This window comes from Microcoleus sp. PH2017_05_CCC_O_A (genome assembly GCF_020738785.1).
Classification (GTDB): domain Bacteria; phylum Cyanobacteriota; class Cyanobacteriia; order Cyanobacteriales; family Microcoleaceae; genus Microcoleus.
On the sequence record NZ_JAEQCB010000043.1, the window covers coordinates 1 to 57,671 of the forward strand.

The following is a 57,671-nucleotide window of genomic DNA, read 5'->3' on the forward strand; positions in this document are numbered from 1 at the left end:
AGTGGATAGGTTTTCTTTTTCACCCTCATTCTCTCCTAGCGCGGTGGCTCTAGTTCTTCTTTTGCCACCGTTCTCATCTTTGGTTAGTCTAAACTACAGCAATCAGTGCCGGCTCTGATTGCGGGTTTCGGATATGTACTCGCTCAACCTGCAATCTGCTGTATTTGTTGTAGGGACACCGCATTGCCGTGTCCCTAATCGCAGCTTAATAATGACTCCCCGATTTCCGGTAGTGCACGGCTGTCACCCCGTCATTTTTCAACAAATGACCGCTTTCAACCGCCGCATAAACCACCCAGTGATCCCCGCATTCCATCCGACCGATCACTTCGCATTCGAGATAAGCTAAAGCATCAGTCAAAACTGGACAGCCGTTGCTAGCTTCTGTTGTTTCAACTCCGGCAAATCTGTCTTCTCCCGGAGCAAAGTTTTTCATGAAATACTTCCGCAACTGTCGCCCTTCTGCTAAGATGTTGAGCACAAATTTATCTCCGGCGTACATCAAAGCTTCGATCGATCGATCTTTAGCCACCGCAATCGTCAAACCCGGAGGGCTAAACGTGGCTTGCGACACCCACGAAGCCAACATCGCACTCGTGACATCCCCGCGCCGCGCCGACAGTACACACAGGGAACCTACCAATCTTCCTACAGCTTGTTCCGTGCGATCGCTCCCACCAGTCAACTGCGGTTTCGGCGCCCGCAATTTTTGCGACTTAATCAAGGCTTGAGCAAAATCCGTTCCCGCTTCTTTGCACTCGTGAATCGTCGCAGCCGTCGGCTTAAACTTGGCTCGAATCGGCTCAAATCCAATCCGATAGCCAGCATCTTTTAATTTTCCTTCCACTAAGTCGATCGCCTCGCCACTCCAGCCAAAAGAACCGAAAACCCCCGCTAATTTGCTTTTAGTTGCTGTAGACAACACAATTCCCAAAGCCGTTTGAATTTGCGTCGGTGCGTGTCCGGCTAGCGTCGGAGTACCGATGATAAATCCGGCACATTTCTCGATCGCCTCTTGAATTTCTCCCGGTTCGGCAAATTCGCAATTGATGCTTTCTACAGCAACACCGGCCTTCGTAATCCCTTTGGCGATCGCCTGCGCCAAAGTAGCAGTATTGCCGTAAGCCGAAGCATAAATCAAAGCAACTGTCAAGTCTTTTGAATTTTGTTGTTGGCTCCATTCCCGATACAAATTGCTCAATTCGTGGAGGCCGTAACGGACGATCGGCCCGTGACCGGGAGCGTAAAATGCTGTTGGCAAATCAGCTAATTTATCCATTGCTGTCAGCACTTGTTTCGCCTGAGATGCGTGCAGGGAATCGTAATAATAGCGCCGATCTTCGCTGTAAACGCTCCAGCCTTCATCAAATACTTGATCGCCGCAAACGTGAGAACCAAAAAATTTGTCAGTGAACACGATTCGAGTTTGCGGATCGTAGGTGCAAAGTTCATCAGGCCAGCGCGGAGTCGGAGTCGCCAGGAATTTTAATTTGTGACCTTTACCTAAATCAAGAGTTTCTTCACCCCGAACGATCATAATGTTTAACTCTTGTTCGGGAAAAGCCGATCGCAAACCAATAGCCGCCGGATTCGTACAAACAAAAGCTACTTGTGGAGCCAATTCTAACAAAGCTTTGATCGTGACGGATCTGTTAGCATTGAAATGCCCCAAAATTATGTAATCCAGCATTTTCAAGTCCACCCGTTTCTGCAAAGATTCCAGATAATTTTGGGTGAAAGATTCTCCCGGCGGGTCGAACAAAGCAGTTTTGTCAGCTTGAATGAGATAGCTGTTGGCTGTTGTCCCCCTTTGCAGGGAATATTCTACTTCAAATTTTAGTCTGTCCCAAGTGCGCGATCGCACTGCTGCGGTATCTGTGGCAATTGGGACAAACTGCACGTCGCGGGGTTTGGTATTAGATGCGAGTCTAGGAGTCAAAGTATTAGTCATTAATTGCACCTATCTATATTAAGTTTGCAAGGGGGAAACTGTTGATTTTGTGAATGAGATTTTTTTTATTAACCGCAGAGGACGCAGAGGACGCAGAGGGAGAAAGGAAGAAATACAGTAGCATCGTCCTGTGTTTAAATGTAGGGTGCGTCAGCAGATAGTTGATGATTAACTCGAATAAAACTTCGGCTGACGCACCTTACTAATACCTTTGGAGTGTGTTGACTCAGACAAGAAAGACAAAAAACTCGAGGGTTTAATTTCTCTCTTGCTTTTGACAACACTCAACAGTCAACTGACAACTGACAACCGTCAACTGTCAACTGTCAACTGTCAACTGTCAACTGACTAATAGTGATTGCCGACTTTGCGGTGGTGAACTGCCGGCAGTGCTTCGGGATTGGAGACGCGGCCGCTATCGACCGTAGCATATACGATATGATGATCCGAAAGTTCCATCCTGCTGACCACTTCGCATTCCATGTAGGCCAAAGCATCGGTCAAAATCGGAGAACCGTTGGTAGCAGGTTGAGTTTTAACTCCGGCAAATCGATCGGCACCTGGGGCAAAACGCTTCAAAAAGTGCTTCATCAAGCTTTGATAATTGCCTTCTTCCAGCACGTTGAGTACAAACTTATCACCCGCGTGCATCATCGATTCGATCGCCCGATCCTTCGCAACTGCTATAGTTAAACCCAGCGGTTTAAAGCTGGCTTGCGTCACCCAAGAAGCCAACATCGCACTGCTAACCTCGCCTTTTTGAGCAGTAATAATGTACAATCCGCCGCTGATGCGTCCCAAAGCTTTATCAACATCGCTATCCAGGGATTTCATCTGTTTGACAGCCTTGTCCCGCGACAGCCACTGTCCCAAGTCGGTACCGGCTTCGTCGCAAACTTGATAAATCGCTTCCGTCGGCGCTTCTTTAATCAAAATGTTGGGAAATGCTTCTTTCAAACCCAACTCTTTGAACTTGTTTCGCAGCGGATAAACCGATGCGTCATCGCCGCCGCCGGATTCGCACAAACCGAAGGATTGTTTGTTGTTAGCTGCAACTAAAATTGTGTTAATAGCAGCTTCGGCATTCTCCGCAGCAGCGCCATTACTCGGTGGCGAACAAATCACAATCCCCGCAGCGCTACCGACAAGTTCCCGCACTTCTTGCAATTCGGCGGTTTTCAAGTCCATCATTTCTACGGCGACACCGGTTTTGGTAATCCCGTGGGCAATGGCTTGGGCGAGGCGATCGCTAAATCCGTAATCAGAAGTGTAAAATACCGCTACAGTGGTTTCTGCCTTAGCTTGTTCTTGGCTCCACTTTTTGTAACGTCCGGTAAGTTCCACCACATTGTACCTGAGCAGCGGCCCGTGACCGGTTGCCACCGTACCGATTTCTCCCAACTCGGCCATCCGCTTCATTGCACTGAGTACCGATCGAGCATTAGGAGCCATCAAACACTCATAATAAAAGTGATAATCCTCCTCAACCGCCGCTAAATCCTCATCATAGGTACTGTCAGAACAATAGTGCATCCCAAAAGCATCGCAGGTGAACATCACCTGAGTTTTGCTGTCGTAGCTGAAAATAGTATCAGGCCAGTGCAAATTCGGCGCCGACACAAATTCGACAACGTGGCCATTTCCTAAATCTAGTTTGTCCCCATTTTTCACGACAAGTCGCTCAAAGGGCTGGTGTATCAGGTTTTCTAAAAATTGAATTGCTACTTTCGCCCCCACAACAATCGCCTGGGGTGCCAAAGCCAGCACATCTTTAACTAAACCGCTGTGGTCTGGTTCAGTGTGGCTGATAATTAAATAATCAATCTCTTTCGGGTCAATTTCCCCCGTCAGAGTTTCCATATATTGCTGGCGAAACTTCTCGTGCGAGGTATCTACGAGGGCAGTTTTTTCGCCGCGTATGATGAAAGAGTTGTAAGTTGTACCGTTTTTGAGCCCGAATTCGATGTCAAAACGGTCTCTATCCCAGTCCAGGCATCGAATTGCCGTTGTATCAGAGGCAATTTCGACCTTTTCCACCGTCAATCTGCGTTGGACTCGTTCAGTCAGGGCTACCATACTCTGCCTCCTTGTCTGTTATCCATTACCTTATTGTTTCCATTCTGACACGTTTCTTTTGTAAATCTTCATAAAATTTCTTATGACGCTGTTAAGTAACTTCAAAGTTATTAATGTGTGCAGCGGGCGATTCCCTACCCGATAGATTCGCTTCACGCCAGTTTTTGCACAAATCTACCGATCGGGTCTTGACAAAATTATGATTTTGCCGATCGAGCTAAAAAAAAATACACGCACCCGCGACCTCAGAAACCCGGTTTCTTCGTATATTTCTCGTTCCCAACAAAAAACTCGTAGAAACCGGGTTTCTAGCCGCTCATAGGGCGGCCCTGAAACTCTCCGAAGTGTTGTTACGTTGGGGCCAACGATCGAATTTTATTGTGGGAGTTCTCGGAGGAAATAATATGACAAATCTTATCCCTTCTGATTAGTAAGTGGTAACTCCACAATCAACTCAGTGCCTTCACCAACCTGACTGACGCACCGAATCCGGCCGCCGTGAGCTTGTACAATTACCTGATAGCATACCGAAAGTCCTAAGCCAGTACCTTTCCCCACAGGTTTAGTCGTAAAAAACGGATCGAAAATCTTGTCTTGAATCTGCGCCGGAATGCCACTTCCCGTATCGCGTACAGAGATTGTTACCCAGTCCGGCTCGCTTAGCCAACTGCGGATTGTTAATTCTCCGGGTTTGTCGGCTGAGTCGATCGCATCTAAGGCATTGTCAATCAAATTATAAAATACTTGGTTGATTTGACCGGCATGACATTTGACTGGGGGCAGATTTCCGTATTGCTTGTCAATTTTTATATTTGATTTTAGTTTATTTTGCAGCATCAATAAACTGCTTTCCAAACCTTCATGCAAATCCACAGCTTTAAATTCTGCGTGATCTAAGCGAGAAAAATTTCGCAGCGTCATCACGATCGCTCTAATCCTGCTGCTGCCTTCCCGCATCGAATTGAGCAGTTTGCCAAAGTCATCTCGAACGTAATCGAGTTCTAGTTCTTCATTGATTCTGACAATTGCCTCCGCTGCTTCTGGGCAGGCATTCCCGCACAATTCTAGAGCTTCGTTTAAGACTTTAAAATATTCTTGAGCGTGAAACAAGTTAGCGTGAATGAAATTGTTGGCATTGTTGATTTCGTGAGCAATTCCCGCTACCATTTGCCCCAAACCAGACATTTTTTCGCTTTGAATCAATTGCTGCTGCGCCGATCGCAATTCTTGGAGGGCTGCTTGCAATTGCTGGGTTTGAGCTTGAGATTTGACTGCCGCTTCTCGGACTTGGCTGTAAAGTTCTGCTTGCTGAATCGCGATCGCCATTTGGTCGGCTAGCTGCGACAGCAACTCCATTTCTTGGCGCTGCCAATTTCGCGTATCGCCGCACTCGTGAGCAATCAGCAAACCCCACAGTTTACCGGGAAATTTTACAGGAGAATTTATGTCTGTAGAAAGTGAATTGTCTGCGCTTTGGGATGTAACAATCGGTACGATCAGATTAGCTTTTACCTGCAAGCTGTCTAAAAAATCAACGTGACAAGGCTCTAAACCGGCCTGAAAAATATCATTAATTGCTTTGACTCGCCCTTGCTGGTAAAGATCGGCATAATTTCCCCTAAAACACTTATCTTCCCCCATATCTCCTAAAATGGAAGGCCAAGGAACTGTCATATCTTCAACGACAACTGTTCCTTGCCAGTTATCTTGAAACTGATAGATAATTACCCGATCGCACTGCAACCATTGGCGGACTTCTCTCACCGCTGTTTGCAGGATAGTTCCCAGATCCAGGGTACTGCGAATTTGGTTGCCAATCAGTCGCAGCAGAGATTCTCGTTCGGCTTGACGGCGGGTTTTGCTGTAGAGTTTGGCTTGATTGATCGCGATCGCCAATTGCGATGCTACCCCTTCTAACAGTTGCCGTTCCCAATCAGTCCATTCCCGTTCGCGATCGCACTGATGCAAGCCAATTATGCCATTCACTTCACCTTGATAGCGAGTAGCGACTGCCAGCATTGACTTAATTTCCAAAGTCTCGGCAATTTTTCGGGTTTGTGCATTTAACCCCGGAAAATCCAGAAACTTCGTCAATGCTAGCGACTCTTGTCCAGACACGACTGCGGCCAAGTGCGGGTTGTCAGTAATCGGTACTTTCATCCCCAGTTGTATGGGATAGTCTCCCGCGTTGTACTCTCCCCGCGTGACTAACGTTTTTTCTGTATTGGATTCTTTGACTAAAATACTCGCGCGGCTGCACTGTAGCGCTTGCCCCAGCAATCGGCACGCCGATGTTAAAATCTGTTCTATATCAAGGGTGCTGCGAATTTCGTTATTAATTTCGTTGAGCAAGTTTGATAGCTGAACTTGCTGCTGCATCTGCACGATGATGGCTTTTTGTTGGTCTACTTCCGGCAGCGAAAGACCTTCTTCTTGATTCCAGTTACCTGATTCAGGCAACCGCGCAGTCAGTCTCTGCCAGGGGGTTTCTTGTTGTTGTATTTTTAAAGACATATTTACTCAGCACTTGTACAGTATTTTGATAGACTCTGGTTGTTTACACATTTGCTTACCCCGCCAACAGCAGATCGTCGCTACCACGAATTTAGGACGATATTAAAACATTATAAATGATATATCCCGAGCATAGCAATTATTTGCTTTACAAATATTTATAAATAATAATTATGGTCAAGGAGCCGACAATACTAATGAGGCACGCGCCATCTTTTTCGTCAGATGTCAATTAGAGTTAACCGTCCCCCTAAGCGAATAAAATTAATCTAAAATCTATCTTTAGTGATAATGTTTGCGCGCGATCGATCGATGAACATGAAAAACTCAATTGCCGACAATTTTTGTCCGGGATCTGGCACTGACAACCCGATCGCTGGATTGACAGGTAAAAGCCTGGTTAAAATAGCTTTGGCGATCGGCAATTCGCGGTTGCACTGGGGATTATTTAAGGGCAGAACTTTGGAGAGAACATGGGATACTGAGCATCTCAAAACTGATGCTGTTTCCCGGCTCTGTGAGGCAGAAAAAGCGGAATATTTGGTGGAAACGGTGATGAGGTCGATCGAGCAAATATCAGCTCAAAATCTGCTTTGTCTTCCTGCTACTCCCGCTGTGTCTAGTCCTCACACACTTTCTGTAGTGCCGCCACCTTTAGTTTTGGCCTCAGTAGTTCCCCAGCAAACAGCAATTTGGCAGAGTTATCCTGAAGTCCGAATTATTACTTTAGACCAGTTACCGATCGGGGGACTCTATCCTAGCCTGGGGATTGACAGAGCTTTAGCTTTATTGGGTGCTGGCAACCAATTGGGTTGGCCAATTTTACTGATAGATGCTGGTACAGCTCTAACATTTACTGGGGCTAATGTCAATAGGTATTTAGTCGGGGGTGCCATCTTACCGGGTTTGGGTTTGCAGTTGTCGTCGTTAGGGAAAAAAACCGCTGCATTGCCCTCAGTAGGCTTACCAGAAAATCTGCCGCGTCGCTGGGCTACAGATACTGCTGGGGCTATTCAAAGCGGGGTTATATATGTGGCGGTGGCAGGAGTTAGGGATTTTATTGAAGATTGGCGGAGGTTGTTTCCGAATAGCAAAATTGCAGTCACGGGGGGCGATCGCATTTTGTTATTGAAATACCTCACCGCACTATTTCCCGATACGGCTTCCTCGGTAATTGACGCACCAGAGGCTATTTTTTGGGGAACCGTGGGATTTTAGATTTTAGATTTTAGATTTTAGATTGAGGGATTGGGGGATTGACCAATTGATTGAGATTTGATGTTGAAGAATTGGTAATGATTGATTCCGTACAGGTTGGGAACAGGGGCATACAGTTGTATTTTTTTTAATTCATATTAGTTTGTTAAATGTTGACGGCGACCAATTCTTTGCAATCAATCGGAATGGGAATAATAAGAACAGAAAAAATCTGCCTCAATCAACACAGTGTTAAACGCAGCAACTGGCTCTATTATGCAGGTTAATGTTTATTAGGCACGTTGTTGCGCTTAAGCGCTCTTGCATATTAGGCACGTTGTTGCGCTTAAGCGCTCTTGCATATTAGGCACGTTGTTGCGCTTAAGCGCTCTTGCATATAAAGAGCGCTCAAGCGCAACAACATACCTTTTTAAAAGGTGTACCAATGACCAATGACCAATGACTAATGACTAATGACCAATTATCAATTCATTTGGCAAACTGGCGAATATAGCGAGCAACAATATCCGGGACTTCCTGCGGCAAATTGATGTCTCCCGGACTGACAGATTCCAGTTCGGCATTAGGAGCCAGAGCGGCATAGGATTGACACAGAGACAAAGCTGCGGGGGTATCTTCAGAACCTTGCAAAACCAAAACAGGCGCTTTCAGCAAGGCCAAATTCTCATCAACTAACTCTGCTATAATTTCAGACCGCCGCCGCCCGAACAGCAACTGCACGGCAACTGGGGACTGCATCAACTGCTGTCTCAAGTTTAGCAGTCTGTCAATCTGCTTTTGACCACCCAGCAACTTAGCAATTGGATAGATCGATCGCAACAACCAGTATGCCAACGGAGGTTGAGCTATCAGCCAGCTAGCCGTCTGCCACCGCCCCCCCTGGTTGCCAGCCTTGACGCCTTCTGGGGCTAACAACACTAAACCCTGAACTCGATCGGGATATTTGATGGCGTAGCTAGCAGCCACCCAGCCGCCCAAAGAGTCACCAATTAAATAAACCTCTTGCAGGTTCAAAGCATCGAGGTATTGGGCGAGACATTCTACTTCCAGATCGATCGAATAATTAACATTTGGGTGTTCCGAGTCGCCAAAGCCCAGCAAATCTGGTGCGAAGCATTGGAAGTCCGGGCTCAAAAGCTCGATCGTCCGCAGCCACTGACTGCCGTCGCCCCAAGAACCATGCAAAAATACTAAATTTGGGCCTCTGCCGACTTCGCGCCAGAAAATGTGTCCTAAAGAGAGTTTGACCCGAGAATTGCGTAACGGTGAGTACATCCGGTTTAATATTCAGCAATAAAAAGATTATTAAATTAATGTTCAGATATCATAAATTAAAGCATGGAAACATTAAAAATTAATTCCCTACTAATAAAAGGTAGCTTGTTAAGGTGAGGTAATTCCCAACGTTGCTCAAATGTAGATGCCCTGAGAATTTACGCTAAAGTTGTCAGGCCTTGAAAATAGTTCTGCAAGTGTTCGCCATTATCATGGCTAAGCTGGTCTTCCGGCAGCGCAGTCGGCAAAAAAGCCTCCACCTCGCTGATTTCAAGCGAATCCTGAACTTGCATCTTGCCCTGCACCTCTGCTTCCACCACGATACAAATCGAGTGCAAGCGAGGATCTCGATCGGCAGCCGAATAAACGCCCACCAAGCGACGAATTTTGACTAAATCGAGTCCTGTTTCCTCCGCCAATTCTCGGCGCACTGTTGTCGGAATATCCTCTCCCCAATCCACCATACCTCCCGGAAGTGCCCAGCGACCGTTGTCGCGGCGTCGAATTAACACTATTCGCCCGTCAGGTAACACAGGAATCACGGCGGTACCAGTGACGGGATGTCGAAAAATCAGACCCAGCACAGTCTGTACAAATTGCCACAATCTACGCATACACTCAAAAGCTTGTTTAGGGGAAAGTAATTTTAGACCTGCTATCTCGCAGATTTGGGGTCAGAATTATTATATTCTTCTTTCAGGCAAAATGTCCGGCAACTGTCCTAAAATCTCCGCTGCGTGAGATTCTGGTTTGACTTTGCGCCAAACATTTTCAATCCTACCATTAGGGTCGATCGCGAAGGTCGATCGAGTAATGCCCATAAATTCTTTGCCCATAAATTTTTTGAGTCCGTAACAACCGTAGGCGGTTGCCACTTCGGCGTTTGAGTCGCACAGCAAGGGAAAAGGCAGTTGATATTTAGCTGCAAACTTGGTGTGAGATTTTGCCCCGTCTGTACTGACACCGATCACTGCAATATTTCGCGACTCGTAGTCCGATCGCTAGAAATCGCTTTATTGGAGTAATTCCGAGTCAATGCGAGCAAATTAAAGCTCATAGCCATAGCCGTCACTCCTATGTACGAAAACTACATTGCTCATGGTTGAGAGACTTATTCTTGCGCCATCGATCAAAACCTCAAACCCTTTTGGAGTAGGTGTTTTAACTCTTGCCGTATAAGTTCCAGCTTGAGCTTTTTTCCGGTCTTTGCCGATAGTAAACCTGACTACATCACCTGCTGCAATGTGAGTAAAAACAGTTTTAGCGTTTTTCACTGCCGGAAATCCAGAAGCATTAACTCGAATGGATTGGCGGCTGCCATGACCTTTACAGGTAATCAATAGAGGTCGATCGGTGAGAACTCGAATGCTTGCCCCAGACTCGCCAACACAAGCAGCATCAAGGCTGTGAGTTTTTTCAAGACCTTGACGCACTCGGTTCATTTTCGTTCTTGCACCTGAGGAGCATTTCACGTTCTCGCAAATAGATTTAGCCATTTTCACTATTGCGTATCTGGTTGAATTGACCGCAGCCGCATCTTTTAACGGTTTTGTGGAATTCTCTAAAACTTGATTCAAAATGTCAGGTGATTTTGCCAAGAAATCGCGAACGTCCAAGTTACCTTTTTTGACATTACAGACATGACAAGCTAGAGTTAGATTTCCAATGCGGCTACTCCCCCCTTTCGACTTAGATTGAATATGCTCAACTTCTAGCGGTACGTTTTCTGTGCCACAGTAAGCGCATTTTCTACCCCACTTTTGCAACAAGTATTCACGCACTTCGTATCCTTGTAATTCACCTTGTTGGTATTCAACTCCATCTATTTCTGGATTAGCTAACTTTTGCATATCAAACCGAACTTGTTCAATCTCGATGCAGGCAATTGGACAATACCGCATAAAGCGTTTAATCCAAGTTTCAACTGTTAGCACTCTGTGTCGGATTGATGGAGCTAACCAACCCTCTGGCTTGGCACGATTCAAGCGTTTCTTGCGATAGCGTAAATTGCGCGAACGTCTTCCACGTCTAAACCCTGCTCGTTTAACTAAATCGAATTTGATTGATTCTCCTCGGTGATTTAGTTCTGCTCGAAACAAGATATTATCGCCACATTGAATGGCAAACCCTGTCCACTGACTACCTGGGTCAATCTTGAGGATGTATTCCTTTGTTTGGAGGCTTTCGATAGTTTGTTGCTGGATTACGACATAAGGGAATCTGCGAAAACTGGCAAGCTTCCCACGATTTTGTAATTCTCGGCATCTGCCGGGGTGAATCATATCTAACGGTTGCTTATCTCCGTTGATTTGAAATACCCAGTTCTGTTGTTTGGTTGGTTGCATTTCTGCTTCGCCTTTCGGGTGATGTTTGCTTTGAAAATGCTCCTGAGACTTGTCACTGGCAATAGTGTTTCACCTTCAAAAACTAGGCAATGTTCTATTTGCCAAACCGCTTAGAACTAGCGAATTCTATTGGGGTTTTGACCTCAGGTAGCGTAGATCTCAAGGATCTTATTCTGGTGTAGCAGGGTTTTTATCCCTGGGGTAAACTGGAAACTCCGATTTACTCCATTTCTTTGCTACTCGCGAAAGGCACAAGCTTCTTTGGTACAGCCGGGGGTGTTATCCCGAGGATAAAAATAAAGTACAACTCGTCGGCCTCGAAAATCTGCGAGGCCCACAAGTTGGCCGGCAGCGTCGGGCAGGCTGAAAACAGGGGCTACATCACCAGGATTTAGTGTCATTTGTGGTATTTTTGAACCTCCCCAGCGCTGAAGCAACGGGGATTCCTGCCCACCTAGAAAAGGCGACAGCGGGACATTCAAGTGTCCCTCTAGACCCTCAAGATCAACTATCCGAAGATGTTGCGATTGGGCTTACTTTTAGTATGTTTTGCTTGCTTGAGTCCATCACTTTTGCCAGTTAGGTACACTCCTCAATCTGCCTTTATTTGCCCTTTAAGTATTCTGGATCTCGCGCCAGATATCTCGGTTGCCGGGATTTCTCCGTACTAGATTGATTCAACGTGTAGATGGTGATTCTTAATCGCTTCTACTATTTTATCACGGTGGCCGGGGCCGCGCACTCGTTTCTAGGCGGCGGTCGCCGCTACAGGCCGGGGCCCCATATCTGAAGCTAGGGGCCCCGGCCCCGCTTCTCGGTCAAGAGTTTTTAGAATATTTTCGCAAGTAAAAAATGTTGCGTCCCGATCGCGCGCTGATGAAGAGCGACTCAAGAGACTCTCAGTCGAGGGACTGTTCTTGTCGATCGGTAATAGTGCCGGGTGTGATATAATCGTCATCGGTCTAAAATTGAGTATAACTAGACAACGTAAAAACTCGCACTCAATTAGTTGAGTTCGCAGTCACACCGATCGGTGTTGCGGTTTAGGAAAGCTAAATTTGAACAAAACCTAACTACATTAAAGAGAATCGATCGAGTACGGTAGGGTATACCGGAATTCACGCTTGGGGAGAAGACACCTCTAAAGCCGCTGGAGCAATCCTGTCGGAAACAAGTGACTTCACCCAAGCCAGAATCTCAGTCACAAGCAAGTGCTGAGAGTTTTAACCTGAAGAATCCCCTCGCCGAAAGCTTGGGGAATGTCAATGTTTATTAGTGAGGTCAGAATGGCTAAGCGCCGCAATCTCAAGAAAGAGAAGGCACAACGAAATCAAGCATACGCTCGCAAGTTTCGCAAGCGGAGAAATCAAGATATGTTCTCCAACAAGAGAAGGCGATTTGACGGCGGCAACGGCGGCGGGATGGGCGCCATGAGCGGCGGCGGACGGGACAAAGATATGGCTGCTGCTGAAGAGTAATATAGTCAGGCTATCTGCCCAACTTAGAACCGAGAGTGCAAAACACGATCGTTCTAAGGAGAGATAGCCATTCTGAATTTGCCTAAGAATTCAACGAGGATAGTTTAGGCGATCCGATCGCGCGCAGCAATCAGTGATTTTCTCACTTGTTCAAATCCGGTGCCACCGTAACTATTGCGAGCAGCGACCACTTGAGTCGGTGCGATCGCGCTATAAATGTCTGTATCAAAAGCTGGGTGCAAGTCTTTCCACTCCTCAAGTGTCAAATCTTTGAGGAGTTTGCCCCCCGACAGACAAGTTTTCACAACTTTGCCCACAAGGTTGTAAGATTCCCGGAAGGGAACGCCCTTAGCAGCCAAATAATCTGCTACGTCTGTAGCGTTAGAAAAGTCTTCTGTAACGGCACTGGCAAGGCGATTGGTGTTAAACGCGATTCCTTCCCGCAGCAAAATCGTCATTGCTTCCAAGCAACCTTGTACAGTTTTGACGGTATCAAACAAAGCTTCTTTATCTTCTTGCAAATCTTTGTTGTAGGCCAAAGGCAATCCCTTCACTACTACAAGCAAGGCTTGCAAATGACCGAAAACCCGCCCCGCCTTGCCCCGCACCAACTCCGGCACGTCGGGATTTTTTTTCTGGGGCATGATGCTAGAGCCCGTAGCGCAGCTATCTTTGAGCGTAATAAATCCAAATTCGTGAGAAGACCACAAAATCATTTCTTCTGACAAGCGGCTCAGGTGTACCATAATTAAGCTGGCGGCTGCGAGAAATTCGATCGCAAAATCTCGATCGCTCACTCCATCTAAACTATTAGCATAAACCTGGTCAAACTCCAAGAGTTCTGCGCTATAGTGTCGGTCGATCGGGAAAGTCGTCCCCGCCAGCGCGCCGCAACCCAAAGGCGAAATATTCACCCGCTTCAAGACATCGCCAAGGCGTTCCCAATCGCGATCGGACATTTCAAAATAAGCTAACAAGTAATGAGCCAAACTGATTGGCTGAGCGCGCTGTAAGTGCGTGTAACCGGGGATTAAAGTTTCGACGTTGAGTTCTGCAATTTCGAGCAAAACCCCTTGAAATTCCCGCAATTGCTCGCGAATTTCTGCGATGCGATCGCGCAAATACAAACGAGTATCGGTGCCGGCTTGGTCATTGCGCGATCGGGCCGTGTGCAGCTTTTTGCCCGCATCCCCGACGATATCCGTCAGGCGCTTTTCTACAGCAAAGTGAACGTCTTCTGCATCAACTCCCGGCACAAAAAGACCTTGGCGGTATTCGCGGCGGATTTGTTCCAAACCATTGACTAGCTGTTCGCCTTCTGATGCGGAAATAATCCCAGTTTTGGCGAGCATCTTAGCATGAGCGATAGAACCGGTCAAGTCATACTCAATCAGTTCTATATCGAAGCCAATACTAGCATTGAATCGGGCGATCGCTGGGTGCAGCGCCGACTCAAATCTTTGACTCCAAGTTTTCGGTTGTGTGGTCATTGCTGAATGTAAAACTAAATTATATCTCTCTTGCAGAACTCTCTAAAAACTGTTTCGTAGTAAGGACTTTAGTCCTTCGGTTCGCACTCAGGATTTGAGTCCTCCGGTTCGCAGTAAATAAGGCAAGTCCTTCGTCCCAAATTCGGCAAGAAAGGACTAAGGTAATTACTACAAACTTTGTATACCTGTATTGACACTAAAAAACTGAATTCTAGACTACAAAATTATTAAAATTATGCTGCTGCATCAGAAAGGACTGAAGTCCTGACGGCGAACCTTTGAAATCCCTTCCTGACGACCTCTTAGAGAATAACTCTAAGGAATAATCCCTTTAATGAACCAGCCAATGAAAATACCTATAAAAAAAGCTCCTATCTGACCAGTCGAAACAAAATTGTTCCAAGCTTTCTGGAAATTAGTAAAAATCTCGTAGCTTTGACCCAATATCACAGGCGAACTCAAATGAGATTTCACAACTAACAAATGAACGGCGTCATGCCAATGAATCGAGCTGGTAAATCCAGTAATAATTTCCGGCATTAAATTAACTATCATGGTGATTTTCTCCTGTGGTCGGTGTTACCCTAAGTACAACCAGTGTCATGTCATCTTCATTGCGGTTGCCGATGCCGATAAACTGGTGAACGCGATCGAACAAATAATCCAGAATTTCCTCAGACTGCTGATAATTTTGACAAGCCCACTGAAAAGCCGCGGTCAAGTTATCCTCATCAAAGCGATCGCCCCTTTGATTAGCAGCATCAGTAAATCCGTCTGTGTAATAAATAATAGTATCACCAGGCTGCAATTGCACGTGGGCTTCTTGGTAGTGCGAATCAGCATCCAGGCCAATCAACATTCCCTCCAAAGTATCGAGCCGAACAATCGAATTAGTTGCAGCTTGCCACAGCAAAGGCGGGTGGTGAGCAGCATTACTGTAAGACAGAATGCGAGTTTTCGGATCGTACTCCGAATAAAACAGAGTCACAAAACGGTGAGAATTCTCCAAATCCGCGTGCATTACCCGGTTTAAATGTTGCAAAATTCTCGCAGGCGAATGGCGGTTCAAAACCTCCGCCCGCAGCATACCCCGCGTCATCGTCATCAACAGGCCAGCCGGTACCCCTTTGCCCATCACATCGCCAATGACGATGCTCCAGCGACCCTTGTCGATTTTGGACTTGAGATTTTTAATCAGGGATGGGGGGTGTTCCCCCTCATTTTCCTTGCCGATCGGGTCATAGTCAGCGGGAATAAAATCATAATAATCACCGCCGACTCTGCTAGCAGTTTGGCAGCGCGCGGCCACATCAAGACCGGGAATTGTGGGACAACTGCGGGGTTGCAGCCGCAATTGAATTTCCGCCCCAATTTCTAACTCTCTGTCCAGGCGTTCTTTTTCGGCCAACTTCACCGTCAGTTCGTCTTTGCAGATTGCCACGGCGGTTTGATCCGCCACCAACCGAACTAATTTCTGTCGGCCCGGAGTCCAAACATATTGTGGGTCACTGCTAAAAACAAACAGCCGTCCGCGTTCCAAATTCTTGACTAAAATTGGCGCCCCAAACAAATGAACATCCGGGCCCAAATAACGGCCGACTTGCAAGTCAAGACTAGAAGTTTGCCCAGAGGTTTGAGAAAAAGATTCACCAGCCGCGCCCGCACCTGCTGTAGCTTGCCTGGTGGCTATTTCCAGCGCTTTCCGCATATCTTGGCACTGCCGTCCTTCCTGACAGTGCAACTGCTGGAACCGAACTTGACCGTTGGGTTTGAAGAGCACCAGAGCTCCCCCGTCGGCGTCGGTAACGCGAGTTGCCACCAGAGGCACCAACTCCAAAAATTGGTTGAGATTGTTAAAACTACGCAGGGCAAATCCCAGCGAGCCCAACATATCTTGAACGTTGTGCTGGTATCGGTGCAAGCGCGCCACCAGTTCTTTGAGGGCAAATACTGGCGTCGCGTCGGTGGAATTGCGACCCGTAGGGCGGTCAGCAGGTTGAGGTGAGGGGCGAGGCAAGGGCACAGCAGTCATTTTAGATTGGTGATTTTCGATCTTAAAAGGAGATTGATTGAGTGAGGAATTACGCACCACACGAACAGAAATCCGGTTGTTTTTGGAGCAAGTAGTTTGGGCAGTAGGTCATTGGTGTGAATTTAAGCCTGAAATCCTCAAGAAATCTCGTTTATAGCTGAGTCTAAATCCCCCTTAATAAGGGAGACTTTGAGCCCTTCTGAAACTACTTAATCAAGGTATGTAGTTGGGATGCGAGCCCTCTTTAGGCGTATAGATAAAGAGGGCTCGCATCCCAACTACGTACCTAATTTATCTGATGACAATAAAACCACACTGCTTTTTAAGGGGGCGCCAGGCCGATCGGCGGGCCTAAGCCTCAGAGAGTAAAACGTTACTACCTGAGACCTTAAGTTGACACCAATTGATGGCGCTTCGTCGATCGCAAGCAAGCAATAACAGAAGGTTTTAAGGTATTGTTTCTAGATATTTAGTTTTCCACAGACCGTCAGGTGGCGATCGGCACAAGTCCTGCGATGGTAGTTTGAGGTTAATAATTTGAGATTTTGAATATCTGTGTCCGCCTCCAAAAATCGGGACGGCTAGAGATACCTCATCAATCTAAAATCTAAAATCTAAAATCTAAAATCGAGTAGGGCTTCGACAAATTCGTAACTAGAAAACGGGCGCAAATCTTCGATGCTTTCCCCCACTCCAATAAACCGGATTGGCAGACCTAGCTGCTGCACTACTGCTAGGGCAACACCACCTTTAGCAGAACCGTCAAGTTTTGTCAATACTACTCCGCTTAATTTTGCCGATTCTGCGAAAACTTCTGCCTGTCGCAAACCATTTTGACCTAGGGTGGCATCCAAGACCAGTAGAGATTCTACGGTAGCGCCTGGGGCTTTTTTGTCTACAATGCGACGGATTTTACTTAATTCGTCCATCAGATTTTTTTTGTTTTGCAGGCGGCCTGCGGTGTCTACGATCAACAATTCTGTGCCTCGGGCGCTGGCGGCGGCGATCGCATCAAACACGACAGCAGCCGGATCGGTATTTTTCCCTGGATTGGCAATAATTTCCACGCCGCTGCGGGAACCCCAAACTTTGACTTGTTCGACGGCGGCGGCGCGGAAAGTGTCGGCAGCGGCAATCAGGGTTTTGTAGCCGGATTTTTGGGCGATGTGGGCTAGTTTGCCGATCGTCGTAGTTTTGCCCGCACCGTTGACTCCTACAATTAACCAGATGTTGAAGGTGTCTTTTTCTGGGGCAAATGTCAGGCTGTAGGCGGGATTGCCGGCGGCGGTTTCGGCTGTCGGAGCGTCGAGAATGTCGCGCAGGATGCTTTTGAGAAAGGCTAGAGCCTGTTCTGGCGGCAAGACTTCTTGTTTGAGTCTTTCTTGGAGGCGGTTGATAATGATGTCGGTGGCGGCGACTCCGACATCGGCTTGTAGGAGCAAAGTCTCAATTTCGGCTACCGCGTCTTGATTGAGCGGGCCTTGACCGACGATCGCCTTTAGTCGATTAATTAAGCTGCGGCGAGTTCTTTCCAAACCTTTCCGCAGTTTTTGCAGCCAACTGATTTCCTCGACGGATACTTGATCTGGCCGGCGCCCTTGACTGGCTAGGATTTCAGATGACCAGAGGAAGCCTTCGTCAAAGGCAAAACCGGGAATTTCTTCGATTATTGCGGCTCTTTCGGCGGCGTTGGCGATGACTTCTGGTTCCTCAAGGGCGGTTTCCTTGAGGCGTTCGATGCGATCCATGCGATCGGCCCCAGCTCGGGCCCAAAACGGCAGGGCTTCGGCTGTAGAGTCCTCAGATGCGATCGATTCTGTGTCTGCAAGCTCAGTTGCAGGTTGGGCAATTGCTATATTTTCTGCTGTAACTTCTAATTTTTGAGTAACAGGTTGAGGCGCGATCGACTCGGATGATGGTGGCAGAGGTTCGGGAATCTCTACTGGGATGGCTGCATCTGGTTCTTGACCATCGGTACTTTCATTCTGCGGTGGTGGTGCAATTTCTGAAACTTCTGCAACAGTTGGTGCGGCTTCTGCAACTTCTGCAACTTCTGTTTCGGCTGCTGGAACTTCCGCCGATGCTGTCTGGGCAACTTCTGTTTCAGGTTTTTGCTGTTTTTGAATATTTTTGTAAGCAGCTTTGGCCCAATTGAGATAATCCTCAGCTACAGCGGGGGAAGTTTCCTCAACTGCTGCATCTGTTTGAGGCTCAACCGATGCGGATTTTGCCGCCTCATCTTGGGGCTGTTCGGGGGGAGTTTCTGGTTCAGAAGATCCGCTTTCGCTGTACTGGCGACGAAACCAATTAAATACCATAGAAGTAAATGGGGAATAGAGAATAGTTATTAGTCATTTAGCCATCAGTCCTTAGTGTAGAGCGGATTGCGGATTGCGGATTGCCAATAACCAATGACCAATAACCAATGACCAATGACCAATGACCAATGACCAATGACCAATGACCAATGACCAATGACTACTGACTACTGACCAATGACCAATGACCAATGACCAATGACCAATGACCAATGACCAATGACCAATGACTACTGACTACTGACTTACAACTTCTGCATTGATTTTATCGACGACTCGGCGGAGGACTCCGTTGATGAACCGATGTCCTTCGTCGCCGCTGTAGCGTTTTGCCAGTTGGACGGCTTCGTTGACGCTGACTTGTTCGGGTAAGCCGAGATAGAGGATTTCGGCGATCGCGATTCTCATGATATCTCGATCGATCCTGGGCAGGCGATCGATTTGCCAGTCTACCAGGGCTTCCGAGAGCAATTCGTCAATTTGAACGCGGTTGGCGCTGACTTTGGTCAGGATTTGCAAAGCATAGGTGCGGACATCTTGCTGGTTGGCAAGCTGAAGCAGTTCTGGAAACTCCATCGATGAACCGAGACGGTTGATGGCGGTTTGGGTGAGTTCGAGTGCTTCGCGCACCATCGCTCTAGCACTTTGTATATCAGCGGCGCGGATTTCGCTAGCCAGGAGTTTGTCGCTACCCCGCTGTACTTCCGAAGCTGCTGCTTCTAGGGATTCTTGAACTTCTGTCGTCAGAGTGCGGATGGCTGCGAGGAGAACATCTTGCAGTTTCTTGGCTTCTAAGAGTTCTGGATTAGTCGGCAGTTGGCTGATGCCGAGGAGTGCGAGTTCGCGTGAGGTTTCGCGTGCTTTTTTCATATTTTTTAGATAGAAATTGGGAGTTTAGGAATTTCAGAATTGTTGAGATTGCTAAGCGCTGGTTCAGAGCATAGACTTGGACTTTAGCAGAAAAACTCCCAAAAAAACCTGCCCTCAGTAACGATTGTTTCTGGGCAGGTTTTAGATACCTAGGATCAATTATTATTGGGAAAATTTACTGGCTAGAAACCCGGTTTCTTAGGAGCGTCCCACGGAGGCTGCCCACCCGTTATGGATGAAAGAAACTCTTTCTCCCCCTCTCCCCCCTCTCCCCCTCTCCCCATCGAGTTTCTTAGGAGATACTTCGCTTTGAAACCCAAGATGTATCAGAGAAACCCGGTTTCTGAGTGTAGGCTTTCTGCGCTTCCAGTTGGTTCAATATACGTGAGTTGCAAAAATAATTCGGACGGGCTAGAAGCCCATCCCACAATTTTTTTGTTTTGTGGGATGGGCTTCTAGCCCGTCCGAAAATTTGATTAAAAGATTAAAAGGACTTTTACAGCCTTGTCTAATCTTCTTCGACTGGTACAGGCTGGTATCTTGATTCGGATAGCAAGGGTTCGAGTGTTTTGCCGGGGGGGTTGTCGGCGGTGACCGCAACTGAGTTGCTGGGGTTGACGATGCCGCCGGAGATCACCACTTTAAAGGCATCTTCGATCGACATTGACAAATTAACGACATCTGCTTCCGGGACTATAGCGTACCATCCGGTGGTGGGGTTGGGAGTGGTGGGGATGAAAATGCCGATCGGGCTTTCGCCGGACAAATGAGACGGAATGTCGTTACTCTCGATCGTACCGGTCACAAATGCCAAAGTCCAGATTCCCCGCCGGGGATACTCTACCAACACCACCCGGCGAAATTTATCATTAGATTTGAGGATAGTTCCCAGCAGTTGTTTCAAGGTTTTGTAAACCGAACCCGCTAGGGGAATTGCCTGTAACAGGCGTTCGCCAAAGTCTAGCAGCCACTTCCCGAAGATGTTGCGGGCCATCAAACCAATGACTAAAATGCTCAGCAGGGGTACAGCCAGCCCTACTAACAGATTTAGCAGGTTGACCAAAATCGGGTGGAGTCCGTCAAAAGGATTAATCTGCTTGGGAATTTTGGTAAGAAAATTGATTACCCAACTGGCGACGGTAATTGTCAGCCAGATGGTGGTAGCTAAAGGTATCACTACCAGCAGACCTGCGATCAGGTCATTTTTTAAGTCTTGTTTGATGCGTTGGAGCACGGCGGTTCAAATCTCCTCGTAACTGGTTGCAATCACCTGATAAACCTGAGAATAAAGCAACTGCACGGGCTTTACTGGAATTGACCATTTTGGATCGTCTTCTCTGCTGCCAAACCCTACGCTTGCCGAGCGCGGAAGAGTTAGGGATCGGCGGTGCTGTATCTATATTTTAAAGAATTATTGCAGGCAAAGCGCCTGATTTTAATATATGCGGGCTGTGCAACAGCTCACCCTATTGTATATTTTAAGACATTTTAGCTCGGAATCAACCAATCAGATCGCTGTGTTGAGGTGGCCGGAGTCGGGGTGTTTCCTGTAGAGGGCTTTTGGGCTGCTTCCACAATTGATAAATTTTTAGGATGAGGCGGGCTAGAACAATGCCAGTGGCGATCGTACCGCGATCGCGCCCACTCCCATCGGACAATCTATTTTTTGAGAACTTGACAGAACTGCGATCGAGAAAGGTGAGAGACTTTAGATTAAATGTTTCTCAAATGCCAGCTACTTCTTAAACTATTTGACTCCCCTAAAAAATGGATGCCGTGCCACGTAGACTCCTGATTGGAAGGTCAAAAAAATTACACCAAAGTTCATAATCCCAAATTCAATTCTGCGAGTAAATCTCCAATCTCAAATCTCAAACTGGTTGACTATTCTTTGAAAAACCGTAAAATATAGTCAAATTTATCTGCGATCGCGGGAATCTCGCCAATAATAGCTTATGTTGAATACAGCCGGACTGTTTGAAGCAAAACCTCTTCAGGGAAATATTGCGGGTGTTTCAGCAGAAATACCAGACTTATTTGGCAGTAAGTTCGTTAGCGAAGCCCTCGTAGAGGATCGCCTAAATCGATCGACCCAAATTGCGATCGGGGATACTAATGTTTTATTTGATACCAGATCCGATTTAACTCAAACATCCGATTTGGTTGCCGGTGCGACTGGTAGTGCGATCCTCTACGAGGGCTTCGCTAACGACCTTTTTGACCAAATCACCGACTTCCGGCTCCCGCACTCACCAGACGACAATCTTAAAGTCGATCGCAGTCTAACATCCCAGACCGATATCTCCACTCCACTTCACAGAGACGAACTTACAGGCATGGATTTTGCTATCGGTGATACTGGTATAGTTCCAGAGCGATCGCAATCCCGAACTGCTGCGCTATTACCTTCAGAAAAATGGGCTTTCAATTTCCCAGATTATACCATCGACCACCAAGGTTTAAACACCCTCAATATCAAAATTGGTTACGGCTTAAAACCCGGAATCACCAAAAATGAATATCCCGATTTTGTGCCAATCTACAAAAGTATTGATAACTTCCTAGTTAACTATCCCAACGAAACGGACACCTGGGAAAATATCAACAAAAATCTCAGTCAAAAAGTGCTAGACGAAAATCCGGCACTGACCGATGTTACCATCCAACTCGAAGTTTTGCCAACGAACAGATTGCCCTACGAACGAGCAACTACAGTTTTCCGCAGTCGTGCCGGTCAACCAAAAGAAAATGGCAACTTTTCCTTGAAAAACTACGCAATTAATCACCAAGGATTGAACAAGCTCAATCTCGATGTTGATTACCAGTACAAACCGGGGATTCCCCCAAACGAATATCCCGATTCCCTGTCAATTCTCAAGAGCATTGATAACTTTTTAAGCAAGTATCCCAATGAGACAGATTTCTGGGAAATTGTCAACAAAAAATTAACTCAAAATATCCTCAACGAAAATTCTAGCTTGGCAGCAATTAAGATCGACTTGAACGTTTTGCCAAGCCAAACATTACCCTATAACCGCACCAGCAAAGTTACTCGCACTCAACCAAGCAATCCTCAAGGAACTTTCCTAGTTGGCAATACCAGAGGCAATAATGTACTGCGGTTTGACGGCAGTACGGGCAATCTTCTAAGCGAATTTATCCCAGCGGGCAGCGGCGGTTTGTCTAGTCCAGATACAATTCTTTTTGGCCCAGATGGCAACGGCGACGGTAAGCCGGACATTTACATTGCCAGCGGTGACAAGCCAGGGAATTCCGGACAGCCGACAGCATCTGCCGTATTGCGATATGACGGAGTTAGTGGCAGATTTATTGATAAGTTTGTCGGCGACAATCCGAACACTACTGCTGATGAAACTGGCGGATTATCTCGTCCTTACGGTTTAGCTTTTGGTGCCGACGGTAATTTTTATGTCAGCAGTTTTTTGACCGATCAAATTCTTAGATACAACGGCAAAACAGGACAATTTATAGATGTATTTGCAACGGGCAAACAGCAAGCGGGAGGATTGAATGGGCCGAACAATTTACTGTTTGCTCCTGACGGCAATTTGTACGTGACAACGCAGGGGAGTGTTGCTCGTGATGGCAAAGCTGATTTTAGTGCAGGTTTCGCCAGCCAGGTGCTGCTTTACAACCCGCAAACTGGGCAGTCAAGTATCTTTGCTTCCCCCGATCCTTCGCCTCGGAGTCAGGGATTTGTGAGTCTTTTGGGCATGGCAATCGGGCCCGCTGACGGCGACCTTTACGTGAGCGATTTTGCTAACGATATCAGGCGCTACAATTTAAAAAGTGGGAATTTGGTCAAGGTTTTATCTACCAATTATACTGATACTTCCCCCAGTAGCAATTATGTAGGTGGTTTGGCATTTTCGCCGATCGGCAATTTGTTTGCAGTTGGCTTTGACAACCGCGCCAATGCTAACAATGTTGGTGCAGTTTTGCGGTACAATGGCAAAACTGGGGAACCGCTGCCAATATCGAGCAATCCTTTGTCGAGTAACAGTTCTATTTTTGTCCCTCCCGACAGCAAGTTACAGCGTCCGATAGGAATTGCTTTCTTTCCTTCCGATGGTAAGCTGACCGAGAAGTGGAATTTTACAGCGGCAAATTACCCAATTAACCATCAAGGGTTAAACAACCTAAATTTTGCTGTAAATTATCAGTACAAAGAGGGCATTCAAAATTATCAGTATCCCGATTATGTGCCGATTTACAAGAGCGTTGATGATTTTTTAGTTAACTATCCTAACGAAACTGATTTTTGGGAAATTGTTAACAAAAATTTGACGGAAAAAGTGCTTGCCGAAAATCCAGCAATTTCTTCGGTGACTGTTGATTTGAATGTTTTGCCGACGAACCAATTGCCTTACGATCGCAGCAGTACCGTTAGTCGCACTACAAATGGTAAATTAGGGGAAGCCTGGGATTTCAAGATTCCTAATTATTCGATCGCTCACCAGGGTTTGAATAACCTGAACATTGATGTCAAGTATCAGTACAAGCCAGGAATTACGCAGGCTGAATATCCCGACTTTGTGCCGATTTACAAAAGCATAGACAATTTTTTGGTTGATTATCCAAATGAAACGGATTTATGGGAGATTTTGAATAAGAATTTGACCGAAAAGCTGCTAGCACAAAATCCGGCTTTGGATTCGCTGGAAATTAGTATCGAGGTTTTGCCGACCAACAAATTGCCTTACGAACGAGCTAGTATTGTGTCGCTGGCTTAGCGTCTAATTCAATACGGTTAACTTAACGATTTTTGACGAATTTCACTTCGCGATTTTCTAGGCAATACAGGCATTATTTGCCAGTCGGATTGTTCTTAAGTTAAGCGTATTGGCTTCAAATTGTTTTTTTTGTGGACAATTATTGACAGGGAATACATTCCTTGCTAAGGTGATATGTAATTCAGTAGGTTGCGTAGAAACCGAGTTTTTGTGCATCCAAAACGAACGCATTTAAATTGTCTGTTGTGGTCAAAAAACAATTTTTTGAAGAAACTGAGTTTATGAATTAAAGCGAGTTTGCAAAGATCTATCTTGGGATAGATGAGTATGTTTCAGGCAGTTGCTATAAAACAGTGCGGGCCTTAGGTGGGTCAAAAACCCGGTTTCTGGGTTAAGGTCGATCGCTCAAAGGATTTGAAATTTGAGATTTGAGATGGGTCATGACTTATTCTGTATGGGTTTGCAGCTTGGCTAAAGTTGCATTGTTTTTTTAAACAGGTATCACAGATTTTGGGTAGAAATCGGGTTCTTCTGTGTTCAGAACTCAGAAAGATAGTTGTTTTGCGATCGGAACTCAGGATGCAGTCGCTTTCCTGGCGCAGAGGTTCCAGCAGTAAGCTGAGCATTTTTTTATCTTTTCTTTAGAATGGCGATGGAAATTAGGTAAATAATGGAAGTATTCAAGGATTTTTGATTGCATTTTTCTGTAAAATATATTAAGGAATTTTTGTGAAAACGCTCAATATCCTCTTGGTAGAGGACAGTCCCCTAGATGCCGAGCTGATTGAGGCATATCTCATGGATGGCGGTCTAGACTTTTCTTTGCTGTGCGTGGAAACTCGGGAAGATTTTGCCGTAGCGCTGGAAAAACACTGTGTTGATATTATTTTGGCAGACTATATGCTGCCTTGTTTTAACGGGATAGCAGCGCTGGAAATGGCCCGCGCTACTTGTCCGGGAGTGCCGTTTATTTTTGTGTCGGCTACTTTGGGTGAGGAAGTGGCAATTGAGACTTTGAAAAGCGGGGCTACAGACTATGTTCTCAAACGGCGTTTGACGCGGTTGGTGCCGTCGATCGAGCGGGCCCTGCGGGAAGTTAAAGAACGGCTCGATCGCAAAGCAGCTCAAGCACAGCGCCAAGAAAGCGAAGCCAGGTTTCGGATGATGGCAGATACCGCGCCGGTGATGATTTGGATGTCGGATATCGATCGACTTGGCGATTACTTTAACAAAGTTTGGTTGGAGTTTACCGGTAAAACTTTGGCGCAAGAAATCGGCATCGGTTGGATGGAAAGCTTGCATCCTGACGACTTGCCAAAATATATGGATGTTTACCGGAGAGCCTTCGACGCCCGCAGCGAGTACCGGATCGAGTACCGCTTGAGGCGCTATGACGGGGAGTACCGCTGGGTTGTGAGTACAGGGGTACCCCTGTACAGACCCGATCGCACTTTTGCCGGTTACATCGGTTCTTGCATCGATATTAGCGATCGCCAACAGGCAGAACAAGAACGTGTTATGGCTTTGTCCCGGGAACAAGCAGCTCGCAAACAAGCAGAACAAACAGCTCAAGCGCTACTATCGGCAAACGCTCGAATTACTAACATTCTCGAAAGCATTACCGACGCTTTTGTCGCCTTCGATTCAAACTGGAAATTCACCTATATTAACCACAAAGGTCAAGAGATTTTTGGCAACTTACAAGCAGAACTGATCGGGAAAAATATTTGGGAAATATATCCCTGGGCCGTGGATTTACCGTCTTACAAAATCGCCACCAAAGCATTAGCAGACAAGGTAACAGTCGAATATGAAGAATTCGTGCCGTTATGGAATAAGTGGTTGAAAGTGCGTTTTTATCCTTCCGATTCTGGTTGCTCGGCTTACATCCAAGATGTGAGCGATCGCAAGCAATCAGAAGCAGCACTCAAAGCTAGTCAAGAAAAGCTGAGAATGTTGGCAGAATCTAACTTGATCGGAATTCTCTTCGGCGATGTTGACGGCGGTATCAGTGAGGCTAACGACGAATTTTTGCGCCTCGTTGGCTACACGCGGGAACAGTTGCAGCGCGGGGAACTCCGCTGGATTGACATTACACCGCCGGAGTACCTACCGCTGGACGAAATCGGCATCGCAGAGGCAAAGGCCGAGGGCGTTTGTAGTCCCTACGAAAAGGAATACATTCGGCCCGATGGCAGCCGGATTCCGGTGTTGGTGGGGTATATTTTGTTGGGGGAAAAGCGGCAAGAATCAGTGGCTTTTATTCTCGATTTGACGGTTCGCAAGGAGTTGGAAAAAGAACTGCACGATCGAGCTGAGGAATTGGCGCGGGCGAACCGGATTAAAGATGAGTTTCTGGGAACTTTGTCCCACGAATTGCGGACGCCGTTGAATGCGATGCTGGGATGGGCGCAACTGCTGCGCCACCGCAAGTTTGATGAAAAAACGACTGTTAAGGCTCTGGAAACGATCGACCGCAATACGCGATCGCTGGGGACGCTAATTGAGGATTTGTTGGACGTGTCGCAGATTATGACTGGCCAACTGTCGCTGAATTTGCGGTGGGTAGATTTGATTTCGACTGTTGAAGGTGCGATCGATACTCTCGCTCCGGCGATTGGGGCAAAAAATATTGAAATTGTGACGGATTTCGACCAAACTGCGGGGCGGATGTTTGGCGATTCCGGCCGCTTGCAGCAGGTGGCGTGGAATTTGCTGTCGAATGCGATTAAGTTTACTCCTGACGGAGGACAGGTGAGGGTGGCGCTGCACAAGGTGGAGAGGACGAGTATGCCCGGACAATCCGCCTGTTGTGAAAATTTGTCACCGCCTAGTGTGGAAATTGAAGTCAGCGACACGGGACAAGGGATTCCAGGAGAGTTTTTGCCGCACGTTTTTGAGCGTTTCAGCCAAGCTGATACCTCTACAACGCGATCGTACAACGGATTGGGTCTAGGTTTGGCTCTCGTGCGCCATTTTGTGGAAATGCACGGGGGAACAGTGCAAGTAGAATCGGCTGGCCAAGGACAAGGAGCGAGCTTTTTCGTGAGATTGCCAATTAAACAGCAAGAGGGCGACAGCGGATTTTCTGTTACCGGGGCTGGGGAGTTTGTGGTTCGAGAAACCCCGGCCAGATCCCCTATAGATCCGTCTTTTGTTAGCAGCAACCTTTCGGGAGTGCGGGTGTTGGTGGTTGATGGCGACGGGGATTCCTTGGATTTTGCGCGTACAGTGCTCGAAGATTGCGGAGCTGAGGTGGAGACTGCTGTCTCGGGAATGGAAGCCTTGGAAGCGATTTCTAGGCTGAATCCGGATGTGTTGGCGATCGATCTCGGCATACAAACCGCTGAAGGAGAGGCTCTGCTGCCGCAAGTGCGAGAGCAAATGGGGGACAGGGAAATTCCGGCGGTGGCTTTCACAGCTTACGGTAGGCTGGAGGAACGGGTGCGGGCGCTGCGACAGGGTTTTCAAATTCACCTACCCAAGCCTCTCGATCCTGCTGAGTTGGTGGCGGTGGTGGCAAGTTTGGTGTCGCGGGCGATCGATTTTTGATGGGAGCATCTCAGTTTTGCATCTGTAGTGCTGTCCCCGCTCGCGTGCTGATATAGCACGCGAGCGGGGACGCTCGCACTGTAAAAAAAATGTTTTTTGCAAAAATGAGATGCTCCCTTTTTGATTGACTCGGCAAGGATGGAAATCCTCACGACTAATCAATTTTCTTGGATAGGAGCGATCGCAAATTCATTATATAACGACCAATTACCAATTACCAATTACCAATTACCAATTACCAATTACCAATTACCAATTACCAATTACCAATTACCAATTACCAATTACCAATTACCAATTCCAATTACCAATTACCAATTACCAATTACCAATTACCAATTACCAATTACCAATTACCCAACCGTTAATCGCTCAATCCCCTTCGGCAATTTGCTTTAAAACCCACTTGTTTATGCCTTCAGGGGAAATAACATAGCGATAGTAAGTAGAGCCTCGAATAATTACTTGGATTTTTTTCGGACTGATTTTTTCGCTCTCAATAGTTAGGCATCCGTGGCCTGTTTCTTGCCAAGTCTGCATCAGCAAGGTCTCGATTTTGGCAAATAGACTGTTGATTGAAGTTTCCGTGCTATCTGGTTCTCTTGACATATTACATAAGTTGAGATACAAGTTGACAGACTCTCTCGCCACTAGGACGCGAGCCTCTCTATTTGAGCTATCGGCGCAACTTGTTCTTTTTTATGCAAATCCCGTATACTTTTTACAAAACTTTACACAACTGGCGATCGCGCCTGATTATATATATTCCGGTAAAATAACCGTTATCACTTTCGATCGTTCGGACTGAACTCCTCTCTTGTTTGATGAGGACTTCAGTCTGAAAGATCGAACAAATTTAATTGCGATCGTTCCAAACCGGTTTTCCACCTCAGCTAGGTAACAGTAATCATTAATAAATTACTATTACACCTCATTTGTCAAGCCCCAAAAGTTATATATTTAATTGAAGTAAAAGTATTTTTTTGATAGTGAGGTGAACAAACCATCGCCTCAAATATCAAGCTCATCAACTGGGTGCGAGCTTTTAAAAGTACCGTGCCGGGGTAAATGCTTCTGAGACTCCCGTCTTTCCCACCGTGCAAGGATTTTTTTTCAATCTGTGATTTTTCCGCGCTCTCCGGTTCCAACTATCTACTAGATACCAATTGCACCCGGCCAGCATCCATTTCATCCATTAATAACTCTAAAGCCTCATAATCAATATCCGAGATGTAGCCCAAACGGGTGAGCTCGTTGTTGATTTCGTTTTCAATGTCAGGCGTCAACTGCTTAATGTAGAGGGCTTTTTCTACAAGTTGACGAATAGCATGAGTTGCTTGCATAGTATATCGGAGAACTCCGTACAGTATTATTGTCATCTTAACAGTCGATGGAGTGAGTGATCCAAATCAGAACTAACCAGTGATTTCAATTACATTGCTCAGTTTAACCTAACAGCTAGGATAAGGTCGATCGCAATCTTTACGATTGCCAACACTAAACCTCGTCGCACAAATAAAAAATAGTATAGTAGCTTACCTTTACTCCGTAAATCTTGCACAAACTTTTATAAAAAAGACTAAATAAATAAAGATTCAGTAAACTACTCAAAACTACCGATCGGTTTTCCTCAGGTAGGGTTACGCTCGTAGGTGTCAAGTAGGTTTAGGCTTACCTCCGTCCAGTACGGTAGTTGAAAATACGTAGCAACCATAGGTTTGATATATGCAGACACTTCTTGCCCATAAACCACTTAGGGTGATTCGACCCCTAGACCACCTAAATGCAGCCACAGCCGGAGAATTCACAGAGCAACTAACCACAACAATTTCAGCCCCTGGAGTAGTAGCGGTACTCGTAGATGTTGGCGCAGTAACATTTATTGACAGCGCGGGTTTGATGGCATTGATTTCCGGCCTCAAGCAGGCGAAAAAAATGGGACGCAGGTTTAGTCTGTGTTCAGTTACCGCCGGAATTAGAATGATTCTGGAACTCAGCCAACTCGATCGAGTTTTTGAGATATTTGAAAATGTCGAAAGCTTTGAAGCAGCAAACTCTTGTCTTGTGTAAACAAGCACTTCTAGAATCTACTCACCAGTGAAAACAAGTAAGCAAACACAGCAACTTGAGTTAAAGGGCTCCAAAGAGATAGGACTGCCGTTGGCGTATTGGCAGATTTTAAGGTAGGCTGCTTAAGAGTCGCAAATATGAGAGCGAGTCGAGCCGTGGCAGTAAAAATCGAAGAATTACTTACAGCAGAAATCAATCAGCCTGCTCGTTATCTAGGAAACGAGTTGGGGGCTGTACGCAAGCCTTGGGATGGGGCGTCTGTACGCTGGGTGCTCACATATCCAGAAGTGTATGAAGTTGGTGCTTCCAATCTGGGACACATCATCCTTTACAATATTTTGAATGCCTTGCCGAGACAGTTGTGCGATCGAGCTTATTTGCCCGCACCAGACTTAGCAGCAAAACTGCGATCCTCTCCGAGGGCTGCGCTAACGACCAAAACTCCCCTGTTTGCTGTAGAATCTAGGCGATCGCTCACAGAATTTGATATTCTCGGCTTCAGCCTCAGCTACGAACTCGGAGCAACAAACATTCTGGAAATGCTGGATTTAGCCGGCATTCCCCTAACTTGGAAAGAAAGAGCGACAAATGCCCAAAATGGCGGCGATTTGCCGCTAATTTTTGCTGGCGGACAAACCGCAACCTCCAATCCCGAACCCTACGCTGACTTTTTTGACTTCATCGCTTTGGGAGATGGAGAAGAATTGCTGCCAGAAATTGGCTTGATTTTGGCAGAAGGCAAAACTAATAATTTGAGCCGAGAAGCACTATTGCTGGATTTAGCGCAAATTCCCGGCGTTTACGTGCCCCAATTCTACGATATGGCGGCAGATGGTTCTGTTCATCCCAACCGCCCGCAAGTCCCAGAAAAAATTCTGCGCCGCGTAGCAACTCCCATACCAGCTTATTCGATCGGGCTAGTACCCTACGTCGAGACAGTACACGACAGACTGACAGTCGAAATCCGCCGGGGATGCACCCGCGGCTGTCGCTTCTGTCAGCCGGGAATGCTGACTCGCCCCGCCCGCGATGTGGAACCGCAGCAAGTCGTAGAGGCGATAGAAGAAGGAATGAAAGCCACCGGGCACAGCGAGTTTTCCCTGCTTTCCCTGAGTTGTTCCGACTATCTAGCACTTCCGGCTGTGGGGATGGAAATCAAAAACCGCCTCAAAGACAAAAATATCTCTCTGTCTTTACCCAGTCAGCGGGTTGACAGATTTGACGATAATATTGCCGACATTCTCGGCGGCACGCGGCAAAGCGGTTTGACTTTTGCCCCGGAAGCCGGCACGCAGCGGATGCGCGACATCGTTAACAAAGGTTTGACAAACGAAGAATTGTTGCGGGGTGTCAAAACTGCGGTCGATCGCGGTTGGGATAAAATCAAGCTGTATTTTATGATCGGTTTGCCCGGAGAAACCGATTTTGATGTTCTGGGAATCGCCGAAACAGTCCGCTGGCTGCAAAGGGAATGCAGGCTTAATGGCAGGCGGCCACTGAATTTTAACTTGACAATTTCTAATTTTACGCCTAAGCCTCACACTCCTTTTCAGTGGCATTCGGTTTCTACTGCCGAGTTTTCACGCAAGCAAAAATTGCTGAAGGGTGAATTCAAAGCGATGAGAAATATCAAGGTGAATTATACCGATGTGCGGATTTCGGCAATGGAGGATTTTGTCGGTAGGGGCGATCGACGTTTGGGTGCTGTAGTCCGCCGGGCTTGGGAACTGGGCGCCGGTATGGATGCTTGGTGGGAAAACTTGGATACAGCATACAAGGCTTGGACAAGGGCGATCGATGAATCCGGCCTTACCTGGAAATACCGTCAAGTTGAAAGCGGCGAATGGAATCTTTTTCAGAAGGAAGAGGAGAAGGAAGAAGGAAGTTCGGCAACGGATTCTGTAACGGATGTAACGGATGTAACGGATGTAAGTCGTCCGAGGGAAGTCGTCCGAGGGAAGTCGGAAGATTTTCCCGCATCTCCCCCTCTCCCCCTCTCTCCCTCCCCCCCTCTCCCCCTCTTTCTCGATCGACCTTTACCTTGGGATCACTTAGACACGGGAATCGATAAAAACTGGCTGAAACTTGACTTGCAAAAGGCTTTAGAAGCAGCGACGGTTCCCGATTGTTCCTTTGAAGGGTGTTCCCGCTGCGGGGTTTGCGGCACAGATTTCGGACACAATGTGGTTGTAGATGCCCTGCCAATTCCAGATTTTGCTGGGGAATTTGTACCGAATACAGAACGGAAACAGCGTTTTCGGGTTTGGTTTGGGAAGGTGGGCGATATGGCTTTGGTTGGTCATTTGGATTTGCTGCGATTGTTCGATCGAGTTGTCCGCCGGGCCGATTTACCGATTTCGTTTACTGGCGGCTTCCACCCAAATCCTCGGATTTCTGTGGCAAATGCTCTGCCTCTGGGCGTTACCAGCACTGGGGAAATTGCTGATTTTGAACTCACTGAGTCGATCGATCTTGAGATTTTCCGGGCAAAATTGGCCGCGACTCTGCCGGAAAATATCCCGATTTACAAGGTTGAGTCGATCGACCTCAAAGCTCCTTCTGCCAGTCAATTGTTAGAAGCAGCGGAGTACGTAATTACTGTGGCTGCAACAGGCTTGTTGACGGAAAATGGCGAATCTGACCAGGATAATTCTACTGCTGTCTCCGTCGCAGATACTGCCAATTGGGAAGCTTGGGTGAAGGCGATCGCCGAAACAGAGGCTTTTTGGCGGGTGCACACTACTAAGTCGGGAAAGACTCGCGATGTCAATTTGCGCGATCGGCTGCACAAACTAGAACTTGTGCAGCAATCCGAAGGTACAGCCGTCTTGCGCTATACCGGCAGTTGTCGCAGCGACGGCAACCTGCTCAAGCCCGAACACCTTGTTTTCATGCTCGAACAAGTCAGCCAGCAGGAAATTCAGCTTTTGCAGGTTCAGCGCAGTCAGCTAATCTTGGGTTATGGTTAAAATAGGGAAGCTGTGGTGAAATATTTCACCTTCGGCTCTCGATCGGGATGTGTCGTGTCAAGCTATAATTGCTTGTTATGGAAGCCGCAGCGGCTTGAGCGCTTTTGTCGCTCGTCGCTAAGAGCCAACCAGCAACGCGGGCTGGGTGCAAATTGCTTCTGTTCAAGACTTCAAGCCTTTTTGTACATTCACGGGCTAAATCTAGCGCTAAACCCGCAGGAGCGGAGCATGAACCAAATTGATCGATTAATTTCGATCGATCGAGTGGTTGTCGATCGTCGGCTTAGTCAAAAATCTCATGGTTCAAGCCGAGCCAGCGGGTATTCAACAATAGATGTTTTTGACCTCGATCGAAAACGGATACAAGCCCGGACTTAATTCGTGGAGATCCCAAAATTTTAGACCAAGGTTCAAGTTCCCAGATTCATCTGCGCTTGTAAATCTAAAATCTAAAATTATTCAATCTAAAATCGACTGACAAGGTTTTAGGGTTGGCAGGGGCGGAAGTTCCAGTCGAATGCCAAGAATAGAGTCTGTTGAGTGTGATCGCGCAAGAATTCAATAAAAGTCCTTACGCTTTCACCAGAAAACGAGCCCGGCGTGCCCCTGGCTTTAGACACGGGGAGGAAGTCGGTAGCGGTTTCAACCGCCTTCAATATTCCTTTACACAAGTGATTGGAGTCTTATTCTATAATTGAGTTAGCAAGTAAAACAACCATCTACGTGTTGAAACACTCTAGTATCGGAGAAATCCCGGCACAGTGAGCCACCACACTCCTCAAGGAGTAGTAAGCCTGTATAACTGACAAGTAATGGCAGAGTGTGAAGCGTACCTATCTGGCGTTGTGATGGTCTATGAAAACAAGCACAATTTCAAAGTAAGCGCAATTGCAACATCTTTTATAAAGGTAGTTGTTTTGAGCGTCTAGAGGTGATTTGATAGCACCTTTGAGAGTTTTCGGATTCATTCAAGAATCCCCGTGGCTTAAGCCCTGGGGAGTATCAATCCTACTTACTTTCGCTCAAAACCAGCCCTCAACCACCACGCAAGCGGAGTTATCAGTTCGTAATGTTCAGTTGTGTGTTCAGTTGTGTGTTAAGAAATTGGTGAGAGTGGCGCTGAATTTATTCGCTGAGTTCAAAGGAAGAGTTGCAACTGTTGAATTTTGAAGTATTGAGGAAAGCAATTCTCAACTTAAAACTCAATATTGCTAACTCGATAAAAGCCTCCTTATTTCTATCTCTCAGATTTATCTGCTGAGCATAACTCATAACTCTCGATCGGTCGGGTTTAACTACTTTTTTATCTGTAACAGTGAAGAGTTAACAGTTAACAGTGAAGAGTTAAATTTCCTTCAACCCTGCACCAACTGACAGCTAATAACTCTTTAAGCTACTACTAATTACAGTTAAAGTCAGAGGCACTTTTCAGCGTTAGTGTCTCTAACTTGCTGACAGTTTTTTGAGGAAATTGAATGACAAAGCAGATAGTTATAGCAGAGCAGCATCGCATTGCTGCCGTCTTTTCAGAAGATCAAATCCAAGAACTCGTGGTAGCCACAGGCAGCCATCAAGTCAGTGACATTTACTTGGGAATTGTCGAAAATGTACTTCCTGGGATAGATGCGGCCTTCGTCAATATTGGCGACCCAGAACGCAACGGGTTCATGCACGTCACAGACCTCGGCCCACTGCGGCTCAAGCGATCGGCAGGAGCAATTACAGAACTCCTCACCCCCCAGCAAAAAGTGCTGGTACAGGTGATGAAAGAACCGACGGGCAGCAAAGGCCCCCGGCTGACAGGCAACATTACCCTGCCCGGGCGTTATTTGGTACTGATGCCCTACGGCAGGGGAGTCAATCTGTCCCGGAGAATCAAGTCGGAAGCCGAGCGCAACCGCCTCAGAGCCCTGGCTATTTTGGTGAAACCGGCCGGGATGGGGCTGCTGGTAAGAACCGAAGCCGAAGGCATGACCGAAGAAGCCATCATGGAAGATTTGGAAGTGCTGCAAAAGCAGTGGGAAGCTGTTCAACTTGAAGGCGGTTCTACCCGGGCGCCGGCACTGCTCAACCGCGATGACGATTTTATCCAGCGGGTATTGCGGGATATGTTCAGCGGTGACGTGAACCGGATTGTCGTGGACTCGCAAAATGGGATTAAGCGGGTGAAGCAGCAGTTGATGAGCTGGAACGGCGGTAAACTTCCTGCGGGAGTTTTGATCGACCACCACCGAGAGCGCGCCTCGATTTTAGAATTTTTCCGCGTCAACGCTGCGATTCGAGAAGCTCTCAGACCAAGGGTAGATTTACCTTCTGGCGGTTATGTGATTATCGAGCCGACAGAAGCGCTGACGGTAATTGATGTCAACTCTGGCTCGTTTACTCGATCGGCAACGGCTCGCGAAACTGTACTCTGGACAAATTGCGAAGCAGCCACGGAAATTGCTAGACAACTACGACTTCGCAATATTGCCGGAGTGATTATTGTTGACTTTATCGACATGGAATCCCGCCGCGATCAGTTGCAGGTGCTGGAACATTTCAATAAAGCTCTCAAAGCTGACAAATCTCGACCCCAAATAGCTCAACTGTCCGAATTAGGACTGGTAGAACTCACCCGCAAACGCCAAGGTCAAAATATTTACGAGTTATTCGGCCACAGTTGCCCTACTTGCAGTGGGTTGGGTCATCTGGTACAACTCCCGGGCGAAGAGGACTTCGGCGCAGCGGTGCGGGAAGCAGCCGATCGCACTGTGACTTCCTCCAACCGGGTGATGTTGAACTTGCCAGAAGGATTGGAACGCCGCAGCTTGGCGCCTGTAGCTGCTGCAACTGCTGCACCAGTGCGAGAAGAACGTTCCCCCGAACTCGCTCGGGCTGCTTGGGAACCTCAGAGCGAAAGTTTGGATTTTGTTGAGACTGGCGGCAACGCCTCAGCTTTGGACTTGCTCAACCATCCCAGCTATCAGGATTTGGGCAACGGAACCAGACGGCGGCGGCGCCGCCGGATTGGTGAAGAGCCTTTTGCCGTCGTCCCGGTGGAAGAGGAACCGGTACGTAGCAAGTTGCGGCTGCCGAATACTTCGAGTGCGCCCGTCGCAGATACCCGCTCTGAGTATCTGGTGGTGACTCCCCCCGGCATCCGGGCAGCTTCTGAGGGCTTCGGGCTAGTGAATATGGCAACTGTTGGCAGGCGCGAGGAATTCGATCGCGTGCGGCCAACTAAGTCTGAGCTGCTGAAGCCGATGGTGGAGCCTCCGGAGGTGATTTCGGTGGAAATGACGCCAGAAGAGCAGGATGTTTATGCTCTGATGGGGGTTTCTCCTTTGGTGCTAACGGATCGCAGCGTCAAAAATCCTAAAAATGCGATCGTTTCGGTGACACTCCCCGGAGCTGGGCCGAATAAGCCGCCTTTTGAGCAGCTCGAATTTGAATTTGAAGCGCCTGCGCCAGCACCCCATGTTGAGGAACAAAATTATTATTCAGAAATGTCGGTTGCCCTGCCGGTATTTGCTGAGGATGACGATGACGATGATGCTGATGATGAGGCTGAAATTTACGGCGCAAGTTCGATCGACGAAATCGATGATTTTGAGCCGATGGAGGAAGCCGACGATGTGATGGCTTTCTCGAATCAGCCGAATAAGCTATATGAGTCGATCGAATCCTATGAGCCGATCGAATCCTATGAGCCGATCGAATCCTATGAGCCGATCGAATCCCACGAGGCGATCGAATCGAGCGAACCCGAGGAACCTGCGATCAACCGCCGCCGCCGTCGCCGCTCCTCTGCTGTTTTGGATGAGTGATTATGAAGGAAGAAGGAAAAGGGAAGAAGGAAGAAGGAACAAAGAAGAAGGAAGAGGGAAGAAGGAAGAAGGAACAAAGAAAAAGGAACAAAGAAGAAGTAGAAATTTTTACTCTCTTCCCATCTTTCCATCTCCCAATCTCCCCCTCTCCCTCTCCCCCTCTCCCCCTTTCCCCCTCCCCCTCTTTCCCTCGGATAATTGCAGGTGTAGATGAAGTAGGAAGAGGAGCTTTGTTCGGGCCAGTGGTGGCAGCCGCCTGCATTTTGCCCGACGAAGTTCTCGAAGAATTAGTAAGTTGCGGAGTGCGCGACAGCAAACAGTTGAGTGCCGCAGCCCGGAGTCGGTTAGCAGTCAAAATCAGGGCTGTGGCGGTTGACTGTCAAATTGGTGTGGCTTCGGTGCGGGAGATCGATCGCCTGAATATTTTGCAGGCTTCTTTGTTGGCAATGAAACGGGCGATTTTGAAATTAAATGTCGCCCCAGATTTGTGTTTGGTTGACGGCAATCAAAGAATACCCAATTTGTCGATCGACCAAGAGACGATGATTAAAGGTGATTCGCGATCGATTCAGATTGCCGCTGCTAGTATTGTCGCCAAAGTTTGGCGCGACGAATTAATCCTGCGGATGGCCGTCAAGTATCCTGAATATGACTTGACAAACAACAAAGGATATGGTACTGCTAAACATAAGTTAGCTTTGGAACGTTGTGGTGTGTCTGTCTTTCACCGGGTGTCATTTAGTCCCTGTCGAAAATAGTTAAATAGCACTAAAAAACCTAATTAATTTCAGCCAGAGCATCTAAAATTTGAACAGCCAAGAATTTTGGATTAATTGTTCTGGGCGCATAAACTCTACTCTGTAAGATGTGCAATATGCACCTTACCGCTTTATCATTTTCAGCCTCCGATAGCATCTACAGAATATTGATTTAACCTCTTCACCATGACTGATAATATGTTAAAAATTCCCGGCTATCACCTCACCGAGCAAATCTATAATGGCTCTAGAACCCAGGTTTATCGAGGAGTTTCTGAGTCAAACCAAAAAGTAATTATCAAACTGTTATGGAGTGAATATCCCACTTTTAGCGAACTCATACAGTTTCGGAATCAGTACACGATCACCAAAAATCTTGACCTTCCGGGAATTCTCAAACCCATTGCACTCTTAAACTATCAGAATGCTTTTGCTCTGATTACCGAGGATATTGGAGGTATTTCCCTCGCTGAGTATACTGTTAATTCAGAGCAATTGGAGAATATCAAATCCAGTAAATCTGACATTTCCTCCCTCCAGAGTTCGCCTCTACCGCTAAATGAATTTTTGCCGATCGCAATTCAGATTGTCAAAACCATAGAAGGACTATATCACAACCGAATTATTCACAAAGACATCAAGCCCCAGAATATCATCATTAACCCGGAAACTAAAGAAGTTAAATTAATTGACTTCAGCATTTCCTCACTTCTACCCAGAGAAAACCAGGAAATCCAAAATCCAAACGTCTTAGAAGGAACCCTAGCTTATATGTCCCCAGAACAAACGGGACGCATGAATCGGGGTATCGACTACCGTACCGACTTTTACTCGTTGGGAGTTACATTTTACCAAATACTAACAGGGAAATTGCCCTTTGACTCTAACGATCCAATGGAGTTAGTCCACTGTCATATTGCCAGAATGCCAACTGAGCCAATCAATCTGGTTCCAGCTATCTCAGTGATGGTGAATAATATCATCATGAAACTGATGGCAAAAACTCCAGAATCACGCTATCAAAGTGCTGCTGGGCTGCGCTACGACTTAGAAAAATGCTCGCAGCAATGGCAAGAAAATGGGACTATTAGCGAGTTTGTATTGGCAAATCGGGATATTTGCGATCGCTTCGTCATTCCCGAAAAACTCTACGGTAGAGAAACTGAAGTTAAAGCCCTATTAGCAGCCTTCGATCGCATCAGCGAAGGCAATATCGAAATCATGTTAGTAGCGGGATTTTCCGGCATTGGAAAAACCGCCGTTGTCAATGAAGTTCACAAACCCATTGTCCGCCAACGGGGTTACTTCATCAAAGGAAAATTCGATCAATTTAAGCGGGATATTCCCTTCTCTTCCTGGGTGCAGGCATTCCAGAATTTAATCAGACAATTACTCACCGAAAGTGCTGGCGAGGTGCAGAAATGGCGAGTCAAGATATTAGGGGTTTTGGGTGAAAACAGTCAAGTTATTATCGATGTCATCCCAGAATTAGAACACCTGATTGGCAAGCAGCCAGAAGTCCTCAAACTAGAAGGAGTCGCAGCTCAAAATCGTTTTAATTTGCTATTTGGCAAGTTTATCCGAGTATTCGCCACCAAAGAACATCCTTTAGTAATTTTCTTGGATGATTTGCAGTGGGCAGACTCAGCTTCTTTGAAATTGATGCAGTTGCTGATGAGCGAAACAGATACCCGCTATCTGTTGTTAATGGGAGCATATCGAGACAACGAAGTATTTCCGGCTCACCCGCTAATGTTGACATTGGGTGAGATTAGGAAAGTAGAGGCTAATTCGTCAGCATCTTCTCTAGAAAAGCAGGATATCGATCCACCCGTCCTGAAAGTCAATCAAATTACCTTAGCACCTCTCAACCTAACTTCCCTAAATTGCCTAATTGCGGATACTTTTTCTTGTCCAATAGAAAGAGCAATGCCTTTGACGGAATTGATTTTTGCCAAAACCAAAGGCAATCCCTTTTTTGCAACTAAATTTCTGCAATTTTTGCACAGCGATGGATTTATATCATTTGATTTCACCCCCGGGGCAAGGGGGGGGTGGCAGTGCGACATTGCCAAATTGAGGGCGCTTTCTTGGACTGATGATGTCGTCGAGTTTATGGCAATTCAGTTGCAGAAATTGCCTGAAAATACTCAGCAAGCTTTAAAACTTGCAGCTTGTGTAGGTAATCAATTTGACTTAGCAACGCTAGCAATTGTCTCCAAAAAATCCGAGTCGGAAACAGCAGCCGATTTGTGGCTAGCACTGCAAGAAGGATTAATTATTCCCACCAGTGAAGTATATAAATTTTTTCAGAAATCTGAATCAATTGAAATTCTTCAAGGATCGGAGTTATCGGTTCCCTACAGATTTTTGCACGATCGAGTGCAGCAAGCGGCATATTCTCTGATTCCCGAATCCCAGAAACAGTCCACCCACCTCGAAATCGGACAATTGTTGTTGAGGAATACGCCAGAAGCAGAACAAGAAGAGAAGATTTTTGATATTGTCAACCAATTAAATATCGGGGTGGAGTTAATTACCGATCGAATCAAACGAGATGAGCTTGCTCAATTAAATTTAATAGCTGGACGTAAAGCTAAATCTTCCACGGCTTACGCGGCTGCTGAAAAATATTTAACTTTAGGCATAGAACTCCTGGATGTTGAGTGTTGGCAGAATCATTACAACCTGAGTTTAGCACTTTACGAAGAAGCCACAGAGGCGATGTATCTGAATGGTGATTTTGAGCAAATGGAGCCATTGGCAGAAATAGTCCTGGAAAAGGCAAATACGCTCTTAGATCAAATCAAAACTTATCAAGTTAAAATTCAAGCTTTGAAAGCGCAGAACCAACTCAAACAATCTTTGAATTTTGGGTTAGACATTCTCAAACTCTTGGGGATAGATCTACCTAAAGATCCAGAACTGACAGAAATTCCCTTGGCTTTTGAAAAGACGCAATTGGCTTTACAAGAAAAACCGATTCATGACTTAATTGATTTACCTGACATGAGTGACCCGCAAAAACTGGCAGCAACTCAGATGCTGTTACAACTCTGTCCTTCTGCTTACATGGTCACTCCAGTTTTGCTACCTCTCATTACTTTTAAACAAATTCAATTAGCCCTTAAATATGGTAATGCACCAACTCATACTCATGCCTATGCTAATTATGGACTCATTCTCTGCGGAGTCATGGGGGAGTTAGAATCGGGCTATCAATTTGGACAACTTGCACTAAATCTACTCGAAAAACTCGATACTAAGCCTTTCAAATCTATGACGCTGTTTGTAGAAGCTTGCTTTATCAAGCATTGGAAACAGCATATTACAGAGACCTTAAAACCTTTTCTAGCTTCTTACTTTAGCGGTTTAGAGACAGGAGATTTAGAACACGCTTGCTATTCTGCCCACAGGTATTGCTACCATTTATTCTTTAGTGGATCGGTCGAGCTATCAAGCGTGAAACTAGAGATGGAAACTTACGGTGATGCGATCGACAAGATGAATCAGGATAGCATTCTTCAATTGCATCAAATTTACCATCAAGTTGTATTAAACTTACTGGAAAGGACGGATAATCCTTGCTTTTTAATCGGTTCAGCTTGTGATGAAGCAAAAATGTTACCGATTCATATTGCCAATAATTACAGAATAGCGTGTTACTATTTTTTCTTAAATAAGTTAATCCTTTGTTATCTTTTTTGTGACTACCACCAAGCCATTGAGCATTCTGCCGGAGCAGAAGAGTATTTAGATGCAGGAGTAGCTTCGATATTAGTACCGATTTTTTATACCTATGATTCTCTGTCTAAGTTGGCGGTGTATCCCGATCGAGAGATTTCGGAACAACAACAAATCCTCGAAACTGTAATCGCCAATCAGGAGAAAATGCAAAAATGGGCGAATCATGCCCCGATGAATTATCTACATAAATTTTATCTAGTAGAGGCAGAACGGCATCGAGTTTTAGAGGAAAAATTAGAGGCGATCGAATTGTACGATCGCGCCATTTCCCTCGCCAAAGAAAACGGTTATCTCAACGAAGAAGCACTAGCCCAGGAACTCGCGGCTAAATTCTATCTCGCTTGGGGTAAAGATAAAGTTGGCACAGTTTACTTAACCGACGCCTACTACGCTTATGCGCGTTGGGGTGCAAAGGCAAAGGTTGAGGATCTAGAAAAACGGTATCCCCAATTGCTCGCCCCAATCCTGAACCAGAAAAAGAGCATTCATACAGACGAAACAATTGTGCTAATGAAGTCTGGAACTATCTCATCCACGAGTTCCAGTGTTTCAGAAATCCTGGACTTCGGGACAATCATGAAAGCATCTCAAACACTTTCAGGAGAAATTCAGCTTGACAAATTGCTGTCAATTTTAATGCAAGTAGTGATGGAAAATGCCGGAGCAGAAACAGGCAATTTTATTTTGCAAAAAGCAGGTAATTTAGTAATTGAAGCTACCGGAATTAGCGGTGTTGCAGAAATAAAAGTTCTGGAGTCAATTCCTATTGAAACTAGCGATAAGTTACCTCGAAGCGTCATCAACTATGTTTTTAGGACTCAAGAATATGTCATTTTTAACGACTTGTTCGAGGAAATCAACCAACCAGAATCTCCCATTAAAAATATTAACGATCCATACATAAGTCAGCACAAACCAAAATCAGTATTGTGTTTGCCTATTCAACATCAAGGAAAGGCGATCGGTATCCTTTACCTAGAAAATAACCTGACAGTGGGTGCATTTACTCTCGATCGATTAGCAGTTCTACAATTATTGTCTTCTCAAGCTGCCATCTCGATCGAAAATGCCCAACTCTATGCCAATTTAGAAGCAAAAGTAGAAGAACGCACCCAAGAACTCCAGCAGTCAGAAGCTCGTTTTCGACAACTTTACGAGCAATCCGCCGATGCAATTTTGCTTTTAGATGGAGATGTTTTTATCGACTGCAACCCCGCCACGGTCAAAATGATGCGTTGCAATGACAAAAAACAGCTTCTTTCCTTGCCGCCGGCTCAACTTTCTCCGGAGATTCAACCAGACGGTAGAAACTCTTTTGAAAAAGCCCAAGAAATCACAGCCATTGCTTTTTCGCGAGGTAGCTATCGCTTTGAATGGATGCACCGGCGCAGCGACGGAGAAGACTTTTGGGTGGAAGTATTGCTGACTGTAATTCCTGTAGATGGTAAGGAAATTCTGCATACGGTGTGGCGAGAAATTGGCGATCGCAAGCAGGCTGAAGCAGCTTTGTACCAGAAAAATCAAGAACTAAGCGATACTCTCCAACAGCTCGAAACCACCCAAGAAGAGCTGATTCAATCAGAAAAAATGGCAGCTTTAGGACAACTTGTGGCGGGAGTTGCTCACGAAGTTAACACACCCTTGGGTGCAATTCGTTCTTCAGCGGGAAATGTGTCTAAGTTCTTGGATCAAACTCTGGAACATTTGCCAGCACTTTTTCAATCTTTCTCTCCAGAAGAAGGGCAAAAATTCTCAGAATTACTTCAGCGATCTCTCCAACAAGAATCAATACTATCAACCAAAGAAGAACGCAAATTGAAGAGAGCTTTAAGAAGCGAACTGCAAGAATTAGAGATTGAGAATGCCGATACTGTTGCAGATCTATTAGTTGTGATGGGGATCTACGATCGTATCGAAACTTGTCTCCTGCTACTCCAAAAACCGGATAGTTTGCACATCCTAGGAACCGCCTACAAACTGTCTGAATTAAAAAGAGGCATCGCTACTATCAATACAGCTACAGATCGAGCATCAAAAGTTGTGTTTGCCTTAAAAACCTATGCCCGTTACGAACAGGCAGGCACTAAGACAACAGCCAGCATTGCTGAAGGGATCGAAACCATCTTAACTCTCTATCAAAATTTACTCAAACAAGGAGTTGAGGTAGTCAGAAACTATACCGAAATACCGCCGATACTATGCTATCCAGATGAACTAAATCAAGTGTGGACAAATCTCGTTCACAATGCTTTGCAAGCAATGGATAATCGTGGCACATTAACTATTGGATTGACGGAGCAATCCGATCAGGTAAAGATTAGCGTTACTGACAGTGGCAAAGGCATCCCTGAAGAGATCGAGGCGAAAATATTCGAGCCATTTTTTACTACTAAACCCGCAGGAGAAGGCAGCGGATTGGGACTGGACATTGTGAAGAAGATTGTGGAAAAACATCAAGGAAGGATTGAGGTAGAATCAATTCCAGGTGAAACTACATTTAATGTTTTTCTGCCGAACGTTAGAGTATAATTATGAAATGTACCAATATCAGGACTGAAGCATAAGCTGGTTTGCAAGACTATTAGTAGCGGTAAGGTGTGCAGTTCCCACCCTACCAACAGAGTTATATCGCTAATCATAGAGGATAAAAAATAATGTCTAAGCCAGTTATTTTGTGTGTTGATGATGAGAGAATTGTGTTAAATAGTCTGAGGACGCAACTGTCAAGAGCATTCGGTAGTGATTACCTCTATGAAGGAGCGGAAGATGCGGATGAAGCTCTAGAGTTAATCGAAGAACTTAATGAGGAAGATATAAGTATTATTTTGATTATTTCTGATTGGCTAATGCCGGGAATTAAAGGAGATGAGCTGCTGATTCGGATTCACAAAAAATTCCCCAAAGTTATTAAAATTATGCTAACTGGTCAAGCTGACGAAGCAGCGATTAACCGAGCTAAGAACGAAGCGAATCTCCATTGCTGTTTGTCTAAACCTTGGTCGGAAGCCGAACTGTTGGAAACGATTAAATCTGGTTTAGCGCAACTATAGCCGAGTTGTTGAAAACTATTAAATCCGGTCGGTCTCAATTATGGCTCTACAAGTAATTGTCTGTGTTGATGATGAGAAAACTGTACTCCGAAGTCTGAAAGCAGAACTTCAAGAGGCAATCAGTAATGATTATATCATCGAAATTGCTGAAGGTGGGGAAGAAGCATTAGAATTAATCATGGAATTGCTAGACGATGGCTATGAAGTCCCGTTAATTATTTCCGACCATATTATGCCTGAAATGAATGGAGATGAGCTGTTAAGGCGAGTTCATATCATTTCACCCAAAACTCTGAAAATCATGCTCACAGGACAAGCAGATATTGAAGCGGTAGGAAATGCTATCAAAAATGCAAATTTATATCGTTATATCGCCAAGCCCTGGCAGCAAGAAGACCTGAGTTTGACGGTAAAAGAAGCTGTCAATAGTTACCATCAAAACAAACTGTTGGCGGAACAAAATGCCCAACTCCAGCAAATGAATAGCGAGTTGGCAAAGTTAAACTTTGACCAAGCATTACTGATTGCCCAACTCAATGAAAACGAAAATCGCTTGACACAGTTTTTGGAAGCAATGCCAATTGGTGTGGGGGTGCTGGATGCTGAGGGCAAAGTTTACTATATCAATCATAAAGCCAAAGAGATATTTGGTAAGGGAGTGGTGCCGGATATAAATTCAGAACAATTGTCAGAGGTTTATCAAACTTATCGAGCAGGCACCGATCGAGAATATCCTCCTGAAGACTTGCCAGTTGTGCGGGCGTTGAGAGGAGAAAATGCCGCTGCTGACGATGTAGAAGTCCACAACGGCGACAAAATTATTCCCTTAGAAATTTCGGCAACTCCTATCTACGATCGCACCGGAAAAATTACTTATGCTATTAATACCATTCTAGATATTACCGATCGCAAAAAAGCTGAAGCCGAGCGCAAAAATCTGATTACAGAACTTTTTCAAGTTAATAGTAATCTGGAACTGGCGCTAGATACAGAAGTAAAAATCACTGAGGCGACAAGTCGCTTTGTACCAAATCAGTTTTTATCTTTTTTGGGATATGACAGTATTGTTGATGTTAAATTGGGAGATGCGGTAGAGTTGGAAATGTCGATTTTGTTTTCTGACATTCGCGATTTCACAACGATTTCGGAACAGATGACACCGCAAGATAATTTTAAATTTATAAATTCATATTTGAGTTATATGGAACCGCTGATTGTGGAAAATCATGGGTTTATTGATAAATATATTGGCGATGCAATTATGGCTTTGTTTAGCGAGGGCGCTGACAATGCTGTGAAAGCGGGGATTGAGATGCTGCATACTCTTGCTGAATACAATCAATATCGCGTTTCTATGGGCGATGTGCCGATCCAGATTGGGGTGGGAATTAATACTGGTTCTTTGATGCTGGGTACTGTTGGCGGACGCAATCGGATGGACGGTACTGTGATTGGCGATGCGGTTAATTTGGCTGCTCGGATTGAAAGTTTGACGAAGAATTACGAGGTGCCGCTGTTAATTACTCAGCAGACTGTCGATGGCTTGAGAAATCCTGCTGATTATGGGATTCGCGTGATTGATAAGGTTCAGGTTAAGGGGAAGTCTGCATGGGTTACTGTTTATGAGGTTTTTGATGCAGATTTGCCGTTCGTTAAAGCGGGGAAGTTGGCTACTTTGCCAGTGTTTACTGAGGCTTTGTCTTTGTACAATATCTATAATTTTACTGAAGCGGCGGGGTTATTTGCTGATTGTTTGCGGCAAAATCCGGGGGATAGGGTGGCTCGAATTTATTTGGCTAGGTGTCAGTAGTTAGTTGACAGTTGACAGTTGACAGTTGACAGTTGACAGTTGGCAGTTGTTATTTGTTATTTTTGAATATCTCGCAATAATCAATAACTAATAGCGTTCGCGAGCGGGGACGCTCGCACTAATAGCGTTCGCGAGCGGGGACGCTCGCACTAATAGCGTTCGCGAGCGGGGACGCTCGCACTAATGCTCGCACTAATAGCGTTCGCGAGCGGGGACGCTCGCACTAATGACTACTGACTACTGACTAATTTGCTCGATCGGCATTTCGATGATAAATTCGGCTCCTTGCCCTGGTGCAGACACGCAAGTCAGCATCCCGCCGTGCTCTTGGAGGACTCTGTAGGAAATGGACAGGCCCAAACCGGTGCCTTTGCCTGCGGGTTTGGTGGTAAAAAAGGCCTCGAATAATTGCTGGCAAACTTTTTCGGGCATACCGGGGCCGTTGTCAGAAACCCGAATTACAGCATTGGAGTTTTGGACTTCCGTCTTAATTTTAATCTTGCTGCGGTTAGCTTTGGCTTCTAGAACCGATCGCCCTGCGTTGTATTCCTCGATCGCGTCGATCGCATTTCCGATCAAATTCATAAACACCTGATTGATTTTACCGGAATAGCACTCAACTAAAGGCAAGTTGCCATATTCTTTAATTACGGCAATTTCGGGATAGTTGCCTCGGGCTTTCAGGCGGCTTTGCAGGATTAGCAGCGTTCCTTCAATGCCTTCGTGTAGATTAACCTTGGTCATTTGAGAATCGTCTTTGCGAGAGAAATTTCTGAGCGATCGCACAATTTCCCGAATGCGATCGGCTCCAATCTGCATCGAAGAGATAGCTTTTGGCAAATCTTCTAAGAGAAAATCTAGCTCGATATCCTCAATTTTCTGTTGAATTGATGCCGGTGGCTGTGGGCAGTGCTGCTGGTACATATCGATTAAATTCAGCAAATCTTCGGTATAGTGACCTATGTGGACGAGATTGCCGCAGACGCTACTAACGGGATTGTTAATTTCGTGAGCAACACCGGCTACCATTTGACCGAGGGTAGACATTTTCTCGGTGTGAATTAATACTGCTTGAGTTTGCTGCAATTCCTGTAAAGTATGTTCGAGCTGAAGTTTTTGCTGGGTTAACTCGGTTTGCGATCGCAGCAAAGCTTCCTCGCTGCGTTTTTGTTCGGAAATATCAGTAATTAACCCTTCCAAAGCGAGCAATTCGCCTGAGTCGGAATATACTCCCAAACCTTGCTCCCAAACCCATTTTAATTCCCCGTTTTTAGAAGTTATGCGGTAATTTAACTGATATGGTCGATTTTCTCGCAGGGCAATTTCTACGGCATTACAGAAGATTTCGCGATCGTCCGGGTGAGTCAATTCCGATAGAGAAACTTGCGGGGTGCCGATAAATTCTTCGGGAGAATAGCCGGATAATTGATAGCAGCCTTCGCTGACAAACTCCATACTGCGATCGGCATCGTTGCGAAAGCGGTAGGCCATCCCCGGCAAATTGCTCATTAGGGTGGACAAGGCGCGCTGGCTTTCCCGCAGGGCTTCTTCTGCGTGTTTGCGATCGGTAATATCTGTCATCACCACGAGCACGCAGAGTTCCCCCTCCAAATGAATCAATTCGGCTGACACCAAACACACCACCACCGATCCCGACTTCACCCGAAATTCGCATTCGGCGTTGCGAACAACACCCTGTACTTGCAGCAATTGCCTAAAATCAAGTCTGTTTTGAGGCTTTACCCAAATATTTAATCCCGCTACTGTATTGCAGGTCATTTCTTCTAAACTGTAACCAGTTATCGATAAAAAACTATCATTAGCTTCTATAAAACGACCCTCAGCAAAAGTAGTAATAGTCATTGGATCTGGACTCGATCGAAAAGCCTTAGAAAACTTTTCCTCCGACAAACTCAACCTTTTAATAGCTTCTTCCAACTGACTTGTCCGCTCTTTAACCCGGCATTCCAATACCTCGTTAGCCTGCTTCAGAGCAACCTCTGCCTCCACCCGATAAGTGATATCGCGCACCACGGCTTGCAGCCGCATTTTGCCGCCGATATCCATAGAAGTTAACAGCACTTCCGCCGGAAACTCTGAACCGTCCAAACGGCAGTGTACCCAGTCAAAACGACTATTTCCTGTTTCCATAGCCGTATTAATTCGCTCTAGAGAAAGACTCATAGAATCTTGCCCGTTCGGTTGCAGCCGCGGGCTAAATTCCGAAGGATGCTTGCCACAAAACTCCGATTCACTGCTGCATCCAAATAAAGTTAAAGTAGCCGGATTGCAATCTAAAAAACTCTTTTCGTCTAGCAGCATTACCGCATCTGTCGTCGATTCGTACAGAGTGCGAAACTTTTTTTCTGAAGCTTGCAAAGAAGCAATCAACTGCATTCTTTCTTCTCCAGCCCGCTTTTGGTTAGTAATGTCCTGCATTACTTGAGAAAAGCCCTGCAACTCTCCGCTTTCATCCCGCAAAGGAGTCACAATAATCTTCGCCCAAAATCGGGAGCCATTTTGGCGGAACCGGTAGCCTTCACTTTGATATCTACCTCTTTCGCTAGCTGTGATTAATTTTTCTTGGGGTTTGCCAATTGCAATATCTTCAGGCGTATAAAAGCATTCAGAATTTTTCCCAACTATTTCGCTAGATTCATACCCTAAAATTCTTTTGGCTCCCGAATTCCAGCTTGCTACATACCCCTTAGTATCTAGCATGAATATAGCATAATCTTTAACACCTTCTATTACCATTCGCAGGCGTTCTTCACTTTCTCTAAGCCTAGATTCGGCATTTTTGCGCTGGGTAATATCTTCGACAAAACCTTCGTAGTAGAGCAATTGACCGCCTGGGTTGCGGACTGCGCGGGCATTTTCCGCGATCCAAATTACTGTTCCATCTCTGCGATAAATCTGCGACTCAAAATCTGACACGATGCCTTTTGCTTGCAAAGCAGAAATAAAATCATTGCGGCGATCGGGATTGACGTAAAGCTGATCGCTAATATTAGTCAGGCTGTCCATCAATTCTTCGGCAGAATTATATCCGTAGATGCGAGCCAAAGCTGGGTTAGCGCTGATGTAGCGACCGTCATGGGTTGTTTGGAAAATGCCGGAAACAGCATTTTCAAACATACTCTGATATTTTGCTTCCATTTGGTGCAGTGCCTCCTCTATATTCAGGCATTCTATCGTTTTATTTTCTAATTTACAGTCGTTCGTTTTGTTTGCTAATTTTTGGTGTGCCATTTTTGAATACCCTGGTGTGTTTTTGTGAAAGATTCAATATTGTTGAGTGTCTGTTAGTAGTATAGATGCTGGATCGCCAAGTCGATAAATCCACCGCCGAGCCGTGCGATCGTTGTTGTCAAGCCTTAATTGCTTGCAACACATATCAGGACACAACGCTGTGTTGTGTCCCTACAGAATATGTGTATTGGATCCGATCGAGAACGGCTAGAGTCTGAGATTCTCCGGACACTGCTGTATTTATTGACTTCATCTACTGCGCCGTTAGTTGTTAGTAGAGTTACGAAAGTTTAACCAGTCGGGTTTATTTTATTTTGAGCTACAAATGACTGTCAAAATCGGATTTGCCAATCAATCTGCTGAAAGTTGCGATCGTTCGATCCAAACTCGTCTGTTAAAAGCTTCCTGAATAAATGAGGAATAATTGTACAGGCTGAAATTAGCTGTAAACTGTTTTTTCCTGTTTCGGCAGTGACTTTGACAACGATCGCTCCAAAGTACAGTACCAACTGCTGATTTTTTAGACGATCGCCCCATCGGCTGGCAAACTTGCTGCAAGCAATCCGCCACTCTAGCTGAATGCTGCCACCAATGGTGCCAGTTACCATTGATTTTTGCTGGCAGATTATATAGCTGACGGTCGATCGCTCTTTAGTAGATGAGGCCCCTATCTAAAATTGTCACAATCCGAGGGAGCATTGTTGTATCAAAAAATTCATATTGGGCTAGTTTCGTGGAATAAATTCTGTAGCCGTTACATAAATCCTACCCAAAGCGACCCAAAATTAGGCAATGTTGGATGCCTCGGGGCTTCGTTTACTTCCTGCTTCATCCTGGTAGTGTCGGCACTTGTCCAGTCCACAGGCTAACCCCGCCTAACTGACGGTTTTTGACAAATTGATTGCCGCATTTAAGTCGCGGTCAATCTTAAAACCACAATGGCTGCATTCAAACATTCGCTCACACAGAGAGAGTGTTTCTTTTTTGGTTCCACAATTAGAACAGGTTTTTGAGCTTGGGAACCAACGGTCAACTATTACCAACTTTGAACCGTACAACTTGCACGCTCTAGGTTAACTGGCGGCGGAACTCAAAGAAACCCATATCAGCAACTGATGCAGCCAGTTTATGATTAGCCATCATCCCGGATACATTCAAATCCTCTATAACTATTACACCGTGGTTTTTGGCAAGTAATGTCGTTAGTTTGTGTAATGTATCTTTACGGATGTTAGCTATCTTTCTATGCAATCTTGCTATCTCGTTCTGTGCTTTTTGACCATTACTCGAACCGATGACTTTATGGCGACTAAACCATTGCATCCTTGAGAGTTTTGCTGCGTATTTTTTGTAAGATTTAGCACCTATAACTACTTCACCTGTTGAGAGAGTAGCCAATGCTTTAATACCGAGGTCAACTCCTACAATATTTGTTTGGCATGATTCTTGTTGTTCTACATCAAACCTGAAACTGATAAACCACCTGTCGGCAATCCGGGATATCGTGCAAGATTTAGTCAATACTTGCGGTAACTTTTCATAAGTTTTAATGACGCCAATTACAGGAACTTGGATTTTGTTGCTCGCGCTGATTTTGACTGTTCCTTCTAATGTGAAAGAATCTCCCCTTCCTTTTTTCTTAAACTTCGGTACGCCAGCAGTCTTTTTAAAACACCGTTTCCATGCTTCTCGCAATGCTATTAATGCGATCTGCGGTGTAGATTTGCTGCACTCGTAATACCAAGCATTCTCTGATTTTACCATAGCTACTAACAGTTTGTGCAGGTCAATAGCTGTAGGAAATTTGAGTTTTTCGTTGGGGTTTGCTTGATTGTGGTCGAGAATGTTTTTGGTCAACCACAGTCCCCAATTCCAAGCGTGACGAGCTACCCCGCAATGTTTGGCTAGCAGTATTCGCTGTCGGGCATTAAGTTTTAATTCGGTTTTAAATCCGAGTAGCATGGCATTCCTTTATTTGGCTCGCGGCATATATTTCTTGCTTGCACTGTCTGATTGTGACCAATATCAGACACCGCAGCAAGTATGGAAAATCTAACAGAAGACAAAAGCTACCCACGATCGGGCGCATATGGGCAACTTTGTCTAACAATCTAGTTACAGTTTTTCGCCCTGCTGTCATTTTGGCAAAAATTTGGGTCAGGGCGCGCCAAATGTCGGCAGCAACTCTGGTAAAATCCCGATCGACACTCGGCCCAGGCCCGACATCAAACAGCCCACCCCAGCAAAAAATTCATTGTCGCTACATGACTGATTCTTCCGTACTTACAACACCAGATATATCCGCAGCTTCAACTTTGACAGCGGATTCTCCCCTGTGGCCAGCCCTGCTGCAACAACTGTTAGACAGACAATCTCTTTCGCACGTCCAAGCTGCCGACTTAATGCAGGGATGGCTGGCAGAAGCCATACCCCCCGTGCTTTCAGGAGCCATTTTAGCAGCCCTCCAAGCCAAAGGCATCTCGGCCTCAGAATTAGCAGGAATGGCTCAGGTATTGCAGTCTCAGTCCCTGACGGGCGAGTCCCAGAGCGTTGTCGATCGCCAATCTCCCATCTCGAATCTCAAATTAATTGATACTTGCGGCACAGGCGGCGATGGTGCGTCCACATTTAACATTTCCACTGCTGTAGCCTTTGTGGCTGCTGCGGGCAAAGTTCGAGTCGCCAAACACGGAAATCGATCGGCATCCAGCAAAGTCGGTTCGGCTGACGTGTTGGAAGCACTCGGAGTCAACCTGGGCGCCGATCCTGCCAAGGTAAAAGCTGCGGTAGACGCTACGGGCATCACCTTTTTATTTGCGCCTGGGTGGCATCCCGCACTTAAGGCTGTAGCATCGCTCCGACGCACTTTGAAGGTGCGGACTGTTTTTAACCTTTTAGGGCCGCTCGTCAATCCTATGCGCCCTACAGGGCAGGTAATCGGGGTGTTCGATCCCAGTCTGGTATCAACTATTGCCCAAGCTTTGGGCGAGTTGGGAACTGAGTTGGCGATAGTCGTTCACGGCCGAGAAAAGTTGGATGAGGCGGGTTTGGGTGATGTGACGGATTTGGCGGTTTTGTCGGGCGGCCAGGTTGAACTGACAAGTTTGCATCCGGAACAGGTAGGATTGACGCCAAGTGCGATCGGCTCGTTAAAAGGCGGAAATGTTGAGGAAAACGCCGAGATTTTGAGCAACGTGTTGCAAGGCAAAGGTACAGCAGCACAAATGGATGTTGTAGCTTTGAATGCGTCTTTGGCTTTTCAGGTGGGAGGTGTAATTCCGATCGGTTCCCACGCAGCAGGAGTTACTTTGGCCAAGGAGATTTTATCGAGTGGTGAATCTTGGTTGAAGTTGCAGCAGTTGGTGGAGTTTTTGCGGTGAAGGAAGAAGTTCGGCAACGATCGATGTGCGGGATTTAACGGATTAATCAAGGTACAAGGTACGTAGTTGGGCTTTAGCCCTCTATACAGGTATGTTGAAAGAGGGCTGAAGCCCAACTACGTACTTATTTCCATGATGACAAGAAAAGCACCCTGCTTTTTAAGGGGGATGCGAGGGAAATCTGTGGGTAACAAAAAGTGTTAAGTGAACCGTATTGCGTTACATCTGTTACATAATCCGCTGCCGAACTTCTCTCTATGAGCGCGAGCGAAATTCAATCACATCTTGCTTAATAGTCACATCTTTATTACCAAAAAAATCGTGACCGAGCAGCCCAATTTCTAGTGCTGGGGAGATGGGTACAACTATATTATTAATCGCCAAACCGCCAGCTTCAATTGAAGTAAGACTGCCGAGAGAAAAAGTAGCCTCTCCGTTCGGAGTTTTTGCTTGCACGGTTCCTTTAGGAACTATCCCCAAAGCGGTAGCCATTGCTGGTGTAATGACGGTGCGGCTGGCTCCCGAATCCACCATCATCTCAAACTTTTGTTTGCCATTAAAGGTGACTTCTATGACTGGGATATTAGCTTCTCGGCGTTTAATTTTGACTAGAAACACTCCCGACTTGGTATCAGGCGAAGCAGGCGAAGCAGGCGAAGCAGGCGAAGCAGCGGGAGTCGATTCTTGAGGGAGAAAACCGCATACCGATCGACTCAAGCTGACAGTTTGACCGCTGGAGTTCCGCATAAAGCATCCCTCGCTCTCTTGAGCTGTCGCTCGCGAAGAGTAGACGGCGGTGTCAAGTAAAATTGAGCTGCTCAGAGAAATAACTGCTGTTAAAGCCAGTAAAGGTTTCCGCAGGTTTTGAGGGTTCAGCAGAGGCTTGATTGAATTGGAGGATAAAGGTAAGGGAGATTGGCCGATCATAATTTGATTAAACGGTTTAGCTCGATCGTAACAACGACAACTGCCTTTTGGCATAGATAGCCCTGGACTCCGGCACCAACACATTCTGCCTCGGCTGGCACAAATTCCAATAATATCTGTATATTGCCGGCTAGCATCAAATCCCAGGCAGTGGTAAGAATTAAACCAAACGACTGTAATTTAAGGATGCCATGTCACTTTCAACTGCACAACCCGCTCTCCTAGTCCTAGCTGACGGTACTGCTTACCGCGGCTGGTCTTTTGGCGCTGACGCCACCGTCGTCGGCGAGGTCGTATTCAACACGGGAATGACGGGCTATCAAGAAGTTTTGACCGATCCGAGCTATTGCGGTCAAATTGTCACTTTTACTTATCCAGAATTGGGCAATACCGGGGTAAACCTCGAAGATGAAGAATCTTCGCGGCCGCAAATCCGAGGTGCGATCGCCCGTAACGTATGCAGCCGACCCAGCAACTGGCGCTGTTCAAAATCCCTGCAAGATTACCTAAAACAGTACGACATCCCAGGTATTTACGGCATCGATACCCGCGCCCTGACTCGCAAAATTCGCACCGTAGGAGCCATTAACGGCGGCATTTCGACCGTGATTCTCGACCAGGCGGAGCTTTTGGAGCAAGTCCAAGACGCCCCCAGCATGGCCGGGCTGAATCTGGTGAAGCAAGTAACCACCCGCGAGGTTTACGAGTGGTCTGAAGCCACGGATGCTGTGTGGGAGTTCAGTCCGACAGTTAAGCCTGCTAATGGCAAAATGTGGACAGTGGTAGCCCTAGACTTTGGCGTCAAGCGCAACATCCTGCGCCGTTTGGCGAGTTACGGCTGTCGGGTAATTGTTGTACCCGCCGACACGTCAGCGGAAGCAATTCTCAAATACAACCCGGATGGCATTTTTCTGTCCAACGGGCCTGGAGATCCTTCGGCGGTAACGGAAGGGATCGCGACGGCGAAAGCTTTGTTGAAGTCGGACAAACCTGTGTTCGGCATTTGCATGGGACACCAGATTCTGGGCATTTCCTTGGGTGCGGAAACTTTTAAACTGAAGTTCGGGCACCGGGGATTGAATCATCCAGCAGGTTTAACTCAGCAGGTAGAAATTACTAGCCAAAATCACGGTTTTGCGATCGACCCTGATTCCCTAGTCCCGGAAGTAGAAATTACTCACCTCAACTTGAACGATCGCACCGTAGCCGGATTGAAGCACAAAACCTTACCCCTGTTCTCAGTCCAGTACCACCCAGAAGCCAGTCCGGGCCCCCACGACGCTGACTATTTGTTCGATCGATTCGTCCAGTCAATGCGAGACAATCAGAAAGTACCAGCTTAGTCATTGGTCAATAGTCAATAGTCATTAGTCATTAGGAAACATGACCGATTACCAATGACTGATGACCTGTTTGGCCAATGACCTGTTTGGCCAATGCCCAATGACCAATGCCCCATGCCCCATGCCCCATGCCCCATGCCCCATGCCCCATGCCCCATGACCCATAACTAAAAAACTGTAGACAAAATACCAAAAAACTCCTATAATGAAGCCTCGACTTTAAGCCATACCTAGCTAGGAGGGTGTCATTCCTGAGTCATTGACCCTGACCGTTAGCCTCAGAGGCACTCGCGAAGTCAAGAATAACCATCAGTTATTTCGCTTGACTGGCCTGCTGGACGCTTTTTCTGAGGCCACTTTTCGGAAGGTACTAAGCAAATGTATTGACGAGGGCCCAAAACACGTAATTTTGGACTTGTCTCAGATAGATTTTGTGGATAGTTCAGGCTTGGGCGCACTTGTGCAACTTGTCAAGAAAGCCCAAACCATGGAAGGGACATTGCAAATTGTCTCAAATCCCCGCGTAACTCAGACTGTTAAACTGGTTCGCTTAGAGAAATTTTTGTCTTTGCAGCCTTCGGTTGATGAGGCGGTAAAAAACGTCAAGGATGCTTGACGCTACAGTGGGTTTAATTCGCTATCCGGCGATCGATGCTGGATAGCAAATTCTTATGGTTGTGCCGCGAGTTTTCAGCTCGCTTGTCTGTAGAAGATCTCAGTTTCTCACAGAGCACACTCCTGTGAAAGCTATAATTATCTGAAGTGACAAAAGACGAAATAAGTAAGTGTAGAAAAGCCAAGCTGTGCCGAAGTTTTATTTAAAAAAGTATGTCGCCGATCGCCGATGACAACCCAAAGCTGAGTCTGACAGATCTCGGTTTAGATCGAATCCATCCTCCGAGGGCGACACCCGCAGAAATAGAAAGAATTTCGCCCGCAGCATGGGCATATTTGGGGGATGCAGTTTACGAACTCTACATTCGGAGTTCGTATTTAATGCCACCGAGAAGATTGCAAGCTTATCACGAATTGGTGGTGGGGCAAGTACGAGCAGAAACTCAAGCGCGTCACTTGCGATCGATCTCTCCTTACTTGAACAGTACAGAATTAGCAATTGTCAAGCGCGGCCGCAATGCCGTATCGGGCCGTTCTAAGCGAGCAGATCCAGAAATATACCAACAAGCCACCAGCTTAGAAACGTTGGTTGGATATTTGTACCTGACAGACCCCGAAAGATTGACCGAAATTTTGGGATTTTTAGAACTTGATACTGAAAGTATTTAGCCGAAATTTGGGAAGAGTGAGGAATTAATTGATAATTCTGGCACGGTTAGCCTAAAACAGCAAAAAGCTCGCGAAGACAAACAAGATTGATATGTCGATCGTTAGCAAGTTAAGCAGCAGTAAAATCCTTGCTCCCTCAATCTAACATCTAAAATCTCAAAGCCCTAAGATTGCTCCCTCAATCCTAAATCCCAAATCTAAAATCTAAAATCGTGTTGACCACAACAAACAAATGAGAAAATTTACTAGACCAAACTCCTCGCGATCGAATTCCGACAGCAAGCCCTGGAGCAGCGAAGGCCGCCGTCAGGACTCACAACCGTCCTCTGCCAGATTTGAACGCAAGCCCCGTCCCGACACTCGCCCAACAGACGCCCCTCAAAAGCGATCGACCTTTTCGCCCCAATCCCGAGAAATGCCCGTGCGAGCAATTTTCAAACGGAGAGTCGATTCCGACAGCCAACCGCCCACCGGCAGAAATAATTTCCCCGACAGAGACAGAGACGGAGACGGATACAGCAGCCCGCGGCCAGCCCGCAACAATTTCCGAGACAGAGACAGCAGCCCGCAGCCAGCCCGCAACAATTTCCGAGACAGAGACGGCAGCCCACAGCCAGCCCGCAACAATTTCCGAGACAGAGACGGCAGCCCACAGCCAGCCCGCAACTTCCGAGACAGAAACAGAGACAGCAGCCCGCAGGAATCCCGGGGCAATTATTACAAAGACAGAGACAAAAACAGAGACAGAGATAGTAGCCCGCCGGAATTCCGCGGCAACCATTTCCGAGACAGAGACAAAGACAGAGACACTCGCCCGGTAGACACGAACTCAAATACAGTCGTGCAGCCAGACGCAGACACAGATGACATGATTTACGGCCGCCATGCAGTGCAAGCAGCCTTAGAAAGCAACCAAGTCCTGAACCGAATTTGGGTTGTCCCGCACCTGCGCTACGATCCCCGCTTTCACAGCTTGCTAACCGAAGCCAAGGCCAACGGCAGCATTATCGACGAAGTTGACGATTTGCGCCTCGACTACATCACGCGCAAGGCAAACCACCAAGGCGTAGCCGCCCAAGTATCAGCTTACGAATACCTGGATTTGAGTGAACTGATCGCACAGGCTAAGGCTGCTTGTGCAGATCCCGTAATTGTGGTAGCCGAAGGACTCAACGACCCCCACAATCTAGGGGCGATTATTCGCACCGCAGAAGCATTGGGAGCTCAGGGGATGGTGATTCCGCAGCGACGGGCAGTTGGGATTACCTCGGCAGTGAGAAAAGTGTCAGCCGGCGCATTGGAAAGCCTGCCAGTGGCAAGGGTTGTGAATCTTAACCGGGCCTTGGAAGAATTGAAAGAGGCTGGATTCTGGATTTACGGCACAGCAGCAGGCGTGGGT

At 46.3% G+C, this 57,671-nt stretch carries 38 protein-coding genes and 2 pseudogenes (1 of these 40 running past the window's edge); 18 read left to right on the forward strand and 22 right to left on the reverse strand.

Annotated features, from left to right (window positions below; translation table 11 throughout):
* Nucleotides 1-205: 205 nt before the first annotated feature.
* The 3 genes from JGK20_RS11890 to JGK20_RS11900 form a co-directional block, all read right to left on the reverse strand.
* Complete coding sequence (locus tag JGK20_RS11890; RefSeq protein WP_293185760.1) at nt 206-1,951, reverse strand: diflavin flavoprotein; 1,746 nt, start codon at nt 1,949-1,951, stop codon at nt 206-208.
* 348 nt (nt 1,952-2,299) lie between these two features.
* Entirely contained in the window at nt 2,300-4,027 is a 1,728-nt protein-coding gene (locus JGK20_RS11895; protein ID WP_293230545.1) for a diflavin flavoprotein, read from the reverse strand.
* Between the two features lie 414 nt (nt 4,028-4,441).
* A complete protein-coding gene (locus JGK20_RS11900) occupies nt 4,442-6,541 on the reverse strand; it encodes a GAF domain-containing protein (RefSeq protein ID WP_293191461.1) in 2,100 nt (699 codons plus the stop codon).
* A 318-nt stretch (nt 6,542-6,859) separates the two neighbouring features.
* On the opposite strand from JGK20_RS11900, the gene JGK20_RS11905 reads away from it, so the two are divergent.
* Entirely contained in the window at nt 6,860-7,759 is a 900-nt protein-coding gene (locus tag JGK20_RS11905; protein WP_293230567.1) for a pantothenate kinase, read from the forward strand.
* Between the two features lie 468 nt (nt 7,760-8,227).
* Here JGK20_RS11905 and JGK20_RS11910 read toward each other — a convergent pair whose 3' ends face one another.
* The 5 genes and pseudogenes from JGK20_RS11910 to JGK20_RS11930 all read right to left on the reverse strand — a co-directional run.
* A complete protein-coding gene (locus tag JGK20_RS11910) occupies nt 8,228-9,034 on the reverse strand; it encodes an alpha/beta hydrolase (RefSeq protein ID WP_293185754.1) in 807 nt (268 codons plus the stop codon).
* A 158-nt stretch (nt 9,035-9,192) separates the two neighbouring features.
* Nucleotides 9,193-9,648 carry an NUDIX hydrolase gene (locus JGK20_RS11915; RefSeq protein WP_293185753.1) on the reverse strand — a complete coding sequence of 152 codons (456 nt, stop codon included), beginning with the start codon at nt 9,646-9,648 and terminating at the stop codon, nt 9,193-9,195.
* Nucleotides 9,649-9,717: 69 nt separating this feature from the next.
* Nucleotides 9,718-10,017: pseudogene (locus JGK20_RS11920) on the reverse strand (peroxiredoxin); the annotation flags it as partial.
* A 63-nt stretch (nt 10,018-10,080) separates the two neighbouring features.
* The gene (gene iscB, locus JGK20_RS11925; RefSeq protein WP_293230548.1) at nt 10,081-11,379 is read right to left on the reverse strand and encodes an RNA-guided endonuclease IscB; all 1,299 of its coding nucleotides are present in this window, start codon (nt 11,377-11,379) and stop codon (nt 10,081-10,083) included.
* A gap of 239 nt (nt 11,380-11,618) precedes the next feature.
* Nucleotides 11,619-11,780: pseudogene (locus tag JGK20_RS11930) on the reverse strand (redoxin domain-containing protein); the annotation flags it as partial.
* Nucleotides 11,781-12,665: 885 nt separating this feature from the next.
* Between JGK20_RS11930 and JGK20_RS11935 the strand changes: the two are divergent.
* Nucleotides 12,666-12,857: a hypothetical protein gene (locus tag JGK20_RS11935; protein ID WP_194066729.1), complete on the forward strand. Its 192-nt coding sequence runs from the start codon at nt 12,666-12,668 to the stop codon at nt 12,855-12,857.
* 104 nt (nt 12,858-12,961) lie between these two features.
* Here JGK20_RS11935 and argH read toward each other — a convergent pair whose 3' ends face one another.
* The 7 genes from argH to JGK20_RS11970 all read right to left on the reverse strand — a co-directional run bounded on the left by argH (nt 12,962) and on the right by JGK20_RS11970 (nt 21,225).
* Nucleotides 12,962-14,347 (reverse strand): argininosuccinate lyase, encoded by a 1,386-nt coding sequence (gene argH, locus JGK20_RS11940; protein ID WP_293174966.1) that lies wholly within the window; start codon nt 14,345-14,347, stop codon nt 12,962-12,964.
* A 315-nt stretch (nt 14,348-14,662) separates the two neighbouring features.
* Nucleotides 14,663-14,902: a hypothetical protein gene (locus tag JGK20_RS11945; RefSeq protein WP_293174963.1), complete on the reverse strand. Its 240-nt coding sequence runs from the start codon at nt 14,900-14,902 to the stop codon at nt 14,663-14,665.
* Nucleotides 14,892-16,379, reverse strand: a complete 1,488-nt coding sequence (locus JGK20_RS11950) for a PP2C family protein-serine/threonine phosphatase (RefSeq protein WP_293174960.1) — start codon at nt 16,377-16,379, stop codon at nt 14,892-14,894. Before JGK20_RS11950 ends, JGK20_RS11945 begins: the two co-directional genes overlap by 11 nt.
* A 614-nt stretch (nt 16,380-16,993) precedes the next feature.
* Nucleotides 16,994-18,697, reverse strand: a complete 1,704-nt coding sequence (gene ftsY, locus JGK20_RS11955; RefSeq protein WP_293230551.1) for a signal recognition particle-docking protein FtsY — start codon at nt 18,695-18,697, stop codon at nt 16,994-16,996.
* Between the two features lie 237 nt (nt 18,698-18,934).
* Nucleotides 18,935-19,567: a transcription antitermination factor NusB gene (gene nusB, locus JGK20_RS11960; protein ID WP_293174954.1), complete on the reverse strand. Its 633-nt coding sequence runs from the start codon at nt 19,565-19,567 to the stop codon at nt 18,935-18,937.
* Between the two features lie 508 nt (nt 19,568-20,075).
* The gene (locus JGK20_RS11965; protein ID WP_293155504.1) at nt 20,076-20,801 is read right to left on the reverse strand and encodes a DUF502 domain-containing protein; all 726 of its coding nucleotides are present in this window, start codon (nt 20,799-20,801) and stop codon (nt 20,076-20,078) included.
* Nucleotides 20,802-21,066: 265 nt separating this feature from the next.
* A complete protein-coding gene (locus JGK20_RS11970) occupies nt 21,067-21,225 on the reverse strand; it encodes a hypothetical protein (protein WP_293230554.1) in 159 nt (52 codons plus the stop codon).
* Nucleotides 21,226-21,522: 297 nt separating this feature from the next.
* Between JGK20_RS11970 and JGK20_RS11975 the strand changes: the two genes are divergently transcribed.
* From JGK20_RS11975 to JGK20_RS11985, 3 genes are all read left to right on the forward strand, one after another.
* On the forward strand, nt 21,523-24,321 hold the full coding sequence (locus tag JGK20_RS11975; RefSeq protein ID WP_293230557.1) for an NHL repeat-containing protein: 2,799 nt from the start codon (nt 21,523-21,525) through the stop codon (nt 24,319-24,321).
* A gap of 729 nt (nt 24,322-25,050) precedes the next feature.
* A complete protein-coding gene (locus tag JGK20_RS11980; RefSeq protein ID WP_293174945.1) occupies nt 25,051-27,873 on the forward strand; it encodes a PAS domain S-box protein in 2,823 nt (940 codons plus the stop codon).
* A 120-nt stretch (nt 27,874-27,993) separates the two neighbouring features.
* A complete protein-coding gene (locus tag JGK20_RS11985; RefSeq protein ID WP_293230559.1) occupies nt 27,994-28,272 on the forward strand; it encodes a hypothetical protein in 279 nt (92 codons plus the stop codon).
* Here JGK20_RS11985 and JGK20_RS11990 read toward each other — a convergent pair.
* Nucleotides 28,246-28,482, reverse strand: a complete 237-nt coding sequence (locus JGK20_RS11990; RefSeq protein ID WP_293174939.1) for a hypothetical protein — start codon at nt 28,480-28,482, stop codon at nt 28,246-28,248. The two genes, JGK20_RS11985 and JGK20_RS11990, sit on opposite strands and share 27 nt — an antisense overlap.
* A 539-nt stretch (nt 28,483-29,021) precedes the next feature.
* Nucleotides 29,022-29,216 carry a hypothetical protein gene (locus JGK20_RS11995; protein WP_293155487.1) on the reverse strand — a complete coding sequence of 65 codons (195 nt, stop codon included), beginning with the start codon at nt 29,214-29,216 and terminating at the stop codon, nt 29,022-29,024.
* Nucleotides 29,217-29,598: 382 nt separating this feature from the next.
* On the opposite strand from JGK20_RS11995, the gene JGK20_RS12000 reads away from it, so the two are divergent.
* The 8 genes from JGK20_RS12000 (at nt 29,599) to JGK20_RS12035 (ending at nt 46,086) form a co-directional block, all read left to right on the forward strand.
* Nucleotides 29,599-29,943: an STAS domain-containing protein gene (locus tag JGK20_RS12000; protein WP_293174936.1), complete on the forward strand. Its 345-nt coding sequence runs from the start codon at nt 29,599-29,601 to the stop codon at nt 29,941-29,943.
* Nucleotides 29,944-30,098: 155 nt separating this feature from the next.
* On the forward strand, nt 30,099-32,912 hold the full coding sequence (locus JGK20_RS12005; protein WP_293225562.1) for a TIGR03960 family B12-binding radical SAM protein: 2,814 nt from the start codon (nt 30,099-30,101) through the stop codon (nt 32,910-32,912).
* Between the two features lie 228 nt (nt 32,913-33,140).
* Nucleotides 33,141-33,290: a hypothetical protein gene (locus JGK20_RS12010; RefSeq protein WP_293174930.1), complete on the forward strand. Its 150-nt coding sequence runs from the start codon at nt 33,141-33,143 to the stop codon at nt 33,288-33,290.
* Nucleotides 33,291-34,387: 1,097 nt separating this feature from the next.
* Nucleotides 34,388-36,721, forward strand: coding sequence for an Rne/Rng family ribonuclease (locus JGK20_RS12015; protein ID WP_293174927.1), 2,334 nt, complete (start codon nt 34,388-34,390; stop codon nt 36,719-36,721).
* Nucleotides 36,722-36,723: 2 nt separating this feature from the next.
* Nucleotides 36,724-37,479, forward strand: a complete 756-nt coding sequence (locus JGK20_RS12020) for a ribonuclease HII (protein ID WP_293174924.1) — start codon at nt 36,724-36,726, stop codon at nt 37,477-37,479.
* A 186-nt stretch (nt 37,480-37,665) separates the two neighbouring features.
* On the forward strand, nt 37,666-43,755 hold the full coding sequence (locus JGK20_RS12025) for an AAA family ATPase (RefSeq protein ID WP_293225560.1): 6,090 nt from the start codon (nt 37,666-37,668) through the stop codon (nt 43,753-43,755).
* A gap of 125 nt (nt 43,756-43,880) precedes the next feature.
* A complete protein-coding gene (locus JGK20_RS12030; RefSeq protein ID WP_293155470.1) occupies nt 43,881-44,276 on the forward strand; it encodes a response regulator in 396 nt (131 codons plus the stop codon).
* A gap of 40 nt (nt 44,277-44,316) precedes the next feature.
* A complete protein-coding gene (locus JGK20_RS12035; protein ID WP_293174918.1) occupies nt 44,317-46,086 on the forward strand; it encodes an adenylate/guanylate cyclase domain-containing protein in 1,770 nt (589 codons plus the stop codon).
* Nucleotides 46,087-46,323: 237 nt separating this feature from the next.
* Here JGK20_RS12035 and JGK20_RS12040 read toward each other — a convergent pair whose 3' ends face one another.
* From JGK20_RS12040 to JGK20_RS12055, 4 genes are all read right to left on the reverse strand, one after another.
* On the reverse strand, nt 46,324-49,338 hold the full coding sequence (locus JGK20_RS12040; protein WP_293174915.1) for a PAS domain S-box protein: 3,015 nt from the start codon (nt 49,336-49,338) through the stop codon (nt 46,324-46,326).
* A 332-nt stretch (nt 49,339-49,670) separates the two neighbouring features.
* The gene (locus JGK20_RS12045; protein WP_293174912.1) at nt 49,671-49,946 is read right to left on the reverse strand and encodes a hypothetical protein; all 276 of its coding nucleotides are present in this window, start codon (nt 49,944-49,946) and stop codon (nt 49,671-49,673) included.
* A gap of 267 nt (nt 49,947-50,213) precedes the next feature.
* Nucleotides 50,214-50,396 carry a zinc ribbon domain-containing protein gene (locus JGK20_RS12050; protein ID WP_363319142.1) on the reverse strand — a complete coding sequence of 61 codons (183 nt, stop codon included), beginning with the start codon at nt 50,394-50,396 and terminating at the stop codon, nt 50,214-50,216.
* 10 nt (nt 50,397-50,406) lie between these two features.
* Nucleotides 50,407-51,300: an RNA-guided endonuclease TnpB family protein gene (locus JGK20_RS12055; protein ID WP_293195749.1), complete on the reverse strand. Its 894-nt coding sequence runs from the start codon at nt 51,298-51,300 to the stop codon at nt 50,407-50,409.
* A 302-nt stretch (nt 51,301-51,602) separates the two neighbouring features.
* Between JGK20_RS12055 and trpD the strand changes: the two genes are divergently transcribed.
* Nucleotides 51,603-52,718 carry an anthranilate phosphoribosyltransferase gene (gene trpD, locus JGK20_RS12060; protein WP_293175013.1) on the forward strand — a complete coding sequence of 372 codons (1,116 nt, stop codon included), beginning with the start codon at nt 51,603-51,605 and terminating at the stop codon, nt 52,716-52,718.
* A gap of 255 nt (nt 52,719-52,973) precedes the next feature.
* Here trpD and JGK20_RS12065 read toward each other — a convergent pair whose 3' ends face one another.
* On the reverse strand, nt 52,974-53,699 hold the full coding sequence (locus JGK20_RS12065; RefSeq protein ID WP_293174902.1) for a retropepsin-like aspartic protease: 726 nt from the start codon (nt 53,697-53,699) through the stop codon (nt 52,974-52,976).
* 137 nt (nt 53,700-53,836) lie between these two features.
* Between JGK20_RS12065 and carA the strand changes: the two genes are divergently transcribed.
* The 4 genes from carA to rlmB form a co-directional block, all read left to right on the forward strand.
* Entirely contained in the window at nt 53,837-54,988 is a 1,152-nt protein-coding gene (gene carA, locus JGK20_RS12070; protein WP_293174899.1) for a glutamine-hydrolyzing carbamoyl-phosphate synthase small subunit, read from the forward strand.
* Nucleotides 54,989-55,247: 259 nt separating this feature from the next.
* Complete coding sequence (locus JGK20_RS12075) at nt 55,248-55,604, forward strand: STAS domain-containing protein (RefSeq protein WP_293155451.1); 357 nt, start codon at nt 55,248-55,250, stop codon at nt 55,602-55,604.
* Nucleotides 55,605-55,816: 212 nt separating this feature from the next.
* Nucleotides 55,817-56,272: a ribonuclease III domain-containing protein gene (locus tag JGK20_RS12080; protein ID WP_293174896.1), complete on the forward strand. Its 456-nt coding sequence runs from the start codon at nt 55,817-55,819 to the stop codon at nt 56,270-56,272.
* Nucleotides 56,273-56,504: 232 nt separating this feature from the next.
* Nucleotides 56,505-57,671: the 5' portion of a 23S rRNA (guanosine(2251)-2'-O)-methyltransferase RlmB gene (gene rlmB, locus JGK20_RS12085; RefSeq protein ID WP_293230562.1), read on the forward strand. 219 nt of this gene lie beyond the right edge of the window; only the first 1,167 of its 1,386 coding nucleotides appear in the window; its start codon is at nt 56,505-56,507; its stop codon lies beyond the right edge, outside the window.

Coding starts and splice junctions, on each gene's coding strand:
- JGK20_RS11890 (WP_293185760.1), bottom strand. CDS start 1,951: ATGACTAATACTTTGACTCCTAGACTCGCATCTAATACCAAACCCCGC.
- JGK20_RS11895 (WP_293230545.1), bottom strand. CDS start 4,027: ATGGTAGCCCTGACTGAACGAGTCCAACGCAGATTGACGGTGGAAAAG.
- JGK20_RS11900 (WP_293191461.1), bottom strand. CDS start 6,541: ATGTCTTTAAAAATACAACAACAAGAAACCCCCTGGCAGAGACTGACT.
- JGK20_RS11905 (WP_293230567.1), top strand. CDS start 6,860: ATGAAAAACTCAATTGCCGACAATTTTTGTCCGGGATCTGGCACTGAC.
- JGK20_RS11910 (WP_293185754.1), bottom strand. CDS start 9,034: ATGTACTCACCGTTACGCAATTCTCGGGTCAAACTCTCTTTAGGACAC.
- JGK20_RS11915 (WP_293185753.1), bottom strand. CDS start 9,648: ATGCGTAGATTGTGGCAATTTGTACAGACTGTGCTGGGTCTGATTTTT.
- iscB (WP_293230548.1), bottom strand. CDS start 11,379: ATGCAACCAACCAAACAACAGAACTGGGTATTTCAAATCAACGGAGAT.
- JGK20_RS11935 (WP_194066729.1), top strand. CDS start 12,666: ATGGCTAAGCGCCGCAATCTCAAGAAAGAGAAGGCACAACGAAATCAA.
- argH (WP_293174966.1), bottom strand. CDS start 14,347: ATGACCACACAACCGAAAACTTGGAGTCAAAGATTTGAGTCGGCGCTG.
- JGK20_RS11945 (WP_293174963.1), bottom strand. CDS start 14,902: ATGATAGTTAATTTAATGCCGGAAATTATTACTGGATTTACCAGCTCG.
- JGK20_RS11950 (WP_293174960.1), bottom strand. CDS start 16,379: ATGACTGCTGTGCCCTTGCCTCGCCCCTCACCTCAACCTGCTGACCGC.
- ftsY (WP_293230551.1), bottom strand. CDS start 18,697: ATGGTATTTAATTGGTTTCGTCGCCAGTACAGCGAAAGCGGATCTTCT.
- nusB (WP_293174954.1), bottom strand. CDS start 19,567: ATGAAAAAAGCACGCGAAACCTCACGCGAACTCGCACTCCTCGGCATC.
- JGK20_RS11975 (WP_293230557.1), top strand. CDS start 21,523: ATGTTGAATACAGCCGGACTGTTTGAAGCAAAACCTCTTCAGGGAAAT.
- JGK20_RS11990 (WP_293174939.1), bottom strand. CDS start 28,482: ATGTCAAGAGAACCAGATAGCACGGAAACTTCAATCAACAGTCTATTT.
- JGK20_RS11995 (WP_293155487.1), bottom strand. CDS start 29,216: ATGCAAGCAACTCATGCTATTCGTCAACTTGTAGAAAAAGCCCTCTAC.
- JGK20_RS12000 (WP_293174936.1), top strand. CDS start 29,599: ATGCAGACACTTCTTGCCCATAAACCACTTAGGGTGATTCGACCCCTA.
- JGK20_RS12010 (WP_293174930.1), top strand. CDS start 33,141: ATGAACCAAATTGATCGATTAATTTCGATCGATCGAGTGGTTGTCGAT.
- JGK20_RS12015 (WP_293174927.1), top strand. CDS start 34,388: ATGACAAAGCAGATAGTTATAGCAGAGCAGCATCGCATTGCTGCCGTC.
- JGK20_RS12020 (WP_293174924.1), top strand. CDS start 36,724: ATGAAGGAAGAAGGAAAAGGGAAGAAGGAAGAAGGAACAAAGAAGAAG.
- JGK20_RS12025 (WP_293225560.1), top strand. CDS start 37,666: ATGACTGATAATATGTTAAAAATTCCCGGCTATCACCTCACCGAGCAA.
- JGK20_RS12030 (WP_293155470.1), top strand. CDS start 43,881: ATGTCTAAGCCAGTTATTTTGTGTGTTGATGATGAGAGAATTGTGTTA.
- JGK20_RS12035 (WP_293174918.1), top strand. CDS start 44,317: ATGGCTCTACAAGTAATTGTCTGTGTTGATGATGAGAAAACTGTACTC.
- JGK20_RS12040 (WP_293174915.1), bottom strand. CDS start 49,338: ATGGCACACCAAAAATTAGCAAACAAAACGAACGACTGTAAATTAGAA.
- JGK20_RS12045 (WP_293174912.1), bottom strand. CDS start 49,946: ATGGTAACTGGCACCATTGGTGGCAGCATTCAGCTAGAGTGGCGGATT.
- JGK20_RS12055 (WP_293195749.1), bottom strand. CDS start 51,300: ATGCTACTCGGATTTAAAACCGAATTAAAACTTAATGCCCGACAGCGA.
- trpD (WP_293175013.1), top strand. CDS start 51,603: ATGACTGATTCTTCCGTACTTACAACACCAGATATATCCGCAGCTTCA.
- JGK20_RS12065 (WP_293174902.1), bottom strand. CDS start 53,699: ATGCCAAAAGGCAGTTGTCGTTGTTACGATCGAGCTAAACCGTTTAAT.
- carA (WP_293174899.1), top strand. CDS start 53,837: ATGTCACTTTCAACTGCACAACCCGCTCTCCTAGTCCTAGCTGACGGT.
- JGK20_RS12080 (WP_293174896.1), top strand. CDS start 55,817: ATGTCGCCGATCGCCGATGACAACCCAAAGCTGAGTCTGACAGATCTC.